Source organism: Streptomyces sp. NPDC040432 (assembly GCF_055595445.1).
In genome coordinates this window covers 29,188-86,858 of the sequence record NZ_JBVIVP010000019.1, presented here as the reverse complement: position 1 = coordinate 86,858, position 57,671 = coordinate 29,188, and the positions used below count along the sequence as shown (strand labels likewise).

Sequence of the window (57,671 nt, the reverse complement as noted above, 5' to 3'; positions counted from 1 at the left end):
CTCGCCGTCACCAAAACCGGAGCCGGCTACGCACTCCTCGACCCCGAATTCCCCGACGAACGCCTCACCCGCACCGCCCACGACGCCCACCTGCACCACCTCATCACCCACACCGACCACCACCACCGACTCACCGGCCCCTGGGAGGTGGTGCGGACGGACGCCGAGGCGGATCCGATCGCCGGCCGGGATCCGGCTGATCCGGGGGTCGCGACGACCGCCGACGACGTGGCGTGCGTGATGTTCACGTCCGGGTCGACGGGCCGCCCCAAGGGCATCCTGTCCTCGCACCGCAACCTGGTCTCCACCCTCACCGCACAGACCTACGCGAGCTTCGGCCCCGACGAGACCTTCCTGCAATGCTCCCCCGTCTCCTGGGACGCCTTCAGCCTCGAATTCTGGGGAGCCCTCCTCCACGGCGGAACCACCGTCCTCCAACCCGGACAACGCCCCGAACCCGCGCTCATCGCGGCCCTCACCCAGCAGCACCGCGTCACGATGCTCCAGTTGTCGTCCAGCCTCTTCAACTACCTCACCGACGAACACCCGGAGACCTTCACCACCACCCGGATCGTCTACACCGGCGGCGAACCCGCCTCCCCCGCCCACGTCCACCGCCTCCACCAACTCCACCCCCACCTCACCATCACCAACGGCTACGGCCCCGCCGAATCCATGGGCTTCACCACCACCCACACCGTCGAACCCACCCCCGACGTCCAAGGCCCCCTCCCCATCGGCCGCCCCCTCACCAACAAACACGCCTACGTCCTCGACGCCCACCTGGGCCCCGTGCCCGCCGGCACCACCGGCGAGCTCTACCTCTCCGGCGACGGCATCGCCCACGGCTACCTCGCCCAACCCACCACCACCTCAACCCACTTCGTCCCCAACCCCTACGGACCCCCCGGCAGCCGCCTCTACCGCACCGGCGACCAGGCCCACTGGGACACCCACGGCAACCTCCACTACACCGGCCGCACCGACACCCAGATCAAGATCCGCGGCTTCCGCATCGAACCCACCGAAATCGAAACCACCCTCACCACCCACCCCCACATCACCCAAGCCACCCTCGCCACGCATCCGGACCACCACAACACCCCGCAGTTGACGGCCTACCTGGTCACCACCGAGCCCGCCCCGGCCCCGCAGGACGTCCGCCTCTGGCTGCGGACCCTGCTGCCCGACCACATGGTTCCGGCGTTCGTGGTCCTGCTGGACCGGCTGCCGCTGACGCCCAACGGCAAGATCGACCGGAGCGCCCTGCCGTCGCCCCGCGCGGAGACCACACCCGGTGGGCGGGAACCGCGCACGCCCCTGGAGGAGACCGTGCGGACCTCCTTCAGCGAGGCCCTGGGCACGCCCTCGCCGCTGTCGATCGACGACGACTTCTTCGACCACGGCGGCCACTCGCTGCTCGCCGCCCGCCTCACCCACCGTCTGGGCGCCGCGCTCGGCGTGACCCTGACCCTCCGCGACGTCTTCCAGCACCCCACCCCCGCCACGCTCTCCCAGCACATCGGGACCCGGCTGCTGACCGCGCCCCCCGCACCCCGGCGCGCCAGGCCCGCCCTGCGCCGCCGCATCACCGACCAGGAACGGAGTTCCTCATGAGCCACGACCAGCAGCCGGCCTTCCGACCGGCACCCGACGACGTCGTCTGGGACCTGCCGGGCGAAGGCCCGCAACGCACCTCACTGCTGGTGCTGCCGCACGCCGGTGGAAACGCCCACGCGTACGCGCAGTGGCGCGACCACCTCCCCCCGGACGTCCGGCTCCTGGTCGGCCAGTACCCGGGGCGCGGCGCCCGCTTCGCCGAGGACCTGCCGCGGGACATCGACGACCTGGCCGGCCCGGTGGTCGAGTCCCTGCCGGCCGGGGTCACCGACGACCTGGTGGTGCTGGGGCACAGCATGGGCTCGCTCGTCGCGTTCGAGGTCGTACGCATCCTCCAGGCGGCGGGCCGTACGCCGCGGGCCCTGGTCGTGTCGGCCTGCCGGGCACCGTTCCTCGCCAACCCGTGCGCCGTCCACCCCGAACTACTGGACGACGACGCCCTGGTGGCTGCGATCAAGGAGCGCGGGGGCACCGACGACGGCATCCTGGACGAGCCGGAACTGCGCGAGATCATCCTGCCCTCGATCCGGGCCGACTTCGCCATCGACGACGTCTACCGGTGCGAGGAGTCCGCGGCGCGCGTCGCGTGCCCGGTGACGGTGATCGGCGGGGACGTCGACCCCGTCGCGCCCGCCGCCTCCCTGGACCGGTGGGCGCGGATCACCGAGCAGGGGTTCTCCTCCCACGTGCTGCCGGGCGGCCACTTCTACTTCCAGGAGCGGCTCCCCGAGTTCTTCGCGGTGCTGGCCCCCGTGGTCGGCGGACACGCCCCGGCGACCGCCTGACCGATCCGGCGCCGGCGCCCCGCGCGACGCCGGCAACCCCGCACCACCTCCGTTCCCGCGCATCCCCGCGCACCCTTCCGCCCTTCCGCATCCCGAGGGACGTCCCATGACCACCACGCACATCGAAGCCCCCACGGCCCCCGCGGCCTCCGGCACCGGGATCAGTCCGGTCCGTGAGCCCGGCAAGCCCGTCGTCGTGCACACCCCGGCCGGCCTCGGCCTGGCCGCTTCCGTCGCCTGGCTGACCGAGCACCGCGCCGCGATCCAGGCGGAGTTGCTCCGCAGCGGCGCGGTCCTGCTGCGCGGGCTGCCCGTCGAGGACGCGGCCTCGTTCGCCGCCGCCCGGGACGCCCTGATCGAACGGCGCGCCGGCTACAAGGAGAAGGCCACCCCGCGCACCGACTTCGGCGAGGGCGTGTTCTCCTCCACCGACCTGCCCGCCGTGCAACCGATCCGACTGCACAACGAGAACAGCTACACCCTCGACTTCCCCGGTGTCCTGTTGTTCGGCTGCGTGACCGCCCCGGAGGAGGGCGGCGCCACCACCGTCGGCGACATGCGCGAGGCGCTGCGGCTGCTCCCGCCCGAGCTGGTCCGGCGGTTCGAGCGGGCCGGCTGGCTCCTCGTGCGGAACTACTCGGAACTGGCCGGGCTGCCCTGGTACAAGACCTTCGCGACCGAGGACAAGGCCGTGGCGCAGGCGTACTGCGAAGAGAACACGATCGGCTACGAGTGGACCGACGAGGGCGACTCGATGATCACCCGGCAGCGCCGGTCCGCGATCGTCACCCACCCGGTGACGGGCGAGCGGACCTGGTTCAACCACTTCGCCTTCTGGAACAGCCGCACCCTCGACCCCGACGTCCGAGAGGTGCTGCTGGACACCTACGGGGAGGACGGACTGCCGTTCAACACCTACCTGGGTGACGGCTCCCGACTCACCGATGCCGAGGTCGACGCGGTCAACGCCGTCTACGACCGGGTCACCGTGCGGGAGACCTGGCAGACGGGCGACCTGATGATCGTCGACAACATCCTCTGCGCGCACGGCCGCGAGGCCTACCGCGGCGACCGGAAGATCCTCGTCGCGATGGGCGAGCCGGTCGCGCTGGCCGACTGCGCGCCCGCCACCCGGCCGTCCACCACCGTCCACACCGGGGAGTGAGCACCGTGACCGCCGTACTTCCCGAGCGTTCCCGCCTCAGCGCGGCCCCCGGATCCGTACCGGACCTGCTGGATCGGCTGGCCCAGGCACCCGCCGGCCGGACCGCCGTCGTCGCCGGCGGGGACGAGCTGACCTTCGGCGCGCTGCGCGCGCGGGCGATGCGGTTCGCCGAGCGGCTGACCGCCCGCGGCATCGGTCCCGAGAGCGTGGTCGCGCTGTGCCTGCCGCGCGGCGCGGACCTGGTGGTCGCGCTCGTCGGAACCCTGACCGCGGGGGCCGCCTATCTGCCCGTCGACCCCAAACTGCCCGCCGAGCGGCGCGGGTACCTGATCGAGGACGCGGGCGTCGACCTGGTCGTCACGGCCGGGGACGGTGCCGGTCCGGCGACCGGGGGTGCGCCGCACCTGCCGGTGGCCGACCTGTCGGCGCCGGGCCCGGACCTGCCGTACGTCCCGGTCGCCGTCGGCGCCGACACCCTGGCCTACGTCATCTACACCTCCGGCTCCACCGGCCGCCCCAAGGGCGTCGAGATCGGTCGGGCGGCCGTCTCCGCGCTGCTGGCCGAGCTGGAGGGAGCGGGCATCGCGGTGACGGACGGCGGACGGGTCGGCTGGAACGCCTCGCCGTCCTTCGACGCCTCCGTCCAGCAGTGGGTGCGGCTGTGCCGGGGCGACACCCTGGTGATGATCGACGAGGAGACCCGCGCGGACCCGGCGCTGCTGGCCCGGTTCGTCGACGAACAGGCCCTGACCGACCTGGACATCACCCCGTCGCACGCCGAGCCGCTGCTGGACCTCCTCACCACCGACGGCGGGCCGCGCCCGCTGACCCTGCTGGTCGGCGGGGAGGCCGTCAGCCCCGCGTTGTGGCGGCGCCTGGGCGCCCTGGGGGCACGCGGGATCCTGCGCACGGTGAACCTGTACGGGCCGACCGAGTGCACGGTGGACGCCACCGCGGGCTGGATCGGCCCCGACGGCGAACCGCACATCGGGCGGGTGCTGCCGGGGCTGCGGACGCGGGTCCTGGACGCGGCGCTGAACCCGGTCCCGGAGGGCGGCAGCGGCGAACTGTACCTGGCCGGCCCGCGCGTGGGCCGCGGTTACCGCGGGCGGCCCGGTCTGACGGCGGAACGGTTCCTGCCCGACCCGGCGGGCCCGACCGATGCCGACGCCGACGGCGTCACCGACGGGGCGGGCGGCGCGGGCGGTGCCCGCATGTACCGGACGGGTGACCTCGTCCGGTTGCTGCCCGGGGGGCGGCTGGCCTACCTCGGGCGCGCCGACGGCCAGGTCAAGCTGCGCGGCCACCGGATCGAGCTGCGTGAGGTCGAGACGGCGCTGGCCGCGGCCCCGGGAGTGGCCGAGGCGGTCGTCGTACTGCACCCGGAGGTGCACGGGGCGCCCGGCCTGGTGGCCTACCACCGGGGCACCGGGTCGGCCGTCGCCGACACGGAACTGCGGGCCCACCTGGAGGCCGCTCTCCCGGCCTACATGGTTCCGGCGCTGTTCGTGGCGCTGGACCGGTTCCCGACCACCGTCAACGGCAAGGTCGACCGGGCGGCGCTGCCCGCCCCCGTCACCACCGGGCCCGCCGGCGCGGCCGGGGAGGACGCGACCCCCGACGGGCTGAGCGCCTCGCAGCAGCTGATCGCGAAGGTCTGGGCCACCGTGCTCGGCGCCCCGCGCATCGGCCCCGACGACAACTTCTTCAAGCTCGGGGGCCACTCACTGCTCGCGATCAAACTGGTCTCGCGGGTCCGCGCCGAACTCGGCGTCGCCCTGCCCGTGAAGGCCGTCTACGCCAACCCGCGCCTGCGGGACCTGGCCGCCCACATCGACACGCTCGTCGCGGCCACCGCGAGCCAGGACCGTTGAGGACGCCGAGGACATGACCGTGATCCCGTTGTCGTACGCGCAGCGCCGGCTGTGGTTCCTGGGCCGGCTGCACGGCCCCTCCGCCGCCTACAACGCGCCGGTCGTCCTGCACCTGGACGCCGGCCCGGCCGCCGGCGCGCCGCTCGACGCGCTCGCCGACGCCCTCGCCGACGTCGTGGAGCGGCACGAGGTGCTCCGCACGGTGCTGCCCGCCGGCGCGGACGCGGAGCCCCACCAGCGGGTGCTGCCGGCGGCCGACGTGCCCCGGCTGACCGTCGAGGACTGCGCGGACGGCACACGGGACGCGCGGGTCGCCGCCCTCGTCCGGGAGACGTTCGACGTCACCCGCCAACCACCGCTGCGCGCACGGCTGTTCCGCTCCGGTGACGGCAGCGCGGTGCTGGTCCTGTTGATCCACCACGTGGCGACCGACGGCTGGTCCGTGCGGCCGCTGCTGCGGGACCTCGCGCGGGCCCACCGGGCCCGGCTGGCCGGGCGGGCCCCCGACTGGGAGCCGCTGCCCGTGCAGTACGCCGACTACGCGCTGTGGCAGCACGAGGCACTCGGCGACCCCGATGACCCCGACGGCGTCGCCGGGGAACAGCTGGCGTACTGGCGGGACACCCTTAAGGGCGCTCCGCCGGTGCTCACCCTGCCCGCGGACCGGCCCCGACCGGCCGAGCCCTCGGGGCGCGGCGGCGCGGTGACCGGCCGGCTCGACGCGGCGGCGCACGGCGCGCTCCTCGCGCTGGCCCGTGCCCGGCGCGCGAGCGCGACGATGGTGGTGCGGGCCGCGCTCGCGGCAACCCTGTCGGCGGCGGGGGCGGGTGAGGACCTGGTGATCGGCGCGCCCGTCGCGGGCCGCCCGGAGGAGGACCTGCACGAGCTCGTCGGCTTCTTCGTCAACTCGCTCGCGCTGCGCGCCGATCTGTCGGGCGACCCGTCCGCCGCCGAGTTGGTGGACCGGGTCCGGGACGCGGACCTGGCCGCGTACGAGCACCAGGAACTGCCCTTCGACCTGCTCGTGGAGAAGCTGAGCCCGGAGCGGGCGTTGGGCCACCACCCGTTCTTCCAGACGATGTTGACGGTGGAGGCGGACGGGGCCGGCGCGGCGCCGGTGGACCTGGGCGGGGGTCTCGTCGGGCGGCTCGCCGACGTCGGCCTGGGGACCGCGAAGTTCGACCTGACCTGGTACTGCGCCCAACGGCACACGCCGGACGGGCGGCCGGACGGCATGGACGTCGCCCTGCAGTACGCGGGCGACCTCTTCGACGAGGGCACGGCCCGACTCCTGCTGGACCTGTTCGTGCGGACCCTCGGCGCCTTCGGGCGGACTCCCGGCGCGCGGCTCGGCGAGCTGGGGACTTCGACGTCGGCGGAGGCGCGGGCGCTGGCCGGGCGGCCGTGCGCCACCGCCGCGGCGCCCGCCCCGGCGCCGACCGTCGGGGTACGGCGCGAGGGCCTGGCGCCCCGGGAGGAGATCCTGTGCGGGCTGTTCGCCGAGGTGCTCGGCCGGCCCGGGCTCGACGCCGACGCCAACTTCTTCCGCAGCGGCGGCCATTCGCTGCTCGCGAGCAAGCTCGTCAACCGGATCCGGGGCGCGCTCGGCGTCGAGGCGGGCATCCGGGACCTGTTCCTCGCCCCGACACCCGCGGCGCTGCACCGGCGGCTGGCCGGGCGCGTCGGGGCGGCCGCCTCCCGTCCCCCGCTGGTGGCGGTACCCGTCGGGGCGCGGCCCGAGCGGCTCCCGCTGTCCGCGGCGCAGCGTTCGCTGTGGCTGCTGGGCCGGATCGAGGGCCCGTCGGCGACGTACAACGCGCCGCTGGTGCTGCGCCTGGAGGGGGTGCCCGGGACCGCGGCGCTGGAGGCCGCGCTGGGCGACGTACTGGCGCGGCACGAGGTGCTGCGCACCGTGTACGGCGAGGAGGGCGGGCAGCCGTACCAGCGGGTGCTGGAGGTTCCCGCCGGGCTGCTGGAGGTGGCCGACTGCGCGCCTGAGGCGTTGGAGGGCCTCGTCGCCGGCTTCGGGCGGGAGACCTTCGACCTGGCGGCGCGCGTTCCCGTACGGGCCCGGCTGCTGCGGCCCGGGGACGGCACCTCGGTGCTGGTGCTGCTGCTCCACCACATCGCCACCGACGGGTGGTCCCTCGCGCCGCTGCTGCGGGACCTGGCCGAGGCCTACGGGGCGCGCGCCGCGGGTCGGGCCCCGACCTGGCGGGCCCTGCCGGTGCAGTACTCCGACTACGCGCTGTGGCAGCGGGAGTTGTTGGCGGAGCCGACGGCCCTGCTGGCGCACTGGCGGGCGGCCCTGGAGGGGATGCCCGCGCGGACCGCGCTGCCCGCCGACCGGCCGAGGCCGGCCGAACCGTCGGGGCGGGCCGCGACGGTTTCGGCCACGCTGGAGGAGGACGCGCACCGGGAGCTGGCCGCACTGGCCCGGGAGCGGCGGGCCAGCCTGTTCATGGTGGTCCGCTCCGCCCTGGCGGCGGCGCTGTCCGCGGCAGGAGCGGGTGAGGACCTGGCGATCGGAACCCCGGCGGCGGGCCGTTCCGACGAGGACCTCCACGATCTCGTGGGCTGCTTCGTGAACTCGCTGGTGCTGCGCGCCGACCTGTCGGGCGATCCGTCGGCGTCGGAGCTGGTCGATCGGGTCCGGGACGCGGACCTGGCGGCCTTCGACCACCAGGACCTGCCGTTCGACGTGCTGGTGGAGCAGGTGGGCGGCCCCCGCCGGGCGTTGGGCGAGCACCCCTTCTTCCAGGTGATGCTGACCGTCGGGCAGGCCGACGCCGGTCGGGTGCGGCTCGGCGGGATCGCCGGCCGGGCCGGCAGCACCGATCTCGGCGCGGCCCGGTTCGACCTGTCCTTCCACTGTGCGGAACGGCGCTCCGCCGACGGCGGGCCGGGCGGCCTGGACGTGCTGGTGCAGTACGCGGGCGACCTGTACGAGGAGGACACGGCCCGGCTGCTGCTGGACCTGTTCGTGCGGGCCCTGCGTGCCTTCGGGCGGGCCCCCGGGACGCGGCTCGGCGCGCTGGACCTGGTGTCGGAGCCGGAGCGGCAGGCCCTGGAGGAGCGGCGGGCCGCGCTGGAACGACACGCACGGGATCTGCGGGAGGCCGGAGCCGGGGCCCGCCGCGAGGCCGGGCCGGGCCGGGTGCCGTCCCCCCGGGAGGAGATCCTGTGCGGGCTGTTCGCGCAGGCCCTGGGCCGTGAACGGATGGCGGCGGACGCCAACTTCTTCAAGGCCGGCGGGCATTCGCTGCTGGCGAGCCGGCTGATGAACCGGATCCGGGCCGTCCTCGGCGTCGAGGCGGGGATCCGCGACCTCTTCCTCGCGCCGACCCCGGCGGCCCTGCACCGCCGTCTCGGCGACGCCACCGGGAGCGGCCCGGCCCGACTCGCGCCCGTCGCCGTCGCGGACCGGCCGGAGCGGCTGCCCCTGTCGTACGCGCAGCGACGCCTTTGGTTCGTGGACCAGTTGGAGGGCCCTTCCGCGACCTACAACATCGCCCTGGTGCGGGAGTTGGAGCAGCCCCTGGATCCGGCGGCGCTGGCCGGGGCACTGGCGGACGTCGTCGCGCGGCACGAGGTGCTGCGCACCGTGTACGGGGCCGAGGGAGGTGAGCCGTACCAGCGCGTCCTGGAGGGGGCGCGGCCCCAGCTGGAGCTCGCCCGTCCGGCGGACCTCGCGGCGGCCGTGGACGAGGCGGCGGCGGAGGTCTTCGATCTGACCCGGGACCTGCCGCTGCGGGCCCGGCTGTTCCTCCCCGACGGCGACGGACCGCAGACGCTGGTCCTGCTCCTGCACCACATCGCGGCCGACGGCTGGTCCACGGGACCGCTCCTCGCGGACCTGGCCGCCGCCTACGGGGCCCGCCTGGCCGGAGGGGCGCCCGACTGGGAGCCGCTGCCGGTGCAGTACGCCGATTACACGCTGTGGGAGCGGGCCGGCCTCGACGCCGCGACCGCGACCGGACACTGGCGTGCGGCGCTGTCGGGGCTGCCACCGCTGATCGACCTGCCGACGCAGCGGCCCAGGCCGGCCGTTCCCTCGGGGCGCGGCGCGGTCACCGGGTTCACCGTGGACGCCGACACGCACCGCCGGCTGCTGCGGATCGCGCACGCCCGGGGCGCCACCCTGTTCATGGTGGTGCAGGCGGCGCTGGCGGCGGCGCTGGCCCGCACCGGAGCGGGCGACGACCTCGCGATCGGCACGACGGTCGCGGGCCGCGGCGACGACGCCCTGTCGGGCCTGGTCGGCTTCTTCGTGAACACCCTGGTGCTGCGGACCGACGTGTCGGGCGATCCGGTGTTCGGGGAACTCGTGGACCGGGTCCGGGAAGCGGACCTGGCGGCGTACGCCCACCAGGAGCTGCCCTTCGACCTGTTGGTGGAGGCCCTCAACCCGCACCGCTCCTCGGCGCACCACCCGCTGGTCCAGGTGATGCTCCAGGTGAATCCGGCGCCGGCCGGTCCGCCGGCGGGCCCGCTCGCGGGCACGGAACGGTCGTTCGCCGCGCGGACCGCGAAGTCGGACCTCACCTTCGCCCTCACGGAGCGGGACGGGGGTGGGCTGGACGGGGTGCTGGAGTACGCCACCGACCTGTACGAGCCCTCGGGCGCGGGCCGGCTCGCGGCGCTGCTGGTGTCGGCGCTGGAGCTGTTCGCGGCCGATCCGGACCGGCGGGTTTCGGGCCTCGTGGCACCGGCGGACCGGCGGGCACCGCGCCCGCTCGTCGGGGGCTACCCGATCGACCTGGCCCTGGTCGAAGCGGTCCTCTCGGAGCATCCGGAGGTCGGCGGGGCGCGGGCCCGGGTGGCGGACGGCCGGCTCCTCGCGGAGGTCACCCCGGCCGACGGGACGGTGTCGGAGGCCGAGCTCCAGTCCTGGGCGGCGCAGCGTCTGCCGGAGTACGCGGTCCCGGCGGCGATACGGGTCCCCGGCGAGCCGGCCGGCCCGGCGGGCCTCGGCTCGGGCACCGGCACCACCGGCGCGAAGGGCACGGCCGACGCTGCGGGCACCGCGGAGGATCCGGCCGTCGGGGTGCGGGCCGCCGCGCTGTTGCGGCTCTTCGCGGAGGTCCTGGAACGGCAGGTCGGACCGGACGACAACTTCTTCAAGGCGGGCGGCCACTCCCTGCTCGCCGTCCGTCTGGTGAACCGGGTCCGCGCGGAGCTCGGACACGAGATCACCCTCCGCGACGTCTTCCGCCACCCCACCCCGGGCCGTCTCGCTGCCCTCCTGGCCGCGGCCTCCCCCGCCGCGGCCCCCGCGCCCGCCCTGCGCCGCCGTACGCACGCGGGCAGCCGGGTGCGGAGCTGAACCGGGCCGAGGGTCCGGCCCGCCCGGATCCTCGGTCCCGCACGTCCCCTGTCGTGGCCGCCCGTGAGCACGGGCGGCCACGTCGCGTTCCCGGGTCGGGAGGACACCTCCGCGCCGGTCGGTGCGCGGCGGCAGTCGGGGGCGGCAGCCGGCGGTGGTGGGAGCTGCCGGAGGGACTGCCCTCCGGGCAGGTGGGGGGTGCCTAGCGTGGGGGCACGGAGTCCGCAACCGCTCCCGATCCCCTCGCCTGGAGGCCCCGCGATGCCCTCGACCGCCCCCACCGCCTCCGCCGTCCTGGACGGCGGCCCGGCGATCAGCCCGGCACCCGGCGTACTCGACCGGATCGCCGCTCAGGACCCCGAGCGGACCGCGCTGGTGCACGGCGAGCGGCGCCTGACCTACGGGCAGCTGGCCTTGGCGGTGGCCGTGCGGGCCGATGAACTCGCCGCCGGCGGGGCGGGCCCGGGCCGGCTGGTGGCCGTCCACCGGCCCCGGGGCGTCGACGCGATCGTCGGACTGCTCGCCGCCCTGCGGACCGGCGCCGGCTACCTGCCGCTGGACCCCGGGGCGCCCGCCGCCCGGAACGCGGCGATCCTCACCGACTGCTCGGGCCGTGAAGTGGAGCCCGTGGAGGGAGAGTTCACGCTTCCGGGGGCTCGGGTCCCCGAGGGGACCGCCTACGTGATCTACACCTCCGGGTCGACGGGCACCCCGAACGGCGTGGTCGTCGGGCACGGGGCGCTGGCCCGGTTCGTGGCGGGAGCGGGCGTCCGGTACGGGATCGGCCCCGGCGACCGGGTGTTGCAGTTCGCCCCGCTGCACTTCGACGCGAGCGTCGAGGAGGTCTTCCTGACCCTGGGCTCGGGCGCCGCGCTCGTGCTGCGCGACGAGGACATGCTCGACGTGCCCGGGCTCCTCGCCGGCTGCGCCGCGCACGGGGTGACGGTGCTCGACCTGCCGACCGCCTACTGGCACGAGCTGGCCCACGCCCTGTCCACCGGGATCGTCGAACTGCCTCGGAGCCTGCGAACGGTGGTCATCGGTGGTGAGGCGGCGCTCCCCGAGCGGGTCGAGCAGTGGTGCGCGGCGGTGGATCCGGAGCGGGTCCGGCTGCTGAACACGTACGGGCCGACCGAGGCGACCGTCGTGGCGACCGTCGCCGACCTGTCCCGGTACGCGGGCGGCCCCGTTCCGATCGGGGCGCCGCTGCCCGGGGTCCGCGCGGCCGTCGTCGACGGGGAGCTGTGGCTGCTGGGCGGTGGCCTCGCCGACGGCTACCTGGGCCGGCCGGAGCTGACCCGGGCCAGGTTCACGACGCTGGGCACGGAACGCGCGTACCGCACCGGGGACCTGGTCCACGTACGGCCGGACGGCCTGCTGGGGTTCCGGGGGCGCGCCGACGACGAGGTGAAGATCAACGGGCACCGGGTGGACCCGGCGTCCGTGGAGTCGGTGCTGACCGCACACCCCGGGGTCCGCGAGGCGGCCGTGGTGGCGCGGGAGACGACGGACGGAGTGCGCCTGCTGGTGGCGTACGTGGTCGCCGACGGCGGGGTGGAGGCGCGGGAGCTGCGCGAGCGGGTCCGGGCGCAACTGCCGGCCGCGGCCGTGCCGGGCACGGTGACGCTGGTGGAGGCACTGCCCCGAACCTCGTCCGGGAAGATCGACCGGAAGGCGCTGCGGGGCGCTGCGGGCCCGGAACCGGCGGCTCCCGGAGCGGTGTTGGACGGGGTGCTGTTCGACGGGGCGGTGTTCGACGGGGTGGTGCTGCCCGCCGAGGATCGGGTACCGCTGTCGTACGCGCAGCGCCGCCTGTGGTTCCTCGCCTCGCTGGAGGGACCCTCGGCCACCTACAACCTGCCGGTCGTACTGCGCCTGGACGCCGTCCCGGACCGGGCGGCCCTCGCGGCGGCCCTCGGCGACGTGCTGGAACGGCACGAGGTGTTGCGGACGGTGTACCCGGCGGTGGACTCGGAGCCGTACCAGCACGTGCTCCCCACGCCGCCGGTGGAGCTGACCGTCCGGCCGTGCGATCCGGGTGAACTGACTTCTCTGGTGGCCGGGTTCACCGCGACGACCTTCGACCTGGCGACGCAGCTCCCGCTGCGCGCGGCCCTGTTCGTACCGGGCGACGGATCCGCGACCCTGGCGTTGCTGACCCATCACATCGCCACCGACGGCTGGTCGGTGGGCCCGCTGCTGCGGGACCTCGGCGAGGCGTACGCGGCCCGGCTGGCCGGGGCCGCGCCCGACCGGGATCCGCTCCCCGTGCAGTACGCCGACTACACGCTGTGGCAGCGGGAGCTGCTGGAGGATCCCGGCGTCCTGGTCGAGCACTGGCGGACCGCGCTGGCCGGTATGCCGGGCGTCCTGGACCTGCCGACGGACCGGCCCCGACCGGCCGAGCCCGGCGGCGGGGGCGCCACGCTCGTGGCCCGGCTGGAGGCGGACGCGCACCGGCGGCTGGTGGCGCTGGCCGGGGAGCGGGGCGCCAGCCTGCTCATGGTGGTGCAGCCCGCCCTCGCGCTGGCCCTGGCGTCGGCCGGCGTCGGAACGGACATCGCCATCGGGACCCCGGTGGCGGGTCGGGCCGACGAGGCACTGGACGACATGGTCGGCTTCTTCGTGAACACCCTGGTCCTGCGCACCGACGTCTCGGGCGACGCCTCGTACGCGGAGCTGGTGGACCGGGCGCGGGAGGCGGACCTGGCCGCGTACGCGCATCAGGAACTGCCCTTCGACCTTCTGGTGGAGCACCTGCGGCCGGAGCGGACCTCGGCCGTCAACCCGTTCTTCCAGGTGATGCTGACCGTGCAGGAGGCCGGCGACGCGGAGGGCTCCGGGGCCGCGGGGCCGGTGGGCGGCGGGCCGCTGTCGGGCCGGTTCGTCGAACCGGGCCTGGAGGTGGCCAAGTTCGACCTGAGCGCCTCCTGCGTGGAGGGCGCGGACGGCGGGCTGGAGGTGTGGTGGCAGTACGCCGAGGACCTGTTCGACCCGGGGACGGCGCAACTGCTGCTGGACCTGTTCGTACGGGCCCTCGCGCGGGCCGCCGCCGACCCGGCCGGCCGGCCGGGCGCCCTGCCGCTGCCGACGCCCGAGGAGGAGGCGGTACTGACCGGGCTCCGGGAACGCGCCCCCGCCGAGGGGGCCCCGCACACCGCCCCTGCCACCGACTCGCCCGCCGAACACCTGCTGTGCGCGCTGTTCGGCGAGGTCATCGGACTGCCCGGACCGGTGGCACCGGACGCCAACTTCTTCTCGGAGGGCGGCCATTCGATGATGGGGATCCGCCTGGTGAACCGCATCCGCGCGACGCTCGGGGTGCAGGCCCGGATCCGCGACCTGTTCCTCGACCCCACACCGGCCGGTCTGGCGCGCCGGCTCCTCGCCGAGTCGGACGCGCAGGCCGGGCCCCCGGAGGGGACGGACCCGGCGGACGGGAGCGGGTCCGTCCCGCGCCCCGCCGGGCGGGTCCGGACCGCCGGCCGGCCCGCGCCGACCGCCGTGCCGCCCGAGCTGCGTCCCGAACGGATCCCGCTGTCCTACGCGCAGCGCCGGCTGTGGTTCGTGGACCAGCTGGAGGGGCCGAGCCGCTCGTACAACATCCCCTTCGTGCTGCGTCCGGACCGGCCGCTGGACCCGGCGGCCCTCGCCGGGGCACTGGCCGACGTCGCGGAGCGGCACGAGGTGCTGCGGACCGTGTACCCGGAGGTCGACGGGCAGCCGTACCAGCGGGTGCGCCCGGGGGCCCGGCCGGTGCTGGAGCGGGTGACCGTACCGCAGGACGTTCCGGCGCCCGGACCGCAGGGTTCGCCGCACCAGGCGCTGGAGGCGGCCGTCGACGCGGCGGCCGGTCACGTCTTCGACCTGGCGGCCGAGCTGCCCTTCCGGGCCACGCTGATCGACTGCGGGACCGCTCAGGTCCTGGTCGTGCTGGTCCACCACATCGCCGCCGACGGCTGGTCCTCCGGGCCGCTGCTCGACGACCTGACCACGGCCTACGAGGCCCGGCTGGCCGGGGCCGCACCCGACTGGGAGCCGCTGCCGGTGCAGTACGCGGACTACACCCTGTGGGAGCGGGCCGCACTGGACGGGGAAGCCGCCGCCGAGCACATCGCCTTCTGGCGGGAGACCCTCGCCGACGCCCCGCCCGTCCTGGAGCTCACCGGCGCCCGGACCCGGCCCGCCGAAGCCTCGCACCGGGGTGCGGCGGCCCCCCTGGCGGTGGACGCCGCCACGCACGCCCGGCTGGAACGCCTGGCCCTGGACCACGGTGCCACCCTGTTCACGGTGGTGCAGGCGGCCTTCGCGGCCACCCTCACCCGGCACGGCGCCGGCACCGACCTGCCGCTGGGCACGGTCGTGGCGGGTCGCGACGACGAGGCCCTCGACGATCTGGTCGGCTTCTTCGTCAACACGCTCGCCCTGCGCTGCGACACCTCCGGCGACCCCCGGTTCACCGAGCTGCTCGGCCGGGTCCGGGACACCGCGTACGCGGCCTACGCCCACCAGGAGCTGCCCTTCGACCTGGTCGTCGAGCAGCTGAACCCGGTGCGGTCCACCGCACACCATCCCCTGGTGCAGGCCGTCGTCCAGGTACAGCCGGCCGAGGCGGGTCCGTCCCGCGCGTCGGCCCTGGCCGGGACCGCCGTGGGCACGGCGTCGGGGTTCACCAAGTTCGACCTCACGCTGTCGCTGCGCGAGACGCGGGACGCCGACGGCGCTCCGGGCGGCCTGGACGGCGTACTGGAGTACGCGACGGACCTGTACGACGGACCCATGGCGGCCGTGCTGGCCGGGCACGTGGCGCGGACGCTGCGGGCCGTGGCCGGGGACCCCGAGCAGCGGATCGGGGACGTACGGCTGCTGTCCGCGGAGGAGGAGCACCGGCTGGTCGTCGAGTACAACGACACGGCCGCGCCGCGGGCGGTGTGCGGGCTGGTGCACGAACGGTTCGCGGAGCAGGCCCGGCGCACGCCGCGGCGGACCGCGGTCACGTACGGCGAGGACAGCCTGCGGTACGAGGAGCTCGATGCCCGGGCCAACGCGCTGGCGCACCGGCTCATCGAGGCGGGCGTGGGCCGGGACGGCGCGGTGGGGTTGCTCCTGGAGCGCACCCCGCACCTGCTGGTCGCGGCGCTGGCGGTGCTCAAGTGCGGGGCCGCGTACGTGCCGCTGGACCCGCGGCTGCCCGAGGCACGGGTGGACATGATCATGGAGGACGTCGGCGCGCGGGTGCTGCTCGTCGGCGAGGCGCAGGCGGCCCTGCCGGCGGTCCGCGCGCAACTCGCCTCCGGGGTCCGGGTGTTGTCGGTGGACACGCCGGTGTCGGGGCATCCGGTGACCGATCCGGGCGTGCCGGTCGGCGAGGACGCGTTGATGTACGTGATGTTCACCTCGGGCTCCACGGGCCGGCCCAAGGGCGTCGGGGTCACCCACCGCAACGTGGTGGACCTGGTGACCGACCGCTGCTGGGACCTGCCCCACCACCGGCGGATGCTGGTCCACTCGGCGATCGGCTTCGACGCCTCGACGTACGAGCTGTGGGTACCGCTGCTCAACGGCGGGCAGTTGGTGATCGCCCCCGGGGACGGCACCGACGTCGCGGAGCTGGACCGGGCGATCCGCGGCAACGAGGTCACCGCCGCCTACTTCACGATGGGCCTGTTCCACATCATGGCGGACGAGGGCCTGGACACCCTCAAGCTCCTCGACGAGGTGTGGACCGGCGGGGACGTCGCCTCCCCGAGCGCGCTCCAACGGGTGCTGGAGAACTGCCCCGACACCGTGCTCGTCCACTCGTACGGGCCGACCGAGACCACCTTCGCCTCGCACCAGCAACGGTTCCCGCTCACCGAGCGGGAGGTCCGCGGCGTGTACCTGGGCGCCGCCCTCGACAACACCCGCGCCCACGTCCTGGACGGGCGACTGCGCCCGGTGCCCGTCGGGGTGCCCGGCGAGCTGTACCTGTCCGGCACCCAGGTGGCACGCGGTTACGTCGGCCGGCCCGGGCTGACGGCCGAACGGTTCCTGCCGGACCCGTTCGCTGCGGACGGCGGCCGCATGTACCGCACCGGTGACCTGGCGCACTGGACGCCCGGCGGCGAACTGCGCTTCCTCGGGCGGGCCGACGGCCAGGTCAAACTGCGCGGGTTCCGCATCGAGCCCGGCGAGATCGAGGAGACCCTCGCCCGGCATCCGGGCGTCGGTCAGGTCGCCGTCGCCGTGCGCGAGGACGGTCCCGGCGGGAAGCGTCTCGTGGCGTACGCCGTGGCCCGCGCCGGGCACACCCTGACCGGGCCGGGACTGCTGCGCTGGGCGGCCGACGAGCTCCCCGAACACATGGTGCCCTCGGCGGCGGTGCTGCTCGACGCGATCCCGCTCACCGTCAACGGCAAGCCCGACCGGGCCGCCCTACCGGCGCCCGCGCCGGCCGTACGGGGCGACGGGCGGGCGGCCCGCACCCCCCGCGAGGAGGTGCTGTGCTCCCTGTTCGCCGAGGTGCTGGGTCTGGAGCGGGTCGGCATCGACGACAACTTCTTCGCGCTGGGCGGACATTCACTGCTCGGGGTGCGGCTGGTGAGCCGGATGCGGACCGTCCTCGGCCTGGAGCTCGGTGTCCGCGACCTGTTCCGTACGCCGACGGTCGCCGGCCTCCTCGGCGACGAACCCTCCGGCTTCGACCCGATGGGGGTGCTGCTCCCGCTGAACACCCGGGGCGCGCAGCGGCCGCTGTTCTGCATCCACCCGGGAACGGGTGTCGGGTGGCCGTACGCCGGGCTGGCCCGCCACCTCGGGCCCGACCAGCCGCTGTACGCGGTGCAGGCGCGGGCACTGAGCGAGCTGGGGCACTCCCCCGGGTCCGTCGAGGAGATGGTGGACGACTACCTGCCGCTGATCCGCGGGATCCAGCCGCACGGCCCGTACCGCTTCCTCGGCTGGTCCTTCGGCGGCACCGTCGCCCACGCGCTCGCGGTGCGCCTCGCCGAGCTCGGCGAACGTACCGACCTGCTGGCCATGATGGACGTGCACCTGCTGCCGACGGAGCCCGAGCGACGCCGGATGACGCCGGCGCAGAAGCGGGACATGCTCGTCGGTGACGCCACGGACGAGCCCGCGGAAGCCCCCTTCGACGTGGACGCCCTCATCGGGCTGGTCCGGCTGAAGGACCCGGTGCTCGGCGCCTTCTCCGACGCGGAGATCCGCTCGGTGATCGGCGCCTCCATCAACCACGCCGAAATCATGAACCTGTACGCCCCGCGCCCGGTCGCCACCGATCTGCTGTTCCTGGCAGCCCTGGAGGACGGGGAAACGGAAAACACCCTCGCCCAGCATTGGATCCCTTATGTGGAGGGTCGGGTGGAGAACCATCTGATCGGTGTTCCGCACACCAGGATGGGCGAACCGGAACCACTTGCGATGATCGGCCGTATCCTTTCCGAAAAATTGAGGAGTCTGTCATGACCAATCCTTTCGACGACACCGAGGGCACCTTCCGCGTCGTGGTCAACGCCGAGGGCCAGCACGCCCTGTGGCCGGTATTCGCCGAGGTCCCGGGCGGGTGGGAGGTCGTGTGGGGCGAGGGCTCACGGGCGGACGCGCTCGCCTACGTGGAGCGGAGCTGGACCGACATCCGCCCCCGGAGCCTGGTCGCCCAGTACTCCTGAACGACACGACGAAATCCCGTACGGATATCGGAACCGAAAGGGTCGTACCCCGCACCGCGGGGTACGACCCTTTCGGTTTCCCCACCGACCCGTACCGCCGGCATCCCGGCCGTAATTCCCCGATACTGCCGCAACAACTTCCCCTCGACGGGGCGACCGCTTTCTATATTCTCGGTATGCGACGACGGAATATGGACATCCTGCTGAGCGGCACGGCATCGGATTCCCACACGTGGAACCTGGTCTACCTCCAGCTGTTCCTGGAGGAACTCGGGTACCGGGTCCACAACCTCGGCCCCTGCGTACCGGACGACCTGCTGACCGGAGCCTGTGCCACCGACGGGCCGGCCCGGCCGGACCTGCTGGTGATCAGCAGCGTCAACGGTCACGGCTACCGCGACGGGTTGGGCGCCGTACGGGCCGTGCGGCGGGCCGGCCTGACCCTGCCGGTCGTCATCGGCGGCAAACTGGGCGTCGCCGGGGTCGCGGACCCCGAGCAGCGCGGTCGCCTCCTCGACGCCGGTTGTGACGCCGTCTTCGACGACGGGAACGTGGCCGCGCTGCGGGACTACCTCACCACGCTCGCCGTCGGCCGGTCCGTCCCGCGGGCCGTGGCATGACCGGCGGCGCCGCCCTGCTGGCCCCCGGGGCGCAGCGGGAGCCGGGCGCCCCGGAACCCGACGCCTCCTTCGGGGGCTTCGTGGCCCGCGCCGCCGCCGCCGGACAGCTCGTCGTGCAGCCCCGCATGGGGTTCGGCGACCCGCGCCGGATGCGGGCCGGGTTGGAACGCACGAAGGGTGCCGTCGCCACGACCGTCGGGACCCTGACCATCGACAGTTACACGCGGGTCGGGGACGTCGCCGCGGCCCGGGCCGCCGTGGCCGAGGGCACCGCCCTCAACGGCTACCCGATCACCACCCACCCGGTCGAACTGACCCGGTCCCTGCTGGACGGGCTGGCCGGCCCGGGCTTTCCCGTCCAGGTCCGGCACGGCTCCTCCCGGCCCGAGGCCATCGTGCGGGCGCTGGCCGCCGCCGGCCTCGACGCCACCGAAGGGGGACCGGTCTCGTACTGCCTGCCCTACGGCCGGACCCCGCTCGCCGAGTCGGTGGAGAACTGGGCCCGTTGCTGCGAGCTCCTCGCCGCGCTGGTGCCCGCTCCCCGAGTACCGCACCTGGAGAGCTTCGGCGGTTGCATGCTCGGGCAGCTCTGCCCGCCGGGACTGCTGGTGGCGCTGAGCCTGCTGGAGGGGATGTTCTTCGTCCGTCACGGCATCCGCAGCGTCTCCCTCAGCTACGCCCAACAGACCGACCCCGCGCAGGACGCGGAGGCCGTCCGGGCGCTGCGTCGCCTCGCCGGGGAGTTCCTGCCCGCCGGGGTGGACCGGCACGTGGTGCTCTACACGTACATGGGGGTCTTCCCGCGGACCGCCGGAGGAGCCACCAGGCTGCTGGAGGCCTCGGCGCGGCTCGCCGTGCGGTCCGGGGCGCAGCGGCTGATCGTGAAGACGGCCGCCGAGGCCCACCGGATCCCGACGGTGCTGGAGAACGTACGGGCGTTGGAGACGGCCGCGGCGACGGCGGCGCTGCAGGAACGCCCCGCCTCCCCGGGCGGTGCGCCGGCCGCCCCGGGGGGCGGCGACGCCGACGACGCCGGTGTCGACAGCGAGGTGTACCGGGAGGCCCGGGCCTTCGTGGAGGCGGTGCTGGAGCTCGACGAGGACCTCGGACGGGCCCTGCGGACCGCGTTCGCGCGGGGCGTGCTGGACGTCCCGTACTGCCTGCACCCGGACAACGCGGGCCGCTCGCGCAGTTTCGTCGACGCGGACGGCCGGCTGCGCTGGTCCGAGACGGGCTCGATGCCGGCGGCGGCCCGCGCGGCGCCCCGCACGGGCGCCCGCGCCCCGGCCATGACCTCGGACGGACTGCTGACGGCCCTGCACGGGGTGGCCCTGCGCTACGACGCGCCGGACGACCGGGAGTGAACGCGCCCCGACCGGGCGGGCACGCAGGACCCGCCCCACCCGACCATCCCGCGCCCCACCCACCGACCGACCACCCGAAGACCGACAGGAGTCGACATGGAGCTTCGCACCCCTCCCCCGCTCGGTGAGCACCTGAGCTCACCGGAACTGCGCTCCGCGATGCTGGTGCAGCAGGAAGCCCTCCACGCCGCACGCGAGTTCCTTCGCGGCGAGGACTTCGTGGAACTGTTGCCGCCGCTGATCGGCCCGGTGACCGATCCGGGCGGACGCGGCGCCAAGGCCATCGACGTGGACTACTACGGGCAGCCGTACAAGTTGATGACGAGCGCGATCCTCTACAAGCAGGCCTCGCTCAGGGGCTTCCCCCGGCTGTTCTACATCGCCCCGAACGTCCGTGTGGAGCCGCCGGAGACCGCGTCGACGGGCCGGCACCTGGTGGAGTTCCACCAGATCGACGTGGAACTGGCGGGCGGTACCCGGCGCGACGTCCAGGAGCTCGCGGCCGGGCTGCTGACCCACGTGGTGCGTCACGTGTGGGCGACCCTCCCGCAGGTGCTGCGTGGACTCGGGCGTGACGAGCTGGAGTTCGCGGAACTACGGCAGGGGAAGTTCGACTCCCTGACGCACGCGGAGGCCGTGGCGCGGCTGCTGGCCCGGGGCCACGCCCAGAGCCCGGACGCGGAGATCGACTGGGAGGGGGAACGGGTCCTCTCCCTGGAGGCCGACCGGCCGTTCTTCGTCAACGACTACCCGAAGGGCTCGCGCGGGTTCTACGACCGCGAGGACCGCGAGCACCCGGGCGTCCTGCGGAACTTCGACCTGATCGCGCACGGCGGTTTCGGGGAACTGGTCAGCGGCAGCGAGCGGGAGAACGACTACGCCACGATCGTGACCCGGATGCGGGAGAGCGGCGAGAACCCGGCCAAGTACGCCTGGTACCTGGACCTGGCCCGCGAGGGCATCGAGGCGAGCGCCGGCTTCGGGATGGGCCTGCAACGCCTCGTCCGGTTCCTGACGGGCCTGGACGCCCTGTGGCAGGTCAGCGCCTACCCGAAGCTGCCGGGGGTGATCGCCCCGTGAGCGGCGCCCTGGAAGCGGCCGGGTTCCCGTCGGAGGCCGTTCGGGCCCGGGCCCGTGCGGGGACGGCCGAGGTGTTCCCCGCCGCCGACGGCTACGGGACGCGCCTGTTCGGTGCCGCACCCGAAGCCGACGGCCGGGACGGGTCCGGCGGGCCGGGCGGCGACTGGCTGGACTCGCTGCGCATCGCCCCACCGGTGTTCATGCCCAGGCGGCTGGAGAAGCTGATCGACCTGGGCCGCGAACCGTCGTACGAGGACGTCGACCTGCGCACCCCGGTGGGCGGCTTCGCCTCCCCGCTGCCGCTCTACCTGTCGGCGTTCGGCTCCACCCGGGCCGGCAGCGGGGACCTCGGGGTCGCCGCGGCCCGGCAGGCCGCACGACTCGGCATCCCGATGGTGATCGGCGAGAACATGGTGCCGGTGCACGGCTACGGCAGCCGGTCGGCGCTGCTGGAGCGGGTCGAGGCGTACGCGGAACACCTCGCGGACGGGGTCGGCGGGGTGGTGGTGCAGCAGTCCACCGAGGACGCCGACTCCGAGGTGTGGAACCTGCTCTACAGCGATCCGGGCTCCCGCCCCCTGCGGGACTCCGGTCGGCTCGGCTTCGAGTTGAAGACCGGCCAGGGCGCGAAGCCCGGACTCGGCGGGATGACGGTGGTCGACGCCGCCGAGGCCGAGCGGCTCGCCGGGCGGTTCGCCGTACGGGACCTGCTCGGGGAGCCCGCCGGGCGCCGGCTGCGGTCGGCGACCCCGGGGACCTTCACCGAGGAGATCCTGCGCCAGCAACTGCGCTTCATGCGGAACAACTTCCCGCTGGCCCGGACCTGGGTGAAGTTCCACCCGGGCCGCGACATCGCCCGGGCCGCCGCGACGGCCTGGGCGGCGGGCGCCGACGCGGTCACCGTCGACGGTGCCGAGGGCGGCACCGGCTGGGCGCCCCGGGTGTTCCTGGACCGGGCCGGCCTGCCCCTCGGCGAGTGCCTGCGCAGGATCGAACGCCCCGCGGGTGCCCACCTGTTGGCGTCGGGCCGAATCTGGGAGGGCGGTCGCGCCGTGCGGGCCCTCGCGCTGGGAGCGACGGCGGTGGGGCTCGGCCGGGCCGCCCTGCTCGCGGTGGACGAGGACCCCCGCGAGGGCCTGGTCCGGCTCGTGGAAGCCCTCGCCCTGGAAGCCGGGCTGCTGATCAGCGCCGTCGGTCAGTACCGGCCGGGCGACCTGACCCCCGAGGACCTGTGGTCGCCCCTCGACCCCGCGCCGGCGACCCCGCTGCCCGTCGGCGGGCCGGTGTGAACCGCCGTCCGCCCCGGGGCCCGGCCGGCGTCACGGGCCGGGCCGTCGCGCCCGGCCGACCGGACGGACCCGTACGGGCCCGCTTCCGGTTCGGTGAGCTCCCCGGGGTCACCGTGCGCCCCGGGCCCGCCGGACGGGTGGCGGGCACCGCCGCCCGCCGGGCCCTGACCGAGGCCGGGCTCGGCCACCTCGGCGGGCACCTGGAGCTGCGCACCCGCGGCCCCGCGCCCCGGGCCGCCGACCTGGTCCGGGCCGGCCGCCGGGCCGTGGCCCGCGCACTGGCGGCCCGCCCCCGACCCTGACCGCGCGCCCCACGCCCGGACCCGCCCCGGCGGCCCGCCGCGGCCGGGGCCCCGACCCGCACGAGGACCGACGCGGGGTCCCGACCCCGCCGCCCCCGCCCGCCCGCCCGTCACGGCACGATCCGCACGCCTCCGATCCCACCTCCCCCGTACGCCCTCGCAGAGAAGGTTCACCCATGGACACCCCCGTACCGCAGCCCGTCCGGCCCCCCGACCACGAGCGGGTGCAGTGGGGCCGCGTCAGTTCCCTCGTCGGTGGCCAGGCCGCCGTCCAACTCGGCAGCTTCGCCCTGCTGATCGCCATGAACTGGACGGCGGTCGAGCTCGGCGGCACCCGCGCCGTGACACTGCTCATGCTCGCCGCCACCGTGCCCCGCGCCCTCATGCTGATCTTCGGCGGGGCGGTCGCCGACACCCTCGGCCCCCGCTTCGTCCTGCTGCGCACCACCGTGGCCAGGGTGGCGCTGCTCGCCGTCGGCGCGGTCGTGACGGCCACCACCCACGACCTGTGGCCCCTGGTGGTGATCGCCCTGATCGAGGGGATCCTGCTGGGGCTGGCCGGCCCGGCCTCGGGGGTCCTGCTGCCCATGTTCGCCCGGGGCGACCAACTGGCCCGCGCCAACTCCCTCTACGCGATGGTGCTGCGCGTGGCACCCATCCTCGGCGCCCCCGCCGGCGCGTTCCTGATCACCGTCGGGGAACTGTGGGTGGCGATGCTGGTCGGCGCGGTCACCGGCGCCGTCTGGCTCGGCTGCCTGCTGCACGTCACCCACGGGTTCGTCCGCCCGAAGCCGGAACCCGGGGTCTCCCTGGTCAAGCGGTCCGGGGACGGATTCCGGTTGCTGGCCCGGCACCCGCGGCTGCGCTGGATGTTCGTCGCCGCCCTCTGCCTGGACCTGGCGTTCAGCTGGCCCGCCGAGGTGGCCCTGCCGCTGCTGGTCTCCGAGCGCGGCTGGGGCGTGAGCGCGGTCGGCATCGTCCTCGCGGCCTTCAGCGTGGGCGCGCTGGGCTCCAGCGCGGTCGGCGCGGCCCTCGCGCACCGCATCCCCATGTTCGTACGTCTCGTGGTGACCGGCGTCGGGCTGGCCGCCGGGATCCTCGTCATGGCCCTGATGCCCTCGGTGCTGTCGCTGACGGCCGTGGCGGCCGGGGTCGGCCTGCTCTCGGGGCTGAACGGGCCGGCCATCGTCACCCTCTACCAGCAGTCCGCGCCGGAGGACCGGATGGGTGCCGCGATGTCCACGCTGTCCCTCGCCGGGATCGGCACCGCCCCGATCTCCATCGCCGTCTTCAGCTCGCTGTCGTTGGTCATCGGCGTCCAGACGACCTGGCTGGTGTGCGGTGCGATCGCCTTCGTGTCGCCGGTCGCCGCCGTCCTGGCGCTGCGCCACCCCGTGCACGTCGAGGAACCGGCCGCGGCGCCGGCGCCCGTCGCGGCCTCGGTGTGAGGGGGAGGCCATGGTCACCGCGCCCGCCGACGGCCGGCTGCTGGTTCCGCGCCGACTGACCGACCCCGGTCCGGCCCGGGCGGTGGTGGTGCCCGCGAGTCCGCAGCTGTGGCTCGTGGACACCAGCGCCTACCGGGCGCACGCCGCCCGACACGCGCCGGGCACCCTGGACGCCCAGGAACTCGCGCGGGCCGCCGAGTTCGCGCGGGCCGCCGACCGGGACGGCTACGTCTGCGCGCACGTCGCCCTGCGCCGGCTGCTCGGCGCCTACCTGGGCCTGCCCCCGCGCGAGGTGACCGTCGAGCGGGCACCCTGCTCGCACTGCGACGAGCCGCACGGCAGGCCCGTGCTGCCCGGCGGGGCCCTGCACTTCTCGCTGTCGCACTGCACCGGGCTCAGCCTGCTGGCCTTCGCGGACGCGCCGGTCGGCGTGGACGTGGAGGAACTCGTCGCCCCGGGTCTGATCGCGGACACCGCCGACGTCCTGCACCCGAAGGAGGCGGCCGAGCTCGCCGCCCTGCCGGCCGAGGAACGGCCGGTGGCCTTCACCCGGGTATGGACCCGCAAGGAGGCGTACCTCAAGGGGTTGGGCGTGGGCCTGTCGGAGAACCCGGCGGCGGACTACGTGGGTTCGGGCCACGACCCGGCCCAGCCGCCGGGATGGTCACTGACGGACGTGCGGGTCCCGGCGGGACACCGCGCGGCGGTGGCCCTGCGCCGGTGACCGGACCCCTGCCCGGCGAACGTGCCGGACGTCGCGTGCGGACGGGAGTTCACCGATCGGCCCCGCCCGCGTGGCAGGGTCGTGGCGGGGGCGGGTGGGCAGCGGGTACCGTCCGCCGGGACGGCGGTGGCGTGCCGGCCGGCCGGCCGCTCCCGACTGTGCGGGCGAACACCTTCCGGTGCGGGAACCCCTGCCGGCCCCGCACCCGTCGAACAGGGCGGCGGACCATCGACGAGAGCGGGAGCACCTGATGCCGGACAGGACGACGGGGCGGACGGTACGGCTCCTCCTGCCGGTCCTCGCCTGCTGCGCCCTGGTGGCGGCCGGCTTCGCCCACCGGGAGGAACTGTTCGCGCTGTTCGGGCCCGTCACGGGGGGCGACGCCGCACGCGGAAGCCTCGTGCAGGATCCGGGGCTCGCGGACCGGGCCGGCGCGGCCGTACGGGCGGCCCTGCGCGAGGGCTCGGCGGCGGACGCCCGCCCGCTCGCCGCGACCGGACAGGACCCGGCCGCCGGCCGGCGGCCCTCCGATCCCCTGGAAGCCCGGCCCGTGCCCACCGATCCCGCGATCGGGGCCCTGTTCTCCCCCGGCACTGACCTGGACGGCGATCACCACTGCTCCGGCAGCGTGCTCCACTCCCCGGGCGGCGATCTCGTCGTCACCGCCGCGCACTGCGTGTACCAGGGCGGCTTCCGCACCAACCTCGTCTTCGTCCCCGGATACCGGGACGGGGCCGCCCCGTACGGCGTCTGGGTGCCCACCCGCGTCGACGTCGACCCCCGCTGGATCCGCTCGGCCGATCCGGACCACGACGTGGCCTTCCTGCGGGTGCGTCGCGCCGGGGCGCCCGGGGCACGGCTGGAGGAGGTCACCGGGGCGCTGTCACCCGGCTTCGCACCCGAACTGCCCGCGCCGGCCAGGTTGGTGGGCTACCCGAACGACGGCGAGGAGCCGCTGGGCTGCGCGAACACGGCCGTCGCCGCCGGGCGGACGCAGCTGAGGCTGGACTGCGCGGACGTACCCAACGGTACGAGCGGCGGCCCCGTCCTGACCGGGGACCGGATCCTGATCGGGGTGATCGGCGGCCGTGACGGGGGCGGGGACGAGACGACCTCGTACAGCAGTTACCTCGGTGCGGACGCCCGCGCCCTGTACGAGCGCACGACCACGGCCCCGGCCGGCTGATCGGCCCGCGGGGCCGGCCCAAGGGCCCGGTGGTGGCGGGTGGTGGGGCGGGTAGGCGGGTGTGGTCGGAGTCGTCGGCAGGCGCCACTTGGACAGTACCCGCAGCATCGTCGTCGGGCCGAGCAGGGCGTCCAGTCGATCAGCTCGCGGCTGCCGACGAGCACGGGGGCGCCCGGCACGGAGCGGAACCAGTCGGCCGGGCTCAGCCACAGGAAGTCGCGCGGCGATTCCAGCAGGGCGGATCCGCCCTCCCGCAACGCGGCGGTGATTCCCGGCAGCAGTCGCTCCATCACCTCCACGCCCCGCGACCACAGCACGTGCGCGTGTCGGGACTGCGGCACTCCCGGACGGAACGTCGGCCCCTCCGTGGGCAGTTCGTCCCGCTCCACCACGGTGACGCGGGCGAACCGCCCCGCGAGCACCCGCGCCGCCAACAGCCCGGCGAGACCGGCCCCGAGGACCACCGCGTGGTCGTCCCGGGCTTCTGGGTGGTTGTCCGGAGTGTCGTCCATGCTCCCGATTGTCGGGCGGGTCGGGCGCCCCGGTCAGGCCCCGGCCCGGGGCGCCCGGAGGCGTCCGGGGGGCGCCAGGGGGCGCTCACGGGCCGCCGCCCCGCCCGGCCGGCTCGGGGTCAGGAGCCGTCCGGGGTCGCCGCCGCGACGAGGACGTCGCCCGCCGCGACCCGGCTGTACAGCACCGTGCGGCCCGTACGCCGGCGCAGCACCAACCCCGCGGCGACCAGGACCTTCAGCTGTCCGGCGACCGCCCCGAGGCTGTACCCGGTCAACGCCACCAGCTGCGTCGTGGACTTCGGGCTCTCCAACAGCACCAGCACCTTCGCCCGTACCGGTCCCAGCAACCTGACCAGGGCCTGCGGGGCCGGCCGCGCGGCGCCCTGGGTGAGTTGCCCCGCGCACGGGTAGACCAGCGCGTGCCGACGCGTCCCGGTCCAGCTGACCCACCCGTGCCCCGGGGTCACCGGGACGAAGACCAGCCCGGCATCGCCCGACAGTTCGCGCGGCCGCCGCTGCTGGAGGTTGATGCGCAGCCGCCCCTCGCCGAGCCAGGCCATGTCCGGCCGCATCCCGGCCAGCGCCTCGGCCAGGCCACCCCGGCCCAGGTGCCGGGTACGGACCAGGACGTCGGCCTCCGCCACCCGGCGGCGACGCTCCCAGTCCGGGCGCACGGTCTCCTCCCACACCCACTCCAGCAGCTCCGCCGTCCTCGGGCCCAGCCCCCGGGCGCGGGCGAGGGAGTCGGGGAGTCCGGAGGCGGCGCGCAGGTCCGTGCGCACCACCGCGTCCGGCGTGGCCCGCACGGAGGCCAGCTCCTCCTCGAACGGGCGCCCGTCGGGCGGCGGGGTGAGGTACCCCGCGATCCACAGCCGGCCGAAGGCCGCCCGGGCCAGATCCGCCGTCAGGGGTTCGGCCGCCAGGTGGGCCCGGTAGTGCGGGAGCCGGTCCTCCAGCCGGACCCGATCCGCGGGATGCGTCGCGGTCCGCCGGTGCAGGGCCATCAACGAGGCCGTGGTCTCCGCGAGCGCCGACACCACGAACCGGCTCCGCGCCAACGCGTCCGTGTCGATCCGCCACCAGCCCATGCGCCCCGCCTCCCGCTCCCCCGTCCACCACCCGGCCCGCCCAGTCTCCCCCGCCCTGTGCGCCGCGCCCGCCCCACCGGAGCGACCGGACCCCCGCGACCCGCCCCGCGCCACCCAACGCCCACGGGCCCGCGCCACCGGTTACCCGGCCCCCGCCCGGCCCGCCCCGGGTTTCGCCCCCGCGCAGGTTTCGCCCCCACGCGAAACATTGGGGCGGCTCCCCCACCCGCCCCGAGACTCCCCGCATGCCCCGCTCCTACCGCTCGCTCGCCCGGGTCCCCGAGTTCACCCCGTTCTTCGCCGCCGCCGCGCTGCGCGTCGGCGCGGCCACCGTCGGCGGGCTCGCCCTCGGCGTCCTCGTCCACGACCGCACCCGCAGCCCGCTCCTGGCGGCCCTCGCGATGTTCGGCCCCTCCCTCGCCCAGGTGCTCGGTGCGACCCTCCTGCTCTCCGCCGCCGACCGGTTGCCCCCGCGGGCCGCCCTCTGCTCCCTGGCGGCCCTCGCCGCGGCCGGCGCCGCCGTGCTCGCCGTGCCCGGTCTGCCCTGGTGGGCCGTGTCCGCCGTACTCCTCGGGCAGGGCCTCGCCGACTCCCTCGCGGGCGGGGTCCGGTACGGACTGCTCACCGAGATCCTCCCCGCCGGGGACTACCTGACGGGCCGGTCCCTGCTCGCCGTCTGCGCGGGCGTGACGCAGATCGCCGGTTTCGCCCTCGGCGGGCTGCTGCTCGCCGTCCTGTCCCCGCGCGGCGCCCTCCTGGTGGCCGCCGGGCTGGGCCTGGCCGCCGCCCTCACCGTCCGGCTGGGCCTGAGCCGCCGCCCCGCCCGCGCCGGCGGGCGTCCCTCCGCCGGCGAGACCTGGCGGATCAACGTCCTACTCCTCTCCGACCCGGCACGACGCCATCTCTACCTCGCCCTGTGGGTACCCAACGGGCTCATCGTCGGTTGCGAGTCCCTGTTCGTCCCGTACGACCCCGCGCACGCCGGCCTGCTGTTCGCCTGCGCCGCCGTCGGCATGCTCGCCGGGGACACCGTCGCCGGGCGGTGGCTGCCCGCCCGCCTGCGGATCCGGCTCGCGGCCCCGCTCCGGCTGCTCCTCGCCGTCCCCTATCCGGTGTTCCTGCTGGAGCCCGGCCCCGTCGTCGCGGCCGTGACCGTCACCGTCGCCTCCGTCGGCTACGCGGCCGGTCTGCTGATGCAGGAGCGCCTCCTCCCCCTGCTCCCCGAGGGCACCCGGGGCCAGGCCCTCGGACTCCACTCGGCCGGAATGCTGACGATGCAGGGCGTCTGCGCGGCGCTCGCCGGAGCCGTCGCCCAGTTCACCTCGCCGGCCGTCGCGATCACCGCGCTGGCCGCCGCCTCGGTGGCGGTCACCCTGTCACTGGAACCGGGGCTGCACCCCAGTAAGCTGCGGGTCCGTCCCCCGCACGCCCCTTCTCCCGTTGCCCGAGGTACCGCGCAGTGAGCTCCCCAGCACCCCCCGCCCCGGTGACGGTCGTCGGCCTCGGCGCCGACGGCTGGGCCGGGCTCACCGCCGCCGCGCGGTCCGCGCTGTCCTCGGCGGAGGTGCTGATCGGCGGCCCCCGCCAACTGGCGCTGCTGCCCGCCGACGCCTGCCCCGGCCTGCGCGTCGCCTGGCCGAGCCCGCTGCGGCCGGCCGTGCCGAAGCTGACCGCCGAGCACGCGGGCCGCCGGATCGCCGTACTGGCCAGCGGGGACCCCATGTTCTACGGGATCGGCCGGGCCCTCGGTGAGGAACTGGGCCCGGAGCGGTTGCTGGTCCACCCCCACCCCTCCTCCGTGTCGTACGCGTGCGCCCGCCTGGGCTGGCCCGTGGAGGACACCGAGGTGGTCACCGTCGTCGGCCGTCCCGTGGCCCGGCTCACGGCCGCCCTCTTCGAGGGCCGTCGGGTACTGGTGCTGAGCGCGGGCGCCGCCTCCCCCGGCGAGATCGCCGCGCTGCTGCGGGAACGGGGCTTCGGCCCGAGCCGGATGCGGGTGCTGGAACAGCTCGGTTCCGAACGGGAGGACCTCCTCGACGGGACGGCGGAGCAGTGGGACCACCCGCCCGGCGACGCCCTCAACGTGGTCGCCGTGGACTGCCGCCGCGACCCCGCGCACCCGACCCCGCGCCTGGGCGCGACGCCGGGCCTGCCGGACGTCGCGTACGAGCACGACGGCCAGCTCACCAAGCGGCACGTGCGCGCCGCGACCCTGTGCGCGCTGGCGCCCGCCCCCGGCGAGCTGCTGTGGGACATCGGCGGCGGCTCCGGTTCGATCGGCATCGAGTGGATGCGTACGCACCCGTCCTGCCGGGCGGTGACGGTGGAGCGCGTACCGGAGCGGGCCGCCCGCATCACCCGCAACGCGGACGCCCTCGGGGTTCCGGGGCTGCGCGTGGTCACGGGCGCCGCGCCCGGGGCCCTCGACGGGCTGCCCGCACCCGACGCGGTGTTCATCGGCGGCGGGCTGACCGCTCCCGGCCTGCTCGACGCGGCGTGGGAAGCACTGTCCCCCGGCGGCCGGCTCGTCGTCAACACGGTCACCCTCGAATCGGAGGCGGTCCTCACCGACCGCTACCGTCGGCACGGCGGTGACCTGGTGAAACTGGCCGTCGCGCACGCCGTGCCGGTCGGTGGTTTCACCGGCTGGCGGCAGGCGATGGCGGTCACCCAGTGGTCGGTGACGAAGCCCCCCGCGAGGGCGGCGGACGCGGCCGGCACGGCACACGAGGCGAACGGCGCGAACAGCGCCAACGAGGCAGAGGCGGACCGGACATGACCGTGTACTTCATCGGGGCGGGCCCCGGCGCCGCCGACCTGATCACCGTGCGCGGTGCCCGGCGGCTGGCCGCCGCGCCCGTGTGCCTCTACGCGGGCAGTCTCGTACCGCGCGAGCTGCTCGCCGAATGCCCGGCGGGCGCCCGGCTCGTCGACACCTCGCGGCTGAACCTGGACGAGATCGTCGCCGAGTTCGTACGGGCCCACGACGCGGGCCACGACGTGGCCCGGCTGCACTCGGGCGACCCGTCCGTGTTCAGCGCGGTCGCCGAGCAGATGCGGCGCCTCGACGCGGTGGGCATCCCCTACGAGGTGGTGCCCGGCGTGCCGGCCTTCGCCGCCGCGGCGGCGGCCCTGAAGCGGGAGCTGACGGTGCCCACCGTCGGCCAGACCGTGATCCTGACCCGGATCGCCCAGCAGGCCACTCCGATGCCGCCCGGCGAGGACCTGGCCACGCTCGGCCGCAGCGGCGCCCTGCTGGTGCTGCACCTGGCCACCCGGTACGCGGACCGCGTCGTCGAGGAACTGCTGCCGCACTACGGGGCGGACTGTCCGGCGGCCGTGGTCGCCATGGCCAGCCGACCCGACGAGCTGGTCCTGCGCGGAACCCTCGCCGACATCGCCGGCCAGGTGAAGGAGGCGGGCCTGGTGCGCACCGCGGTGATCCTGGTGGGTCGCACGCTGGGCGCCGAGCAGTTCCGCGACAGCCACCTGTACTCCGCCGAGCGCGACCGGCATGCCTGCTGAACCGGGTCCCGTCCCGGGTGGGCCGGCCCCCGCCGGGGCACCGCTCGGGCACGTCCTGCTGCTGGGCGGGACCACGGAGGCCCGCCGCCTCGCGGAGGCCCTGGCGGGGCAGTCCCCGTACCGGGTGACGACCTCGCTGGCGGGCCGCGTCGCCGCACCCGTGCTACCGCCGGGCGGAATCCGGATCGGCGGTTTCGGCGGGCCCACCGGTCTGGCGGAATGGATCGCCGCCCACGGGGTGACGCACCTGATCGACGCCACGCACCCGTTCGCGGAGCGGATGAGCTTCAACGCGGCCGCGGCGGCGGCCCTTTCGGGCGTGCCGCTGCTCGCGCTGCGCCGCCCGGGCTGGGCCCCGGGACCCGGCGACGACTGGAGCTTCACGGACTCCCTCGCCGGGGCCGCCGCCGCCCTGCCGTCGCTGGGCCGCCGGGCCTTCCTGACGACCGGCCGGACGGGACTGCACGCCTTCGCCGACCTCACCGACACGTGGTTCCTGGTGCGTTCGGTGGACCCACCGGCCGGAGCGGTGCCGCCACACCTCGAAGTGCTGCTGGCACGGGGCCCGTTCGGCCTCGACGAGGAGCGGGAGCTGCTGGCCCGGCACCGGATCGACGTGCTCGTGACGAAGGACAGCGGCGGAGCGGCGACCGCCCCGAAGCTGACGGCTGCCCGCGAGGCCGGGATCCCGGTCCTCGTCGTGGGCCGCCCCCCGGTGCCCGAGGGGGTCACCGAGGTCGGATCGGTCGGGGCGGCGCTGCGGTGGCTGGCCACCCCCGACGCCGGCGGCGCCTGACCCCGGCGGGGCGCGCCGCCCCCACCGCGTTGCGCGGAGGGGTCGGCCGTCGGGCCGGCTCAGGGGTAGCGGCGCGGCGTCCAGGTGATCCTCGACCCGTCGGGCCGCTCGGTGACCCGGGTCTGCGAGGAACCGATAAGCAGGATGGTGCGCATGTCCACCTCGGCCGGTTCCAGTGCGGCCAGCGTGACGATCCGCACCGACTGCTCCGGCCCGCCCACGTCCCGCGCGACGACCACCGGGGTCTGCGGCGGCCTCAGTTCCAGCAGCAGCTCCCGGGCCTGCGCCACCTGCCACGTGCGGCTGCGGGAGCCCGGGTTGTACAGGGCGAGCACCAGGTCGGCGGCGGCCGCGGCGCGCAGCCGCCCGGCGATGACCTCCCAGGGCTTGAGCCGGTCGGACAGCGAGACCGTCGCGTAGTCGTGGCCGAGGGGGGCCCCGGCGGCGGCGGCCGCCGCGTTGGCCGCGGTCACCCCGGGCAGGACCCGTACGGGCACGTCCGCGTACTCGGGCTGCGCGGCCACCTCCAGGACGGCGGTGGCCATGGCGAAGACCCCGGGGTCACCGCCGGAGACCACGGCCACCCGCTTGCCGCGCCGCGCGAGGTCGAGGGCGAACTCGGCCCGCTCGGACTCCACCTTGTTGTCGGAGCCGTGCCGGACCTGGCCCGGCCTGGCGGGAACCCGGTCGAGGTAGGTCGTGTACCCGACGAGCACCTCGGCGTCGGCCAGCGCGCGCCGGGTCTCGGCGGTGATCCACAGCGGCCCGGCCGGACCGGTGCCGACGACGGCGACCTCGCCCGGCCCGGAGGGCACGCTGCCCGGGTTGCCGATCCGACTGGGCACGACGGCGACGGCGAAGTACGGCACCGACTCCGGGTCGGTGTCCGCCAGGAGCCCGGTGCGCTCGCCCTCCATCGTGGCGCGCTCCACGTAGCGGGCCTCGGCGAGCCGACCGCTGTTCTCCATGGCCCGCCGGACGGCGGGGAAGGTACGGCCGAGCTTCATCACGACCGCCGAGTCGGTGGCGGCGAGCCGGGCCGTCAGCTCGTCCTCCGACAGGGTGCCGGGCAGGATCGTCAGCACCTCCTCGCCCTCGACGAGGGGGGTACCGAGACGGGCGGCGGCGGCGCTCACCGAGGTGACCCCGGGGATCACCTCGGCCTCGTACCGGTCGGCGAGGCGCTTGTGCATGTGCATGTAGGAGCCGTAGAAGAGCGGGTCGCCCTCCGCGAGCACCGCGACGGTGCGGCCGGCGTCCAGGTGGGCGGCGAGGCGGGCGGCGGAGGCCTCGTAGAACTCCTCCATCGCGCCCTGGTAGCCGCCGGGGTGGTCGGTGGTCTCGGTGGTGACCGGGTAGACCAGCGGCTCCTCGACGTGGTCGTCGCGCAGGTGCTTCGCGGCGATCGAGCGGGCGATGGAACGGCCGTGGCGGGCGCTGTGGTAGGCGACCACGTCGGCTCGGGCGATCACCTCGACGGCGCGGAGCGTCATCAGGGACGGGTCTCCGGGGCCGAGCCCGACGCCGTAGAGGCGTCCCTTGGCCGGTGCGGTGCTCATTCGGCCACGCTCGCGATGGCGTTGACGGCGGCGGCGGCGATGGCGCTGCCACCGCGTCGACCCCGCACGATCAGGTGGTCGAGGCCCGAGGGGTGCGCGGCGAGGGCGTCCTTGGACTCGGCGGCGCCGATGAAGCCGACGGGCACTCCGATGACGGCGGCGGGCCGCGGCGCGCCCTCCTCGATCATCTCCAGCAGCCGGAACAGGGCGGTCGGCGCGTTGCCGACGGCGATCACGGAACCTTCCAACAGGCCCCGGTCGCGCCACACTTCGAGGGCGGCGGCGCTGCGCGTCGTACCCATCCTCGCGGCGAGTTCCGGTACGGCCGGGTCGGAGAGGGTGCAGATCACCTCGTTGTCGGCGGGCAGCCGCTTGCGGGTGACGCCGCTGGCGACCATCTGGACGTCGCAGAGGATCGGCGCGCCCGCCTCCAGGGCGGCCCGGGCCCGCAGGACGACCTCGGGGGTCCAGCCGAGGTCCTGCGGGAGGTCGGTCATGCCGCAGGCGTGAATCATGCGCACCGCGACCTGGGCGACGGAGGCGGGCAGTCCGGAGAGGTCCGCCTCGGCGCGGATCGTGGCAAAGGACTGGCGGTAGATGGCCGCGCCGTCCTTCTCGTACTCGAACACGGTGTACTCGCTCATTTCTTCACTGTCTTCACTGCGGCGGTGAGGTGGACGTGCTGGTGGTGCCGGCGTCGGCTTCGCCGCTCTCTTCGTCGCCGCTGTCGCGCGCGGCCTTGAGTGCGGCGGCCAGGCCTTCGCGGTCGGCCGGTACGGGTTCCCGCCCGTGCACGGAGAGGGCGTACCCGTCCCCGGTGGTGGCGACGAGGTCCACCCAGGCGGTGCCGCGCGGATGCCCGCACCGGCGCTCGCAGCCGGACCAGTGCACGGGCAGCGCCCCGGTCGAACCGGCGACGACGGCGCGCGCGTCGGCCCGTACGTCGGCCAGGGATTTGGCACAACCGGGCCGCCCCGTACAGGCGGTGACGGACTGCCAGGGGTCGTCCGGCCGGAGGACCAGACCGGCGGACTCGATCCGGTCGGCGCCGTCGATGGGCCCACGGGTGCTCGCCGACGGCAGGATGACGGTCCGCCAGGGGGTGATCCGCAGACCGCCCCCGCCCCGGGAGGCGACCCGCACGAGCACCTTCCACTGGTCGACGTCCATCCGCCCCAGGGGCGGCAGCACGCACAGCGGGGTCAGGTCTCCGGTGCCGGTGCCCCAGGGCCGCGGTGGCGGCGCGTACGGCCAACGGACGTCGGGCACGGGGGTGGCGTCGATCCCGGCGGCGGACAGGCGTCGCCCCAACTCGGCTGGATCCGGCACGTGTTGGGCGGGCAGTTCGGCGACGCGCCAGGCGCGGGTGCCGGCGGAATCGGCCGTGTCCAGGAAGTGTTCGGCTGCCAGCAGAGCCGCTCGGGGGGCGTCGGCGGCGGCCACTTCGAGGGCCCCGTCGCCGGCTCCGAGGCGGATCAGCGCCCGGCCCGCGGGCAGGGCCAGGGCGGTCACGTCGGGGTCGAGCGCGGCGACGTCGCCGCGGCCGTCGTCGAGGGCGAACAGGAACCGCCCCGACAGGGCTGCCGCGCGGCTGCTCGCGCACAGCAGCCGGTCCAGTTCCCCGACCCACGGCGTGATGTCGGGCCGGCCGTCGTCGAAGAGCCCGGACACCGGGGTGGCCACGATGTTGCGCACGCGTTCGTGGGTGGGCGCGGGCAGCAGGCCCGCCGCCGTCAGCAGCGTCGCCAACCCCGCGTCGCACTCCTGCGTCAGGCCCCGGAGCTGAACGTTCCCGCGCGAGGTGAGTTCCAGGTGACCGTCCCCGAAGCGGTCCGCCGCGAGCCCGAGCGCGGACGCCTGCTCCACCGTGAGCAACCCGCCGGGGATCCGGACCCGCGCCAGCAGCCCGTCGTCCGCCGCGTGCAGGCGCAGCGCGCCGGGGCAGGCGTCACCACGATCCCGCACGACGGGTTCGTCCCGCGATGCGGCGGAAGGGGGCTGGGGCATGGCCGCGAGCATACCCACGATTCCCCCGCCCCGATCTGTGTCCGTCGCCACCCCCACCCCCCGGACCAGCCAAGACCTCCACCGACACCGACACCGGCCCTCCGGCGGCACCGCCCCGGCCCTCAGCCTCCGCCCGATCCGGCACCGGCACCATCCAGCCGCGCCGGCGTTTGAGGCGCGGGGCGCGGGGCAGAGCCCCGCAAACACACCCGCACCCGACACCCGCACCGGCACCCCCGGACCACCCCCACCGGCCCTGACCACCCCGAACCTCCCGGCCAGGGACCCGGCCGCCTAGGATGACCCTCCGACGGACCGTTCGGCCCGTCATCGCCGAGGACGGCGACATGGGAGGAAGCCCGGTGCGAATCCGGCGCGGTCCCGCCACTGTGAACCCCGCGGAGCGATCGGCGGGGTGAGTCAGGAACTCCCGCCGTCCTCACTGCCCGGGGCGCGGAAACCCCGAGGAAGGCCTGCCGCCGCATGATCCTGTTGCTGTCGACGTCCGACACCGATCTGCTGAGCGCCCGCGCGGCGAACACGGCGGACGCCCCGGTCCCGTACCGGTTCGCGAACCCCTCGCGCCTCCCCCTGGACGACCTCCCCGGGCTCCTCGACGGCGTCGACCTGGTCGTCGTACGCCTCCTCGGCGGCCTCCGCGCCTGGCAGGAGGGCCTCGATCTGCTCCTGGCCCCCGACCAGACGCGCCCCGTGGTGGTGCTCACCGGCGAACAGGCCCCGGACGCGCAGCTGATGGAGGCGTCCACCGTCCCCATCGGCATCGCCGCCGAGGCGCACGGCTACCTCGCCCACGGCGGCCCGGCCAACCTGGGCGGACTCGCCCGCTTCCTCTCGGACACCGTCCTGCTGACGGGTCACGGCTTCGAGCCGCCCGCCGCCTCCCCGACCTGGGGGCCCCTGGAGCGGACCCCGGGCCGCAGCACAGGCCCGGTCGTCGCCGTGCTGTACTACCGCGCCCACCAGATGAGCGGCAACACCTCCTTCGTGCACGCCCTGTGCGAGGCCGTCGAGGCCCACGACGCGCAGGTGCTGCCGCTGTACGTGTCCTCCCTGCGCACCCCCGAGCCGGAGCTGATCACCGCCCTGGAGTCCGCGGACGCGGTCGTCACGACGGTCCTCGCGGCCGGCGGCACCCGCCCCGCCACCGCCTCCGCGGGCGGCGACGACGAGTCCTGGGACGCGGGCGCCCTCGCCTCGCTCGGCGTGCCGATCCTCCAGGCCCTGTGCCTGACCGGGTCGCGCGGCACCTGGGAGGAGAACGACGAGGGGTTGTCCCCGCTGGACGCCGCGACGCAGGTCGCCGTCCCCGAGTTCGACGGCCGACTGATCACCGTCCCGTTCTCCTTCAAGGAGATCGACGAGGACGGCCTGCCCGCCTACGTCGCCGACCCGGAGCGCGCCGCCCGCGTCGCCGGGATCGCCGTGCGTCACGCCCGGCTGCGGCACATCGACCGGCGCGACAAGAAGGTCGCCCTGGTCCTCTCCGCGTACCCCACCAAGCACTCCCGGATCGGCAACGCGGTCGGCCTGGACACCCCGGCCAGCGCCGTGGAGCTGCTGCGCACCCTGATCGCCGGCGGCTACGACTTCGGTCCGGCGGACGGCATCCCGGGTCTGGTCTCCGGCGACGGCGACGAACTGATCCGCGCGCTGATCGAGGCGGGCGGCCACGACCAGGACTGGCTGACCGAGGAGCAGCTGGCCCGCAACCCGGTCCGCATCCCGGCGGCCGACTACCGCCGCTGGTTCGCGGAGCTGCCGGCCGAGCTGCGCGAGAGCGTGGAGCAGCACTGGGGCGAGGCCCCCGGCACCATGTTCGTCGACCACTCGGCGAACCCGGAGGGGGACATCGTCCTCGCGGCGCTGCGCCGCGGGAACCTGCTGATCCTGATCCAGCCGCCGCGCGGCTTCGGCGAGAACCCGATCGCGATCTACCACGACCCGGACCTGCCGCCGTCGCACCACTACCTGGCGGCGTACCGCTGGATCCAGGCCCGTGAGCAGGACGGCGGTTTCGGCGCCGACGCGATGATCCACCTGGGCAAGCACGGGAACCTGGAGTGGCTGCCGGGCAAGAACGCGGGCCTGTCCGCGTCCTGCGCGCCGGACGCCGCGCTCGGTGACCTGCCACTGATCTACCCCTTCCTGGTCAACGACCCGGGCGAGGGCACGCAGGCCAAGCGCCGCGTGCACGCCACCCTGGTCGATCACCTGGTGCCGCCGATGGCGCGCGCGGAGTCGTACGGCGACATCGCCAGGCTGGAGCAGCACCTGGACGAGTACGCGCAGATCTCGGCGATGGACCCGTCGAAGCTGCCGGCGATCCGGGCGCAGATCTGGACCCTGATCCAGGCGGCGAAGCTGGACCACGACCTGGGGCTGGAGGAGCGTCCCGACGACGACGGATTCGACGACTTCCTGCTGCACGTCGACGGCTGGCTGTGCGAGGTCAAGGACGCCCAGATCCGTGACGGGCTGCACGTGCTCGGTGGTGCGCCGACCGGTGAGGCGCGGGTGAACCTGGTCCTCGCGATCCTGCGCGCCCGCCAGATCTGGGGCGGTACGACCGCCCTGCCGGGTCTGCGCGAGGCCCTCGGTCTGGACGAGTCCGCGGCGACGCGCACCTCGGCCGACGCCGTCGAGGAGCAGGCCCGCGCGCTGGTCCGGGCGATGGAGGACGCGGAATGGTCCGTCGACGCGGTCGCCGGGGTCGCCGACGGCCACTCCGCGGACGTCGCGGCCGTGCTGGAGTTCGCCGCGCGCGAGGTCGTACCGCGTCTGGCGGGCACGACCGACGAGATCGCCCACGTGGTGTCGGCGCTGGACGGTTCCTTCGTGCCGGCCGGTCCGTCGGGCTCCCCGCTGCGCGGTCTGGTCAACGTCCTGCCGACCGGCCGCAACTTCTACTCCGTCGACCCGAAGGCCGTCCCGTCGCGCCTCGCGTGGGAGACGGGCCAGGCGCTCGCCGAGTCGCTGCTGACCCGCTACCGCACCGACAACGGCGAGTGGCCGACTTCGGTCGGTCTGTCCCTGTGGGGCACCAGCGCGATGCGCACGGCGGGCGACGACATCGCCGAGGCCCTGTCGCTGTTGGGCGTCCGACCGGTGTGGGACGAGGCGTCGCGCCGCGTCACCGGCATCGAGGCGATCCCGCTCGCCGAGCTGGGCCGCCCCCGCGTCGACGTGACGTTGCGCATCTCGGGCTTCTTCCGCGACGCGTTCCCGCACGTGATCGGTCTCCTCGACGACGCGGTGCGGTTGGCCGCGTCCCTGGACGAGCCCGCGGAGTCGAACTTCGTGCGCGCCCACACCCAGGCCGACCTGGCCGAGCACGGTGACGAGCGGCGCGCGACGACCCGCATCTTCGGGTCGCGTCCGGGTACGTACGGCGCCGGCATCCTCCAGTTGATCGACTCCCGTGACTGGCGCACGGACGCCGACCTCGCGGAGGTCTACACGGTGTGGGGCGGATACGCGTACGGCCGCGGCCTCGAAGGCCGCCCGGCCCGGGACGAGATGGAGACCGCCTACAAGCGGATCACCGTCGCGGCGAAGAACACGGACACCCGCGAGCACGACATCGCGGACTCCGACGACTACTTCCAGTACCACGGCGGCATGGTGGCCACGGTCCGCGCCCTGCGCGGCACGGCCCCCGAGGCGTACATCGGCGACTCCACCCGCCCGGAGACGGTCAAGACCCGCACCCTGGTGGAGGAGACCTCCCGCGTCTTCCGCGCCCGCGTCGTCAACCCCAAGTGGATCGAGGCGATGCGTCGCCACGGCTACAAGGGCGCCTTCGAGCTGGCGGCGACGGTCGACTACCTCTTCGGCTACGACGCCACGACCGGGGTGGTCGCCGACTGGATGTACGACAAGCTGACGGAGACGTACGTCCTGGACCCGACGAACCGCGCCTTCCTGGAGGAGGCCAACCCCTGGGCCCTGCACGGCATCGCCGAGCGCCTGCTGGAGGCGGAGTCCCGCGGCATGTGGGAGAAGCCGGACCCGCAGATCCTGGAATCCCTGCGCCAGGTCTACCTGGACACGGAGGGCAACCTGGAGGGCGAGGCGGAGTAGCACGGCCACGCTGGCGGCATGTGCCACTACTGCGGATGCCGCCAGATCCCGCTGATCAAGGAATTCATCGCCGAGCACGAGGTGGTGGCCGACGCCGCGGGGGACGCCGTGCGCGCCCTTGACGCGGGCGACGTGGTCGGGGCGCGCACACTGCTCTCCACCATGAGGACCGTTCTCCTGGCCCACTGGGCGGGCGAGGAGAACGGCCTCTTCGCCGTCATGGCGTCGGACCCCGAGTGCGCCGTCCACATCGAGGCCCTCGTCGCGGAACACCGCGAGCTGGCGGCCTTCCTCGCCACGGCCGACCTCGCGTCCCCCGGCGACGCCGAGGCCGTCCGCCGGGCGGTGGACGAGCTCCACCACCACATCGCCAAGGAGGAGGACGGCCTCTTCCCCGCCTCCCTCACCGCCCTGACGGGCGACGAGTGGAACCTCTCCATCGACGCCTGGCGCACGGCCCACCCGGACCGCAGCCCCCGCCAGGCCGGCTGAGCCGGCCCTGCGGACCGGACCGGCCGGTCTCCCACCGTCGGCCGGCCCCCGTCGGGGCCCGCCGGTCCCGCTCGCGCGGGCGTTGTCGCGGAGGGCGGCACCGGTGGGCGACACCTCGTTCCCGCCGCCCTTATCCCCCCTGGCCGCACGCCGCCCCGGTAATCGCCCCGCGTCACCTGATGCGGTGAACTCCCCCTTATCCAAGGGCCGTCAGGGGTAGGGCCCTGCTGATCTCGTGCCGGGGGGACGGAACGCCGGCTCCCCGCACCCGTGGACGAAAGGCCGACCCCGTCGTGACGCAGCCGTTCCAACTGCCGGATTTCTACGTGCCCCATCCGGCGCGACTGAACCCACACCTGGAGGACGCCAGGGCCCACACCAAGAAGTGGGCCCGGGACTTCGGGATGTTGGAGGGTTCCGGTGTGTGGGAGGAGAAGGACCTCGACTCCCACGACTACGCCCTGCTCTGCTCCTACACCCACCCCGACTGCGACGCGGCCGCGCTGTCCCTGGTCACCGACTGGTACGTGTGGGTCTTCTTCTTCGACGACCACTTCCTGGAGATGTACAAGCGCTCCCAGGACCGTGACGGGGCCAAGGCGTACCTGGACCGGCTCGCCGCCTTCATGCCGATGGACATGGCCGACGGGTTCCCCGAGGCCACCAACCCCGTCGAAGCGGGTCTCGCCGACCTGTGGGCCCGTACCGTCCCGGCGATGTCGATGGACTGGCGGGACCGGTTCTCCCTGTCGACGAAGAACCTCCTCGACGAGTCCATGTGGGAACTCGCCAACATCAACATCGGGCGGGTGGCGAACCCCCTCGAATACATCGAGATGCGCCGCAAGGTGGGCGGTGCCCCCTGGTCGGCGGGCCTGATCGAGTACGTCTCCGCCGAGGTCCCGGCGCGCGTCGCGCACTCGCGGCCGCTGGGTGTGCTGCGCGACGCCTTCTCCGACGCCGTGCACATCAGGAACGACATCTTCTCCTACGAGCGCGAGGTCACGGACGAGGGCGAACTCTCCAACGCGATCCTGGTGTTGGAGACCTTCCTCGACTGCACGACCCAGGAGGCGGCCGAGGCCTCCAACGACCTGCTCACCTCCCGACTCCACCAGTTCGAGCAGACGGCGCTCGTCGAACTCCCCCAACTCTTCGCCGACCACGTCCTGGACCCGACGGAGATCGCCGCGGTCCTCGCCTACACGAAGGGCCTCCAGGACTGGCAGTCCGGCGGCCACGAATGGCACATGGTCTCCAGCCGCTACATGAACAAGGAGGCAAAACCCACCGCCCCGCTCACCCTCCCGTTCCTCCCCTCGGGCCTGGGCACCACCGCCCTCGACCTCGGGTCCCTGTTCACCCGCCGCTCGACGGAGCTGCGCCGGCGCTCCTTCACCCACGTCCCCTTCGAGCGCACCGGACCGTCCGTGATCCCGGACCTGTCCCTGCCGTTCCCGCTCTCGCTGAGCCCCCACCTCGACCACGCCCGTGAGGGTTCCGTGGCCTGGTCCCGCCGCATGGGCCTGCTCGACCCGCAACCCGGCGACCCCGGCTCCGCGATCTGGACGGAGGACAAGCTGCGCGGCTACGACTTCGCGCTCTGCTCCGCCGGCATCGACCCCGACGCCACACCCGAGGCGCTGCTGCTGAACGCGTGCTGGCTGACCTGGGGCACGTACGGGGACGACTACTACCCGGTGGTGTTCGGCGGGGCGAAGAACCTTTCGGCGGCCAAGGCCACCACGGCCCGGCTGGTCTCGATGATCCCCGTCGACCATGCCGAGCAGCCGCCGCCGGTCACCGCGATGGAACGTTCCCTCGCCGACCTGTGGGTTCGTACCAGCGTGGAGATGCCACCAAGGGTCCGTGGCGAGTTCCGGGCCACCCTGGTGAGCATGCTGGAGAGCTGGGTCTGGGAGATCGAGAACCAGATCCTGAACCGCATCCCGGACCCGGTGGACTACGCGGAGATGCGCCGCAGCACCTTCGGCTCCCACCTGACGATGTACCTGTGCCGGCTGGGCCTCTCCGGCCGGGGCATCCCCGAGGAGATCTACGCCTCGGGGACCATCCGGTCCCTGGAGAACGCGGCGGCGGACGTGGGCTGCCTGATCAACGACATCTACTCCTACCAGAAGGAGTTGGAGGTGGAGGGCGAGGTCCACAACCACCTGCTCGTCACCCGCAACTTCTTCGACATCGGTTACCCGGAGGCGCTGCGGATCTGCCACTCGCTGATGCGGCAGCGCGTCGAGGAGTTCCAGCACATCGTGGCGAACCAACTGCCGTTGCTGTGTTCCGACTGGAAGCTGGACGCCGACGCGACGGCCGGCCTCGACGCGTACGCCGGCGAGCTCGGGGACTGGCTGGCGGGAATCCTCAACTGGCACGAGAAGTGCCGGCGTTACCGCGAGGAGGACCTGCACCGGCCTGCGGGGGTCCTGGCCACGGGGGTCCTGAGCCCCGACTTCGGCATGTCGGCGGCGAGGATCTCGCTGCCCGCCTGAGGGGAGCCGGGCCACGGGCACCGGCGGCCGGGACGGACCGCTCGCCCGTCCCGGCCGCCCGGCCCGCCAGGCATCAGAACTCGTCGGCCGTGTGCGGGAGTACGTCGGTGCGCAGGGCGGCGTCCAGCGCGGCGGCCGTTCCGGTCGTGCGTTCGGCGACCAGCCCGGCGGCCACGAGATCGACCATCCGGGTCCCCCCGAGGTAGCAGGCGGCCAACTCCCGCACGTCCAGCGTCAGATCCGGCTCCGCCCGGGCCGGTTCGTACGTCGCCCCGCCCGGGCCCGCCTTGAGCCGGAACCGCCCCGCGTTCGCGGGCCTGCGCACGTCGGCCACGTCCAGGACGAGTTCCACGGGTGCGGCCCAGTCCCGGGCGGTCAGCGCGGCCCCCACGTCTACCAGGCGCAGCCAGAGCGCCGGGAACTGGGCGGTGACCCTGACCTGGTCGCGGTCGGCGGCGAAGTGCAGGAGCGGATCGTCGGCGGGTCGACCCCAGGCCCGTACCCGGCCCGTCAGGTCCAGGGAGGCCACGCAGTCCCACAGGGCGGCGGCCACGGCCGGGGTGTCCGCCTCCAGTTCGTCGACGCGCACCAGTCCGGTGGTGCGGCCGGGGCCGGCCGCGTCGTCCTCCGGCTTCGTGCGGAAGAGGACGTATCCGGCGACGGGTTCACCGGGGTCGCCGAGGACGATGATCCGGGGCGGCCCCAACTCCTCGTCCTCCTCGTCCTGTTCGCAGAGCCATTCCTCGGCCCAGCGCTCCGGGCTGCGGCTCGGGCGGCCCGCCCGTTCCCCCCGGGCGGCCTCGTGGCGGGGTCCGATCACGGCGAGGGCGTCCTGCGGTGCGACGAGGCGCAGCGGGCGGGGGTCGGGGGCGATGCGCAGGGCCAGCGGCCGGCTGGAGTCGATCTCGATGGTGAGGCCCTGGGTGGCGGCGCCGTAGCCGAAGCGCCCGTAGATGGCGGATTCGGAGGCCCACAGGGCGGCGAGCGGACTGCCTTCCGCTGCGGCGCGGCGCAGGTGCTCGCCCATGAGGGCGGTCAGGACGCCCCGGCGGCGGTGGGTGGGGGCCACGGACACGAAGGTGAGGCCGGGGCAACCGAGTTCGCCGCCGGGGACGGAGAGCCGGAAGTCGTGCGCGGCCGCGAATCCGACCAGCGCGGCGCCGTCGTAGGCGCCCAGGCGCGAGCAGCGGCCGAGCAGGGCGTGGTGCCGCTCGCGCCCTTCGGGTTCGGGACGGTCGTGGAAGACCAGATAGGCGAGCTCCTGGGCGCGTTCGATGTCGGCCTCGGGTACCTCGCGGATGTCCAGCATGATCGTGAGACTAATCGGTCATCGCCCACCGGTCACCCCATAAAGGCCCCATGTACCGAAATGGCCGGTTCCAGCCCTCCGAGGCGCCGGCACGCCCGCTCGCGCCCGCTCGGATCCGCCGGGTCCCACGCCCGCGCCGCGCGCCGGTCGCCCCGCGGGGAGCACCGGCCCGGCGGCGCCCGCCGTACGCGAAAAGGGCGCACCCCGTGGGGTCGCGCCCTTTCTCCGACGTCCGGCCGTCACTCGCTGCCGGCCGTCACTCACCGCTTCAAGCGACGGAGCCGATCCTGCCGATCACGGAGTTCGAGGTGTCGTGGTGGATCGGGATGTGCGCGCCGGTGAGGGCGGCCCCGGTGCCGCCGCGGCGGTTCGCGACGATCTCGGCGGCGATGGACAGCGCGGTCTCCTCCGGGGAGCGGGCGCCGAGGTCCAGGCCGATCGGGGAGCGCAGCCGGGCCAGTTCGAGCTCGGTCACGCCGACGTCGCGGAGCCGCTTGTTGCGGTCCTCGTGGGTGCGGCGGGAGCCCATGGCGCCGACGTAGGCGACGGGAAGCTTGAGGGCAAGTTCGAGGAGCGGGACGTCGAACTTGGCGTCGTGGGTGAGGACGCACAGGACGGTCCGGGCGTCGACGGCGCCCGCTTCGGCCTGGGCGTCCAGGTAGCGGTGCGGCCAGTCGACCACGATGTCGTCCGCCTCGGGGAAGCGGTTCTTCGTGGCGAACACGGGCCGGGCGTCGCAGAGGGTCACGTGGTAGCCGAGGAACTTGCCGATCCGCACGAGGGCGGAGGCGAAGTCGATGGCGCCGAAGACGATCATCCGCGGGGGCGGCACGCTGGATTCGACGAGCACCTTGAGGGGCTCTCCGCAGAGCCGCCCGTCGGCGCCTATCTCCAGTACGCCGGTCTTCCCGGCGTCGAGCATGGCGCGGGCCTCCTCGGCGAGGGTGCGGTCCAGCTCGGGGTGTCCCCCGAAGCCGCCCTCGTAGGACCCGTCGGCGCGGACGGTGACGGCGCGGCCCATGAGCTCGGAAGGGCCTTCGGCGATCCGGGCCACCGCGGCGGCCTCGCCGCGGGCGGCGGCGGCCAGGGCGGCCGCCAGTACCGGGCGCAGGGGGGAACCCACGGGGACCGGGGTGACGAGGATGTCGATGATCCCGCCGCAGGTCAGACCCACGGCGAAGGCGTCGTCGTCGCTGTACCCGAAGCGTTCCTGGACGGTTTCGCCGTCTTCGAGCGCCTGCTGGCACAGCTCGTAGACCGCACCCTCCACGCATCCACCGGAAACCGAACCGATCGCGGTGCCCTCGCCGTCCACGGCGAGCGCGGCGCCGGGCTGCCGGGGTGCGCTCCCGCCGACCGCCACGACCGTGGCGACGGCGAAGTCGCGTCCCTGCTCGACCCACCGGTTCAGTTCTTCGGCGATGTCCAGCATGTGCGGCCTCCTCGGAGGGGTTCGGTTTCCAGTATCGAATACGTGGAGGGTGCGGTACTTCGACCGATCGGTCGACCGGGCCCGATGGACCCGGTCGACCCGGCCGGTCGGTGCTGCGACCCGGGTCAGTGGACCCCGAGCCAGCCCTCGATCGGGTTGAGGGCGAAGAACACCAGGAAGATGCCGGTCAGCACCCACATGAAGGCACCGATCTCGCGGGCCTTGCCCTGCGCGACCTTGATGGCCACGTAGGAGATGACACCGGCGGCGACGCCGGCCGTGATCTGGTAGGTGAACGGCATGATCACGACGGTCAGGAAGACCGGGATCGCGGTCGCGCTGTCGGCCCAGTCCACGTGGCGGGCGTTCTGCATCATCATCGCGCCGATGACGACCAGGGCCGCGGAGGCGACCTCGCCGGGGACCACCTGGGTGATCGGGGTGAAGAACAGGCAGGCCGCGAAGAAGAGGCCGGTGACGACGGAGGCGAGACCCGTGCGGGCACCCTCACCGACGCCGGTGGCGGACTCGACGAACACGGTCTGGCCGGAGCCGCCCGCGACACCACCGATGGCGCCACCGGCGCCGTCGATGAACAGGGCCTTGGACAGGCCCGGCATGCGGCCCTTGTCGTCGGCCAGCTTGGCCTCGGTGCCGACGCCGATGATGGTGGCCATCGCGTCGAAGAAGCCGGCGAGCACCAGGGTGAAGACGATCATGCCGATCGTCATGACGCCGACGTCGCCCCAGCCACCGAACTCGACCTTGCCGAAGAGCGAGAAGTCGGGCATCGAGACCGCGGAGCCCGAGAGCTCCGGCGGGCCGTTCTTCCAGGCCTTGGGGTCGATGTCGACGATCGCGTTCAGGATCGCGGCCAGGATGGTGCCGCCGACGATGCCGATCAGGATCGCGCCGGGGACCTTGCGGGCCTGGAGCATGAAGATGGCGAGCAGGGTGATGCAGAAGAGCAGGACGGGCCAGCCGGCGAGCTCACCGGCGGGGCCGAGGGTGACCGGCCCACCGACCTGGGAGCCGTGCACGAAGCCGGCCTTCACGAGGCCGATGAGGGCGACGAAGAGGCCGATGCCCATGGTGATGGCGTGCTTGAGCGCGAGGGGGATCGCGTTCATGATCATCTCTCGGAGGCCGGTGACGACCAGGAGACAGATCACGACGCCGTACATCACGCACATGCCCATGGCCTGCGGCCAGGTCATCTGCGGTGCCACCTGCGAGGCGAGCACGCCGGAGACGGAGAGTCCGGCGGCGAGCGCGAGCGGCACCTTGCCGACGAAGCCCATGAGGAGCGTGGTCAGGGCTGCCGCGAAAGCGGTGGCCGTGATCAGCGCCGCCGGCGACATGGTGTTCCCGGCGACGTCCTTGCCGGAAAGGATCAGCGGGTTGAGCAGCAGGATGTACGCCATGGCCATGAAGGTCGTGATACCGCCACGAACCTCGTTGCCGACGTTGGATCCTCTGTGCGTTATATGGAAATACCGGTCGAGCCAAGATCGGCCCGCGGGATTCAGAGTGCCGTCGCCGGCCTCTTCCGCGGTGGTCTTGGGCTCCACTGATGACTGGGTCATGGTGCCTAACTCCCAAGGTTCAAAGGGGCACCCGCATAAAGACTGGAGACACGGGATTTGGGAAACTGCGTTTGGCTGCACGACCCGGGGTGACGGCCCGAGGCGACGCGAATGTTCACTGCGTTTACTGCGGGTAGTGCGGGGGTGACCGCTGGTACTACGTGGGGGTTTCTGCAGGGGTACTGCCAGGTGCGAGGACCGCGAGCGGTGCGGTACTTCGTGCTCCGGGCGGCGGGACCGAAAGTGTGACGTTCCCTGTCCCGCCACCCGGAAATCCGGGGGTGGGTCCGGGGGCCGAGGCCCCCGGACCATGCCGTCCTAGAGGGTGCCGGTGAGGGCTTCCGGACGGATCGGCGTCTTGTTGATCTCCAGACCGGTCGCCTGCCGGATCGCCGCGATGACGGCCGGGGTGGACGAGAGGGTCGGGGCCTCGCCCATGCCGCGCAGGCCGTACGGGGCCTTCGGGTCGGCGAGCTCCAGGACGTCGACCGGGATGGTCGGGGTGTCGAGGATGGTCGGGATCAGGTAGTCCGTGAAGGAGGGGTTGCGCACCTTCGCGGTCTTCGGGTCCACGATGATCTCTTCCATGATCGCGACGCCCAGGCCCTGGGTGGTACCACCCTGGATCTGGCCGACCACGGAGAGCATGTTCAGCGCCTTGCCGACGTCCTGGGCGGTCGCCAGCTCGACGACCTTGACCAGGCCCAGCTCGGTGTCCACCTCGACGACCGCGCGGTGCGCGGCGAAGGTGTACTGGACGTGCCCGTTGCCCTGGCCGGTGACCAGGTCGAAGGGCTCGGTCGCCGCGTGACGGAATTCGAGTTCGAGGTCGATCGCGTCCTCGCCCTCCAGGATGTCGGCGATGTCCGCGAGGACCTCGCCGCCGTCGGTGACGACCTTTCCGCCTTCGAGGAGCAGCTCGGCCGTGGCCCACGCCGGGTGGTACGAGCCCTTCTTGCGACGGCCGATCTCCAGCAGTGCCTCGCGGACCGCCTCACAGGTGTTCTTCACGGCGCCACCGGTCATGTACGTCTGCCGGGAGGCGGACGTGGAACCGGCGGATCCGACCTGCGTGTCGGCCGGGTGGATCGTCACCTGCGTGACGCCCAGCTCGGTGCGGGCGATCTGCGTGTGGACGGTGATGCCGCCCTGGCCGACCTCCGCCATGGCCGTGTGGACCATCGCGACGGGCTCGCCGTTGATGACCTCCAGGCGCACGCGGGCGGTGGAGTAGTCGTCGAAGCCCTCGGAGAAGCCGACGTTCTTGATGCCGACCGCGTAGCCGACGCCGCGGACGACGCCCTCGCCGTGGGTGGTGTTGGAGAGGCCGCCGGGCAGCGCGCGGACGTCCGCGCCCTCGCCGGCCGACTCCCACTGACGCTCGGGCGGCAGCGGGCGGGCCTTGACCCGGCGCAGCAGCTCGGCGACGGGCGCCGGGGCGTCCACGACCTGGCCGGTCGGCATGACCGTGCCCATCTCCATGGCGTTGAGCTGGCGGAACTCGACCGGGTCCATGCCCAGCTTCTCCGCGAGCTTGTCCATCTGGGCCTCGTAGGCGAAGCAGGCCTGGACGGCGCCGAAGCCGCGCATCGCGCCGCACGGCGGGTTGTTCGTGTAGAGCGCGATCGCCTCGATGTCCACGTCCTCCAGGACGTACGGACCGACCGAGAGGGAGGAGGCGTTGCCCACGACCGCCGGGGAGGCGGACGCGTACGCGCCGCCGTCCAGGACGATCTTGCACTTCATGTGCGTGAGCTTGCCGTCCTTGGTGGCGCCGTGCTCGTAGTACAGCTTCGCCGGGTGGCGGTGCACGTGGCCGAAGAAGGACTCGAAGCGGTTGTAGACGATCTTGACCGGCTTGTTCGTGGCCAGGGCCAGGAGGCAGGCGTGGATCTGCATCGAGATGTCCTCGCGGCCACCGAAGGCACCGCCGACGCCCGAGAGCGTCATGCGGACCTTCTCCGGGGGCAGGCCGAGGACCGGGGCGATCTGCTGGAGGTCCGAGTGCAGCCACTGGGTGGCTACGTACAGCTCGACGCCGCCGTCCTCGGACGGCACGGCCAGACCGGACTCCGGGCCGAGGAAGGCCTGGTCCTGCATGCCGAACGTGTACTCGCCCTCGACGATGACGTCGGCGCGCTTGCGGGCCTCTTCCACGTTGCCGCGGATGATCGGCTGGCGGTGCACGATGTTCGGGTGCGGGACGTGACCGATGTGGTGGTCGTCGCGGCCCTCGTGGATCAGCGGCGCGTCCTCGGCGAGGGCGGAGGCCTCGTCCGTGACGAGCGGCAGCTCACGGTAGTCGATCTTGATCTTGGCGGCCGCGCGGCGGGCGGTCTCCGGGTGGTCGGCGGCCACGAGGGCGACCGGCTCACCGTGGTGACGTACTCGGCCGTTGGCGAGAACGGGGGTGTCCTGGATCTCCAGGCCGTAGTTCTTCATCTCGGCCGGCAGGTCGTCGTACGTCAGCACCGAGTACACGCCGGGCATGGCGAGCGCCTCGGAGATGTCGATGGAGACGATCTCGGCGTGGGCGACGGTGCTGCGCAGCGTCTGGCCCCACAGCATGTCCTCGTGCCACATGTCCGAGGAGTACGCGAACTCGCCGGTGACCTTGAGGGTGCCGTCCGGGCGGAGGATGGACTCGCCGATGCCGCCCTTGTTGTGCTTCTGGGTGACGTTCGTCGGCGTACCGGCGGGCACGGTGCGGGTGTTCTGAGCCATGGTCAGACCGCCTCTCCCTGACGGGCGGCCGCGAGGCGGACCGCGTCGAGGATCTTCTCGTAACCCGTGCAGCGGCAGAGGTTGCCGGACAGGGCCTCACGGATGTCCTGGTCGGACGGGTCGGCGTTCTCCTCCAGCAGCGCGTCCGCCTGGACGAGCAGACCCGGGGTGCAGAAACCGCACTGGACGGCGCCGGCGTCGATGAACGCCTGCTGGATGTTGGAGAGCTCGATGCCCTCACCGGTCTGGGAGTCACCGGGCTTGGCCGCCCAGCGCTTCGCCTCGTCGGTGGTCACGCCCTTGCTTCCGCAGCCGCCGCCGGTGCCGCAGGCACCGCCGTGGCCGTGCTCCTCGCGCTGCTTGGCGAAGTCCGCCAGGCCTTCGACGGTCACGACGTCGCGACCCTCGACCTGACCGGCGGCCACCAGGCAGGAACAGACCGGCACGCCGTCCAGACGGACGGTGCACGAACCGCACTCACCCTGCTCGCAAGCGTTCTTCGAGCCCGGCAGGCCCATGCGCTCGCGCAGGACGTAGAGGAGGGACTCGCCCTCCCACACGTCGTCGGCTTCCTGCTGACGACCGTTGACAGTGAAATTGACGCGCATGGTTACGCAGCCCCTTCGAGCGAGCGGCCGTTGGTGCCGCGGTACTGCTCCCACGTCCAGACGAGCTGGCGGCGAGCCATGATGCCTACCGCGTGGCGGCGGTACTTCGCCGTGCCGCGGACGTCGTCGATCGGGTTGGCCGCGCCGGAGGCGAGGTCACCGAACTGCTTGGCGATCGACGGGGTGATGACCTTGCCCGACTCCCAGAAACCGCCCTCTTCGAGCGCGGCGTTCAGGAACTCCTCGGCGGCCTTCGCCCGGATCGGGGTCGGCGCGGCCGACCCGATGCCGGTGCGGACCGTGCGGGAGTCGGGGTGCAGCGCCAGACCGAACGCGCACACCGCGATGACCATCGCGTTGCGGGAGCCGACCTTCGAGTACTGCTGCGGCCCGGAGGCGTTCTTGATGTGGATCGTCTTGATGAGCTCGTCGGCGGCCAGCGCGTTGCGCTTGACGCCCGTGTAGAACTCGTCGATCGGAATCAGTCGCGCGCCGCGGACCGACTCGACCTCGACCTCCGCGCCTGCCGCGAGGAGGGCGGGGTGCGAGTCACCGGCCGGCGAGGCGCAACCGAGGTTGCCGCCGACACCGCCGCGGTTGCGGATCTGCGGGGACGCGACCGTGTGCGAGGCGAGCGCGAGACCCGGCAGCGTACCGCGCAGGTTTTCCATGATCTGGGTGTACGGGACGGAGGCGCCCAGCTTGGTGACCTCCTCGCCTACCTCCCACTCCCGCAGCAGACCGATGCGGTTGAGGTCGAGGAGGTACTCCGGACGGCGGTGGTCGAAATTGATCTCGACCATGATGTCGGTGCCACCCGCAATCGGCACAGCTGTGGGGTACTCGGCCTTAGCGGCGAGCGCCTCCTCCCAGCTGGCGGGGCGAAGGAAGTCCATGTGCGGCTCTCTTCTTCTTCATCGTGTCGTTCACTTCAAGCCAGGAGGCCGAAGGGCCCTCGACTGGTCGTTCACGTGCTGTTAATGCGGTGTGGAGTCAGTACACAAGCCGCGCGTCCCTCGGGTGCAGTCACCGAAACCATGAAGGAGTTGGCTGGGGGCCTCCCTCGTCTTGTAGATTCGTATGAAAGGCAGGATGCGACGACCTGCCCGATTTCCAACGGCAACATCGAGACAGATCGGCGGCGACATCATGCGGCTGCGCGCACTGCTGGAAACCGAGGCGCTGGGGCTGCGGCTGCTGGGCGGCGAGGACGAACTCGACCGGACGGTCCGCGGGGTCATGACGACCGACCTACGGGACCCGAGCCGGTACCTGTCGGGAGGAGAACTCGTCCTCACCGGCCTGGCATGGCGAAGAAATTCAGCCGATTCCGAGCCGTTCGTACGAATCCTCGCGAGCGCGGGCGTCGCGGGCCTCGCGGCCGGCGAGGCCGAGCTGGGCGACATCCCCGATGATCTCGTTTCAGCCTGTCGGCGCAACCGGCTGCCGCTGTTCGCGGTGAACGAGGACGTTGCATTCGCCACCATCACGGAGTACGTGGTGCGGCAGGTCTCCGGGGAGCGCGCGGGCGACCTCGCGGCGGTCGTGGACCGCCACCGGCGACTCATGACGTCGGGCCCGGCCGGCGGGGGACCCGATGTGGTGCTGGATCTGCTCACCACGGACCTCGATCTGCGGGCCTGGGTGCTCTCGCCCACGGGCCGGCAGATCGCCGGCGCCGGTGAGCCGCTGGCTCCGGGCGTCTGCGCGACGCTGGCGAGCGAACACCTCGCGGCGGTCCGGACCGGCCGCAGGGGCCCGCACCGGCTGTCCATCCAGGGTATTACCTACTCGCTGTTCCCGATCAGGGGACACGGACGGGGCCCGGGTCCCGCCGCCCGTGACGTGCGCGAGAGCGTGCTGTCGGACTGGCTGCTGGCCGTCGAGGCGGACGCGGGCGACTGGCCCGCCGAGCGGCTGGATCTGCTCCAAGGCGTCACCCAGCTGATCGCGGTCGAGCGGGACCGCCGGGACGCGGCCCGTACGGTGCGCCGCCGGCTGGCCCAGGAGGTGCTGGAACTGGTCCAGACGGGCGCCGCGCCCGCCGAGATCGCGGCCCGCCTGCGGGTGGCCGCCCCGGTGCTGCTGCCCGGTCTGGGCGGCGCCCCGCACTGGCAGGTCGTGGTGGCGCGAGTGGACTGGGACGGCGGGGACATCCCCGGCGGGCCGGTGGCCCAGTCGCTGCTGGAGGAGATCCTGGTCGACCCGTCGATCGCGGGACCCGAGCCCTCCGACCGGATCGCGGTGGCCCATGCGGGTGACGAGGCCATCGCGCTCGTGCCGCTGCCCTCGCTCCCCGGGGAGCCCGGGGAGGACAAGGGCGGCCCCGATTCCGCCCTGCACGCCGACGTGCTCCTGGCCTCCGTCCGGGAGCCCCTGGCGGCCGGTCTGGCCGACGACGGACGGCTCACCCTCGGCGTCAGCGCCGCCGTGCACTCCGCCGAGGGGCTGCGCGGCGCACTGGAGGAGGCCCGGCACGCCCGCCGGGTCGCCGCCGCCCGTCCGGGCCGGGTCTGCGCGGCCGGGCACCACGAGCTGGCCTCGCACGTGCTGCTGCTGCCGTTCGTCCCGGACGACGTGCGCAGGGCCTTCACGGCCCGCCTGCTGGACCCGCTGCGGGACTACGACCGGCGGCACCGGGCGGAGCTCATCCCGACCCTGGAGGCGTTCCTGGACTGCGACGGCTCCTGGACCCGCTGCGCGACCCGACTGCACCTCCACGTCAACACGCTGCGCTACCGGGTCGGGCGAATCGAGCAGCTGACGGCGCGGGACCTGTCCCGGCTGGAGGACAAGCTCGACTTCTTCCTCGCACTGCGGATGAGCTGAGGAAAGACCGCCCCGCCCCACCTCCCGGGGGCGGTGCGCGGGGACGGGCGTACGGGGCGGGGCCGCTGACACCTCGTCCGGACTTTGTGAAAGAGTTCACCCGACCCCTTGGCCGATGCAGCCGATCCGTGCTCTCATTTCGCCCCAGGGCTCAACGACGTGCTGCTTGGTTGCTTCGGGGAGGGCAATGTGGCGGATACCGCCATGTCCGGTGCGGGATCAACGGGGGGCGACGACCCCCTCCAGCGAGCGATATGGCGGCTGCGCTCGCGCGGCTGTTGGAGCGACGCGGCGGCCCTCCTGACGCCCCACGCGCACAACGCGGGCGCCGCCGTGCAGCGCACCGCGCTCCTGGTGGAACGGTGTCTGTTCACCGGCCAGGGGTGGGCCGAGGCGGAGGACGCGCTACGGGTCGCGGAGGCCGTGGCCCGCGACGACGACGAACGGGGCGCCGCCGCGTGCGAACGGGGCCAGCTGGCCTACGCCGCCACCGTGCTCGGGGTCCGCGACCGGGCCGACGAGGCCCGCTCGGCCCTCGGCCGCTCGGCGGCCCTGCTGTCCGCCGGGTCCCGGACCCGGCCGCTGCTGGACTTCCGGCGGGGGCTGGTCGCGGAGCACCTGTCGGACTCGCCGCAGGCGGCCCTGCCCGCCTACCGGCGCGCCCACGCCGGGGCGGTGACCCACGGGGACACCCTGCTGCTGTCCTTCACCTGGCGGCACCTGGCCGCGCTGGCCCTGCGCGACGGGGAGGTCGCCGAGGCCCGCAAGGGCTTCACGGAGTCGCTGCGGATCCGTGAGGAGCTGGGGTTCCTGGTCGGCACGGCCCCCGCCCTGGCGGCCCTCGCCGAGGCCGAGCCCGAGCCGGAGGCCGCCCGGCTGCGCGCGGAGGCCCGTCGCCTGTTCCACCTGCTGGGCGGCATCCCGACCTGGCTCGCCGACCAGCTCCACCCGTCGCCGGCGTAGGGCCGTCGTCGGCATAGGGCCGTCGCGGGGCGGACTGGGAGCCGACGAGGGCTCCGGCCGCCGCGGCTCAGCGGGCGCCGGCGAAGTGCTCCCGTACGAGTGACTCCACGACCGGGAGGTCCCCCGCGATCAGGGCCTCCAGGAGGGCGGAGTGCTCGGCCGCGTCGGCGACGAGGTCGGCGCGGCGGACGCGGGGGGCTCCGGGCAGGGGCCACTGGGCGCGCCGGTGCAGTTCCTCGGTGAGCCGTACGAGCTCGGCGTTGTCCGCGAGGGAGAGCACGGCCCGGTGGAAGGCCCGGTCGGCCGACGCGTAGCCGGACAGGTCGCCCGCGGCGGCCGCCTCGGCCGTGGCGAGGGCGCCGGGGCGCAGTGATTCCCAGGTCTCGACCGCGACGGTGCGGGCGAGGCGGAGCATCACGGGGACTTCCAGCAGGGCCCTGACCTCGGCCAGGTCCGCCAGGGAGCGGGGAGTGCGGGTCAGGACCCGGAACCCGCGGTTGGGCAGGCATTCCACCGCCCCTTCCAGGGCGAGCTGTTGCATCGCCTCCCGCACGGGGGTGGCGGAGACCCCGAACCGTTCACCGAGGGCCGGACCGGAGTAGATCTCCCCCGGCGCCAGCTCGCCCGCCACGAGGGCGGCCCGCAGGGCGTCCAGCACCTGCGCGCGCACCGAATGGCGCAGCACCTTCGGGGTGTTCTGTACGGGAATCGACGGGTTCGTCGATTCGGCGGAGTGGTCCGCTGCGTGCATTCGGCCCTCCTCCGGGTTTCGACCGGCTCCGAGAATAGGCCAAGGTCAGCGGGGTGGAAGGGGCCGGGCGCACCGAATCCGTCGAGGTGCGGGGAATTCCTGGCGGCGGGGGGTGGACGCACGACACCCCGAAGGTCAGGTAAGGTAAGGCTTACCTTTCAATGATCGCGTGATTCGGTGGTCCGTCATGACCGGCTTGGCTGTCGACGTCCTGCTCCCGCCCGCACCCGCCCCGGCCGGCTCTCCGGTGGCGGACGCGTACGAGCGCCTGACGGCGGCCTATCCCGGACTGAGGATCACGGAGCACGACGCGCACGAGCCCCTCCCTCGCGGTGTGGGATGGGTCGGCGCGGACGAGCTCGCGGCGGGCGGGGAGGCGGTCGACGCCTTCCTCGCCTGGGACCACGCCCAGGTGCTGCGCGACTACGGCACCCCGGGGCGGCCCGACGTGGTGGCCGGGTTCGGGTTGCACCGGTACGCCTGGCCCGCCGTCCTGCTGATCACGATCCCCTGGTTCCTGGACCGCCGGGTTCCCCGGCTGCCGGTGTCCCGGGTGGCGTACCACCGGACCCGCGGCGAGATGGCCGTACGGGTCGAGACCTTCGCGTGCCTGCCGGACGATCCGGCGGCCGCCCTCCCCGGGGCCCGTGTCGTGCCCGACGAGGAGTCACTGCGGAGCGAGGTGCGGGCAGCGGTGTCCCAGCACCTCACCCCACTGCTGGAAGGTTTCGGCCCGCGGACTCGACGCGGCCGGCGGGCCCTGTGGGCGATGGCGACCGACGACCTCGTCGAGAGCCTGTGGTACCTCGGACAACTGCTGGGCGAGGAGCCGCGGGCGATGCGGGAGTTGGAACTGCTGCTGCCCGGCTCGACCGCCCCGTACACGGGCGGGGCGGGCTTCCGCACCCTGCGCGGACCCGAGGGCCAGGAGCTGTCGACCCGCGACCGTGCCGGCTGCTGCTTCTTCTACACGATCCGACCGGAGGACACCTGCACGACCTGTCCGCGCACCTGCGACGCGGACCGCGTCGCCCGACTCGTGGCGGAGGCCGCCACCGACTGAACCCACCCGCAGGGATGAAGCTGAATCGAACTCAACCCCATTGATACGAGCGACAGTTCGAGTCACAACACCCTATCCGACGGGCCCCGCCCCCCGATGGCGTCCACTTGCCCCGAAACCCGCGTGCACCACGGACCGGCTGCGTCACTATGGCGCCCGGAAAGCCGCATACGCGAGGCAAGGGACATCCGCATGAGACTGACCGACATATCGCTGGACTGGCTGCTGCCCGGCAGCCTGTTGATCCTGGGCGTACTTGCGGCAGTGGCGGTACTGGCCCGGGGCAAGCGGGAGGGCGAGAAGGCCGCGACCGAGGACAGTTGGGAACGCAGCGAGGAACGGCGACGGCGCAAGGAAGCCGTCTACGGGACCGCCTCCTACGTCCTGCTCTTCTGCTGTGCGGCGGTGGCCGCGGCGCTCTCCTTCCACGGACTCGTCGGTTTCGGCCGACAGAACCTGAACCTGTCCGGGGGCTGGGAGTACCTGGTCCCCTTCGGCCTCGACGGCGCCGCGATGTTCTGTTCGGTGCTGGCCGTGCGCGAGGCCAGCCACGGCGACGCGGCCCTCGGGTCCCGCCTGCTGGTCTGGATGTTCGCGGGCGCGGCCGCCTGGTTCAACTGGGTGCACGCGCCCCGCGGCCTCGGGCACGACGGCGCCCCGCAGTTCTTCGCGGGGATGTCGCTGTCGGCGGCCGTGCTGTTCGACCGTGCCCTCAAGCAGACCCGCCGGGCCGCGCTGCGCGAACAGGGCCTGATCCCGCGGCCGTTGCCGCAGATCCGGATGGTCCGCTGGCTGCGGGCCCCGCGCGAGACGTTCGGCGCGTGGTCGCTCATGCTGCTGGAGGGTGTCCGCACCCTCGACGAGGCCGTGGACGAAGTGCGCGAGGACAAGAAGGAGAAGGAACAGGACCGTCACCGCAGACGGGAGCAACACCGCCTGGACCGGGCCCACATCAAGGCCCTCGGTCGGCAGAACCGGGCGTTCGGCAGGGCCCGGGCCCGACAGGTCGACATGCCGGGGCTGACCCCCGGAACGGGCTCCGCGCCGGTCGGCGCGGAGCCGGCCATACCGGAAGCGGGACAGCTGCCCCTGCGCCGCCGGCCCTCCCTGCAGGCCGTCAACGGAACCGAACCCCTTGACCCGTCCGGCGCCCGGACGGTCGACCTGACCGCCGAGGACGACACCCAGACGATTCCCCGGCTCGACTCACTGGAGCGCAAACTGAAGGACCTGGAGCAGCAGTTCGGCTGACCCGAACCGCTCGAACGACACGGCGGGGGGGGGGGGGGGCGGGGGGGGGGGGGGGGGGGGGGCCCCCCCCCCCCGTGCTGGTTCCCCAAGAGAAACGGGAGAACACCCAACCCAA

38 protein-coding genes and 1 riboswitch (1 of these 39 running past the window's edge) are annotated in these 57,671 nt (G+C 74.0%); of the genes, 26 read left to right on the top strand and 12 right to left on the bottom strand.

From position 1 onward, the window contains the following. From ACZ58N_RS29720 to ACZ58N_RS29650, 15 genes are all read left to right on the top strand, one after another. On the top strand, positions 1-1,617 hold the 3' portion of the coding sequence (locus tag ACZ58N_RS29720; protein WP_471165948.1) for an amino acid adenylation domain-containing protein. The gene continues 4,818 nt to the left of window position 1, outside the view; the window shows 1,617 of its 6,435 coding nt (coding positions 4,819-6,435); the start codon falls outside the window, past its left edge; it ends in the stop codon at positions 1,615-1,617. Continuing rightward, positions 1,614-2,405 carry a thioesterase II family protein gene (locus tag ACZ58N_RS29715; protein ID WP_471165946.1) on the top strand — a complete coding sequence of 264 codons (792 nt, stop codon included), beginning with the start codon at positions 1,614-1,616 and terminating at the stop codon, positions 2,403-2,405. Before ACZ58N_RS29720 ends, ACZ58N_RS29715 begins: the two co-directional genes overlap by 4 nt. 106 nt (positions 2,406-2,511) lie before the next feature. Then, positions 2,512-3,570: a TauD/TfdA family dioxygenase gene (locus ACZ58N_RS29710; RefSeq protein ID WP_471165943.1), complete on the top strand. Its 1,059-nt coding sequence runs from the start codon at positions 2,512-2,514 to the stop codon at positions 3,568-3,570. A 5-nt stretch (positions 3,571-3,575) separates the two neighbouring features. Next, positions 3,576-5,444, top strand: coding sequence for a non-ribosomal peptide synthetase (locus tag ACZ58N_RS29705; protein WP_471165940.1), 1,869 nt, complete (start codon positions 3,576-3,578; stop codon positions 5,442-5,444). 19 nt (positions 5,445-5,463) lie between these two features. Beyond that, the gene (locus ACZ58N_RS29700; protein ID WP_471166047.1) at positions 5,464-10,770 is read left to right on the top strand and encodes a condensation domain-containing protein; all 5,307 of its coding nucleotides are present in this window, start codon (positions 5,464-5,466) and stop codon (positions 10,768-10,770) included. A gap of 261 nt (positions 10,771-11,031) precedes the next feature. After that, positions 11,032-18,234, top strand: coding sequence for an amino acid adenylation domain-containing protein (locus ACZ58N_RS29695; RefSeq protein WP_471165938.1), 7,203 nt, complete (start codon positions 11,032-11,034; stop codon positions 18,232-18,234). Beyond that, on the top strand, positions 18,231-18,437 hold the full coding sequence (locus ACZ58N_RS29690; RefSeq protein WP_471165935.1) for an MbtH family protein: 207 nt from the start codon (positions 18,231-18,233) through the stop codon (positions 18,435-18,437). Before ACZ58N_RS29695 ends, ACZ58N_RS29690 begins: the two co-directional genes overlap by 4 nt. A 191-nt stretch (positions 18,438-18,628) precedes the next feature. After that, positions 18,629-19,057 carry a cobalamin B12-binding domain-containing protein gene (locus ACZ58N_RS29685; protein WP_471166045.1) on the top strand — a complete coding sequence of 143 codons (429 nt, stop codon included), beginning with the start codon at positions 18,629-18,631 and terminating at the stop codon, positions 19,055-19,057. Then, the gene (locus tag ACZ58N_RS29680; protein ID WP_471165933.1) at positions 19,054-20,421 is read left to right on the top strand and encodes a methylaspartate mutase; all 1,368 of its coding nucleotides are present in this window, start codon (positions 19,054-19,056) and stop codon (positions 20,419-20,421) included. The genes ACZ58N_RS29685 and ACZ58N_RS29680 overlap by 4 nt, the downstream gene beginning before the upstream one ends. Positions 20,422-20,517: 96 nt before the next feature. After that, the gene (locus ACZ58N_RS29675) at positions 20,518-21,501 is read left to right on the top strand and encodes an asparagine synthetase A (protein ID WP_471165931.1); all 984 of its coding nucleotides are present in this window, start codon (positions 20,518-20,520) and stop codon (positions 21,499-21,501) included. Beyond that, a complete protein-coding gene (locus ACZ58N_RS29670) occupies positions 21,498-22,790 on the top strand; it encodes a glutamate synthase-related protein (RefSeq protein WP_471165929.1) in 1,293 nt (430 codons plus the stop codon). The genes ACZ58N_RS29675 and ACZ58N_RS29670 overlap by 4 nt, the downstream gene beginning before the upstream one ends. After that, on the top strand, positions 22,787-23,092 hold the full coding sequence (locus ACZ58N_RS29665; protein WP_471165926.1) for a hypothetical protein: 306 nt from the start codon (positions 22,787-22,789) through the stop codon (positions 23,090-23,092). Before ACZ58N_RS29670 ends, ACZ58N_RS29665 begins: the two co-directional genes overlap by 4 nt. A 176-nt stretch (positions 23,093-23,268) precedes the next feature. Next, positions 23,269-24,540 (top strand): MFS transporter, encoded by a 1,272-nt coding sequence (locus ACZ58N_RS29660; RefSeq protein ID WP_471165923.1) that lies wholly within the window; start codon positions 23,269-23,271, stop codon positions 24,538-24,540. A 10-nt stretch (positions 24,541-24,550) separates the two neighbouring features. Further along, positions 24,551-25,264, top strand: coding sequence for a 4'-phosphopantetheinyl transferase family protein (locus ACZ58N_RS29655; protein WP_471165920.1), 714 nt, complete (start codon positions 24,551-24,553; stop codon positions 25,262-25,264). A gap of 250 nt (positions 25,265-25,514) precedes the next feature. After that, positions 25,515-26,450: a trypsin-like serine peptidase gene (locus ACZ58N_RS29650; RefSeq protein WP_471165918.1), complete on the top strand. Its 936-nt coding sequence runs from the start codon at positions 25,515-25,517 to the stop codon at positions 26,448-26,450. Here the strand turns inward: ACZ58N_RS29650 and ACZ58N_RS29645 are convergent. Both ACZ58N_RS29645 and ACZ58N_RS29640 read right to left on the bottom strand, forming a co-directional pair. Continuing rightward, on the bottom strand, positions 26,390-26,962 hold the full coding sequence (locus tag ACZ58N_RS29645) for a hypothetical protein (RefSeq protein ID WP_471165915.1): 573 nt from the start codon (positions 26,960-26,962) through the stop codon (positions 26,390-26,392). The genes ACZ58N_RS29650 and ACZ58N_RS29645 overlap by 61 nt on opposite strands. A 119-nt stretch (positions 26,963-27,081) precedes the next feature. Beyond that, positions 27,082-28,050 carry a transcriptional regulator gene (locus ACZ58N_RS29640; RefSeq protein WP_471165913.1) on the bottom strand — a complete coding sequence of 323 codons (969 nt, stop codon included), beginning with the start codon at positions 28,048-28,050 and terminating at the stop codon, positions 27,082-27,084. A 245-nt stretch (positions 28,051-28,295) separates the two neighbouring features. Here ACZ58N_RS29640 and ACZ58N_RS29635 point away from each other — a divergent pair, with 245 nt between their 5' ends. The 4 genes from ACZ58N_RS29635 to ACZ58N_RS29620 are packed head-to-tail and all read left to right on the top strand — an operon-like array spanning position 28,296 to position 32,371. Further along, complete coding sequence (locus ACZ58N_RS29635; RefSeq protein ID WP_471165912.1) at positions 28,296-29,513, top strand: MFS transporter; 1,218 nt, start codon at positions 28,296-28,298, stop codon at positions 29,511-29,513. After that, positions 29,510-30,829 (top strand): precorrin-6y C5,15-methyltransferase (decarboxylating) subunit CbiE, encoded by a 1,320-nt coding sequence (cbiE, locus tag ACZ58N_RS29630; RefSeq protein WP_471165910.1) that lies wholly within the window; start codon positions 29,510-29,512, stop codon positions 30,827-30,829. Before ACZ58N_RS29635 ends, cbiE begins: the two co-directional genes overlap by 4 nt. Further along, complete coding sequence (gene cobM, locus ACZ58N_RS29625; RefSeq protein ID WP_471165907.1) at positions 30,826-31,575, top strand: precorrin-4 C(11)-methyltransferase; 750 nt, start codon at positions 30,826-30,828, stop codon at positions 31,573-31,575. The genes cbiE and cobM overlap by 4 nt, the downstream gene beginning before the upstream one ends. Then, a complete protein-coding gene (locus ACZ58N_RS29620) occupies positions 31,565-32,371 on the top strand; it encodes a cobalt-precorrin-6A reductase (RefSeq protein WP_471165904.1) in 807 nt (268 codons plus the stop codon). The genes cobM and ACZ58N_RS29620 overlap by 11 nt, the downstream gene beginning before the upstream one ends. 59 nt (positions 32,372-32,430) lie before the next feature. On the opposite strand, the gene ACZ58N_RS29615 is transcribed toward ACZ58N_RS29620, so the two are convergent. Genes ACZ58N_RS29615 through ACZ58N_RS29605 form a run of 3 tightly spaced genes read right to left on the bottom strand, consistent with a single transcriptional unit; the run spans position 32,431 to position 35,949 of the window. After that, a complete protein-coding gene (locus ACZ58N_RS29615; protein ID WP_471165901.1) occupies positions 32,431-33,930 on the bottom strand; it encodes a precorrin-2 C(20)-methyltransferase in 1,500 nt (499 codons plus the stop codon). Beyond that, a complete protein-coding gene (locus tag ACZ58N_RS29610) occupies positions 33,927-34,574 on the bottom strand; it encodes a precorrin-8X methylmutase (protein ID WP_362878441.1) in 648 nt (215 codons plus the stop codon). The genes ACZ58N_RS29615 and ACZ58N_RS29610 overlap by 4 nt, the downstream gene beginning before the upstream one ends. Before the next feature lie 13 nt (positions 34,575-34,587). After that, the gene (locus ACZ58N_RS29605; protein ID WP_471165899.1) at positions 34,588-35,949 is read right to left on the bottom strand and encodes a cobalamin biosynthesis protein CobG; all 1,362 of its coding nucleotides are present in this window, start codon (positions 35,947-35,949) and stop codon (positions 34,588-34,590) included. 318 nt (positions 35,950-36,267) lie between these two features. Next, positions 36,268-36,367, top strand: a riboswitch (cobalamin riboswitch). 53 nt (positions 36,368-36,420) lie between these two features. Between ACZ58N_RS29605 and cobN the strand changes: the two genes are divergently transcribed. The 3 genes from cobN (at position 36,421) to ACZ58N_RS29590 (ending at position 43,040) form a co-directional block, all read left to right on the top strand. Further along, complete coding sequence (cobN, locus tag ACZ58N_RS29600; RefSeq protein ID WP_471165896.1) at positions 36,421-40,038, top strand: cobaltochelatase subunit CobN; 3,618 nt, start codon at positions 36,421-36,423, stop codon at positions 40,036-40,038. 18 nt (positions 40,039-40,056) lie between these two features. After that, on the top strand, positions 40,057-40,530 hold the full coding sequence (locus ACZ58N_RS29595; protein ID WP_471165893.1) for a hemerythrin domain-containing protein: 474 nt from the start codon (positions 40,057-40,059) through the stop codon (positions 40,528-40,530). A gap of 293 nt (positions 40,531-40,823) precedes the next feature. Then, positions 40,824-43,040, top strand: a complete 2,217-nt coding sequence (locus ACZ58N_RS29590; RefSeq protein ID WP_471165891.1) for a terpene synthase family protein — start codon at positions 40,824-40,826, stop codon at positions 43,038-43,040. Positions 43,041-43,113: 73 nt separating this feature from the next. Here the strand turns inward: ACZ58N_RS29590 and ACZ58N_RS29585 are convergent, their stop codons facing one another. The 6 genes from ACZ58N_RS29585 to ACZ58N_RS29560 form a co-directional block, all read right to left on the bottom strand. Further along, positions 43,114-44,349, bottom strand: a complete 1,236-nt coding sequence (locus ACZ58N_RS29585; RefSeq protein WP_471165888.1) for a GNAT family N-acetyltransferase — start codon at positions 44,347-44,349, stop codon at positions 43,114-43,116. Positions 44,350-44,617: 268 nt separating this feature from the next. Continuing rightward, positions 44,618-45,781: an XdhC family protein gene (locus ACZ58N_RS29580; RefSeq protein ID WP_471165885.1), complete on the bottom strand. Its 1,164-nt coding sequence runs from the start codon at positions 45,779-45,781 to the stop codon at positions 44,618-44,620. Between the two features lie 125 nt (positions 45,782-45,906). Then, on the bottom strand, positions 45,907-47,367 hold the full coding sequence (locus tag ACZ58N_RS29575) for an NCS2 family permease (protein WP_471165882.1): 1,461 nt from the start codon (positions 47,365-47,367) through the stop codon (positions 45,907-45,909). Positions 47,368-47,685: 318 nt separating this feature from the next. After that, positions 47,686-50,091: a xanthine dehydrogenase family protein molybdopterin-binding subunit gene (locus ACZ58N_RS29570; protein WP_471165880.1), complete on the bottom strand. Its 2,406-nt coding sequence runs from the start codon at positions 50,089-50,091 to the stop codon at positions 47,686-47,688. Between the two features lie 2 nt (positions 50,092-50,093). Further along, entirely contained in the window at positions 50,094-50,699 is a 606-nt protein-coding gene (locus ACZ58N_RS29565; RefSeq protein ID WP_471165878.1) for a (2Fe-2S)-binding protein, read from the bottom strand. Between the two features lie 2 nt (positions 50,700-50,701). Next, the gene (locus tag ACZ58N_RS29560) at positions 50,702-51,595 is read right to left on the bottom strand and encodes an FAD binding domain-containing protein (protein ID WP_471165876.1); all 894 of its coding nucleotides are present in this window, start codon (positions 51,593-51,595) and stop codon (positions 50,702-50,704) included. A 253-nt stretch (positions 51,596-51,848) separates the two neighbouring features. On the opposite strand from ACZ58N_RS29560, the gene ACZ58N_RS29555 reads away from it, so the two are divergent. Together ACZ58N_RS29555 and ACZ58N_RS29550 are read left to right on the top strand one after the other, a co-directional pair. Next, positions 51,849-53,528, top strand: a complete 1,680-nt coding sequence (locus ACZ58N_RS29555) for a PucR family transcriptional regulator (protein WP_389710114.1) — start codon at positions 51,849-51,851, stop codon at positions 53,526-53,528. Positions 53,529-53,717: 189 nt separating this feature from the next. Beyond that, complete coding sequence (locus tag ACZ58N_RS29550; protein WP_471165873.1) at positions 53,718-54,491, top strand: hypothetical protein; 774 nt, start codon at positions 53,718-53,720, stop codon at positions 54,489-54,491. 67 nt (positions 54,492-54,558) lie between these two features. Here the strand turns inward: ACZ58N_RS29550 and ACZ58N_RS29545 are convergent, their stop codons facing one another. Next, positions 54,559-55,242, bottom strand: coding sequence for a GntR family transcriptional regulator (locus tag ACZ58N_RS29545; RefSeq protein ID WP_471165871.1), 684 nt, complete (start codon positions 55,240-55,242; stop codon positions 54,559-54,561). A gap of 187 nt (positions 55,243-55,429) precedes the next feature. Here ACZ58N_RS29545 and ACZ58N_RS29540 point away from each other — a divergent pair, with 187 nt between their 5' ends. Both ACZ58N_RS29540 and ACZ58N_RS29535 read left to right on the top strand, forming a co-directional pair. After that, positions 55,430-56,305: a (2Fe-2S)-binding protein gene (locus ACZ58N_RS29540; RefSeq protein WP_471165869.1), complete on the top strand. Its 876-nt coding sequence runs from the start codon at positions 55,430-55,432 to the stop codon at positions 56,303-56,305. 192 nt (positions 56,306-56,497) lie between these two features. Continuing rightward, positions 56,498-57,556 (top strand): DUF2637 domain-containing protein, encoded by a 1,059-nt coding sequence (locus tag ACZ58N_RS29535; RefSeq protein WP_471165867.1) that lies wholly within the window; start codon positions 56,498-56,500, stop codon positions 57,554-57,556. Positions 57,557-57,671 lie beyond the last annotated feature (115 nt).

What these genes read in the sequence shown, in the direction of transcription:
- ACZ58N_RS29610 (WP_362878441.1), bottom strand. Translation starts at nt 34,574, where the DNA reads ATGAGCGAGTACACCGTGTTCGAGTACGAGAAGGACGGCGCGGCCATC.
- ACZ58N_RS29660 (WP_471165923.1), top strand. Translation starts at nt 23,269, where the DNA reads ATGGACACCCCCGTACCGCAGCCCGTCCGGCCCCCCGACCACGAGCGG.
- ACZ58N_RS29690 (WP_471165935.1), top strand. Translation starts at nt 18,231, where the DNA reads ATGACCAATCCTTTCGACGACACCGAGGGCACCTTCCGCGTCGTGGTC.
- ACZ58N_RS29615 (WP_471165901.1), bottom strand. Translation starts at nt 33,930, where the DNA reads ATGAGCACCGCACCGGCCAAGGGACGCCTCTACGGCGTCGGGCTCGGC.
- ACZ58N_RS29560 (WP_471165876.1), bottom strand. Translation starts at nt 51,595, where the DNA reads ATGGACTTCCTTCGCCCCGCCAGCTGGGAGGAGGCGCTCGCCGCTAAG.
- ACZ58N_RS29635 (WP_471165912.1), top strand. Translation starts at nt 28,296, where the DNA reads ATGCCCCGCTCCTACCGCTCGCTCGCCCGGGTCCCCGAGTTCACCCCG.
- ACZ58N_RS29595 (WP_471165893.1), top strand. Translation starts at nt 40,057, where the DNA reads ATGTGCCACTACTGCGGATGCCGCCAGATCCCGCTGATCAAGGAATTC.
- ACZ58N_RS29585 (WP_471165888.1), bottom strand. Translation starts at nt 44,349, where the DNA reads ATGCTGGACATCCGCGAGGTACCCGAGGCCGACATCGAACGCGCCCAG.
- ACZ58N_RS29680 (WP_471165933.1), top strand. Translation starts at nt 19,054, where the DNA reads ATGACCGGCGGCGCCGCCCTGCTGGCCCCCGGGGCGCAGCGGGAGCCG.
- ACZ58N_RS29675 (WP_471165931.1), top strand. Translation starts at nt 20,518, where the DNA reads ATGGAGCTTCGCACCCCTCCCCCGCTCGGTGAGCACCTGAGCTCACCG.
- ACZ58N_RS29710 (WP_471165943.1), top strand. Translation starts at nt 2,512, where the DNA reads ATGACCACCACGCACATCGAAGCCCCCACGGCCCCCGCGGCCTCCGGC.
- ACZ58N_RS29535 (WP_471165867.1), top strand. Translation starts at nt 56,498, where the DNA reads ATGAGACTGACCGACATATCGCTGGACTGGCTGCTGCCCGGCAGCCTG.
- cobM (WP_471165907.1), top strand. Translation starts at nt 30,826, where the DNA reads ATGACCGTGTACTTCATCGGGGCGGGCCCCGGCGCCGCCGACCTGATC.
- ACZ58N_RS29620 (WP_471165904.1), top strand. Translation starts at nt 31,565, where the DNA reads ATGCCTGCTGAACCGGGTCCCGTCCCGGGTGGGCCGGCCCCCGCCGGG.
- ACZ58N_RS29540 (WP_471165869.1), top strand. Translation starts at nt 55,430, where the DNA reads ATGACCGGCTTGGCTGTCGACGTCCTGCTCCCGCCCGCACCCGCCCCG.
- ACZ58N_RS29650 (WP_471165918.1), top strand. Translation starts at nt 25,515, where the DNA reads ATGCCGGACAGGACGACGGGGCGGACGGTACGGCTCCTCCTGCCGGTC.
- ACZ58N_RS29715 (WP_471165946.1), top strand. Translation starts at nt 1,614, where the DNA reads ATGAGCCACGACCAGCAGCCGGCCTTCCGACCGGCACCCGACGACGTC.
- ACZ58N_RS29695 (WP_471165938.1), top strand. Translation starts at nt 11,032, where the DNA reads ATGCCCTCGACCGCCCCCACCGCCTCCGCCGTCCTGGACGGCGGCCCG.
- ACZ58N_RS29685 (WP_471166045.1), top strand. Translation starts at nt 18,629, where the DNA reads ATGGACATCCTGCTGAGCGGCACGGCATCGGATTCCCACACGTGGAAC.
- ACZ58N_RS29545 (WP_471165871.1), bottom strand. Translation starts at nt 55,242, where the DNA reads ATGCACGCAGCGGACCACTCCGCCGAATCGACGAACCCGTCGATTCCC.
- ACZ58N_RS29570 (WP_471165880.1), bottom strand. Translation starts at nt 50,091, where the DNA reads ATGGCTCAGAACACCCGCACCGTGCCCGCCGGTACGCCGACGAACGTC.
- ACZ58N_RS29645 (WP_471165915.1), bottom strand. Translation starts at nt 26,962, where the DNA reads ATGGACGACACTCCGGACAACCACCCAGAAGCCCGGGACGACCACGCG.
- ACZ58N_RS29655 (WP_471165920.1), top strand. Translation starts at nt 24,551, where the DNA reads ATGGTCACCGCGCCCGCCGACGGCCGGCTGCTGGTTCCGCGCCGACTG.
- ACZ58N_RS29605 (WP_471165899.1), bottom strand. Translation starts at nt 35,949, where the DNA reads ATGCTCGCGGCCATGCCCCAGCCCCCTTCCGCCGCATCGCGGGACGAA.
- ACZ58N_RS29575 (WP_471165882.1), bottom strand. Translation starts at nt 47,367, where the DNA reads ATGACCCAGTCATCAGTGGAGCCCAAGACCACCGCGGAAGAGGCCGGC.
- ACZ58N_RS29565 (WP_471165878.1), bottom strand. Translation starts at nt 50,699, where the DNA reads ATGCGCGTCAATTTCACTGTCAACGGTCGTCAGCAGGAAGCCGACGAC.
- ACZ58N_RS29555 (WP_389710114.1), top strand. Translation starts at nt 51,849, where the DNA reads ATGCGGCTGCGCGCACTGCTGGAAACCGAGGCGCTGGGGCTGCGGCTG.
- ACZ58N_RS29580 (WP_471165885.1), bottom strand. Translation starts at nt 45,781, where the DNA reads ATGCTGGACATCGCCGAAGAACTGAACCGGTGGGTCGAGCAGGGACGC.
- cobN (WP_471165896.1), top strand. Translation starts at nt 36,421, where the DNA reads ATGATCCTGTTGCTGTCGACGTCCGACACCGATCTGCTGAGCGCCCGC.
- ACZ58N_RS29640 (WP_471165913.1), bottom strand. Translation starts at nt 28,050, where the DNA reads ATGGGCTGGTGGCGGATCGACACGGACGCGTTGGCGCGGAGCCGGTTC.